This is a genomic window from Streptomyces sp. GbtcB6 (assembly GCF_019091475.1).
GTDB classification, from domain to species: Bacteria; Actinomycetota; Actinomycetes; order Streptomycetales; family Streptomycetaceae; genus Streptomyces; species Streptomyces hyaluromycini.
Map to the genome: position 1 here is coordinate 1 of NZ_JAGXJL010000070.1, position 40831 is coordinate 40831.

Genomic DNA, 40831 nt, shown 5'->3' on the forward strand with positions numbered 1-40831 from the left:
CGGTGGTGCGGAACATCGCCGACAGGGTGAGCGTGGTGTATCTCGGCCGCACGGTCGAGGCCGGGCCGGTGGACGAGGTGTTCGCGGCGCCCCGGCATCCGTACACACAGGCCCTGCTGTCGGCCGTGCCGTTGCCCGATCCGGAGCTGGAGCGGAAGCGGACGCGGATCCTGCTGGCGGGGGACCCGCCCAGTCCCACGCGCAGGTACGAGGGGTGCCGGTTCCGGGGGCGGTGTCCGTTGTACGCGGAACTGGCGGAGGGGGAGCGGAAGAGATGCGCCGTCGAGGTGCCGGTGTTCGAGGGGGACGGGGTCGCCTGTCACTTCCCCCGGGTGCGCTCGGTCGTGTGAGGCCGGGCCCCGGCCCGGCCGCCGCGTCTCAGTGGGCCGAGCCCGACAGCTGGAGGCCGATCACGCCCACGATCACCAGGCTGATCGAGACGAGCTTCAGCGTCGAGACCAGGTCGCCGAGGAAGACCATGCCGTAGATGGCCGTGCCCGCCGCGCCGATGCCGGTCCACACCGCGTACGCCGGGCCCACGTCCAGCTTTCTCAGGGAGAGGGTCAGGAGGCCGAAGCTGCCCAGGGCGAAGGACGCGAACGCCACCGTCGGCCATAGCCGGGTGAAGCCGTGGGAGAGCTTGAGGCACACGGCGAAACCGGTCTCCAGGATCCCGGCCACGATCACCAGCAGCCACGCCATGTGCTGTCCTCCCGTATGTCCAGCTCGGTGCGATTATGCACTTACCGAACTCGGGTCATGACAAACACCCCGGTGGTCAGTCGCCTTCCTTGCGCTCCCGCGTCGACAGCAGCCGGCGCAGCGAGTACAGGCGGGCCGGGTCCGCGTGGCCCTCGGCGACCCACCCGTCCAGTGCGCAGTCCGGCTCGTCGTGGCTGCACGCACGCGGGCAGTTCACCGTGCCGGGCTCCAGGTCGGGGAACGCGAGGATCACCCGGGACGGGTCGATGTGGGCCAGGCCGAAGGAACGGACGCCCGGGGTGTCGATGACCCAGCCGCCGTCGTCGGACAGGGGGAGGGCGAGAGCGGAGGTCGTGGTGTGGCGGCCCCGGCCCGTCACCGCGTTCACATGTCCGGTCGAACGGCGGCGGTCCTGCGGGACCAGGGCGTTCACCAGCGTCGTCTTGCCGACGCCGGAGTGGCCGACGAACGCCGTGATCTTGCCGTCGAGATGCTGCCGGACCCGGTCGGCCGCGTCGCCCGTCGCCAGTTCCTCGCGGCTCGTGACCACGTACGGGATCTGCAGGTCGCCGTACAGCTCCAGGAGCTTGTCCGGCGAGGCCAGGTCCGACTTGGTCAGGACCAGCAGCGGGGTGAGGCCGCCGTCGAAGGCCGCGACCAGGCAGCGGTCGATGAGCCGCGGGCGGGGTTCCGGGTCGGCCAGGGCCGTGACGATCGCCAGCTGGTCGGCGTTGGCGACGACCACCCGCTCGAACGGGTCGTCGTCATCGGCGGTACGGCGGAGCAGGGACGTGCGGTCCTCGATGCGCACGATACGGGCGAGGGTGTCCTTCTTGCCGGACATGTCGCCGACCAGGGCCACCCGGTCGCCGACCACCGCCGCCTTGCGGCCCAGCTCGCGGGCCTTCATCGCCAGGACCGTACGGTCCTCGACCAGGCAGGTCAGGCGGCCCCGGTCCACGGTGAGGACCATTCCCTCGGCGGCGTCCTCGTGTGCGGGGCGGATGTTCGTCCGGGGCCGGGTGCCCTTGCGGTTGGGACGGCTGCGGATGTCGTCCTCGTCGGTGTGCTTGCCGTAGCGGCGCATGGTCGTACGCCCCTAGGCCCCGTCGCTCCCGAGCATCCCGGTCCACAGGTCGGGGAAGTCCGGCAGGGTCTTCGCCGTCGTCGCCACGTTCTCGATCTGCACGTCGGCCACGGCCAGGCCGATGATCGCACCGGCCGTCGCCATGCGGTGGTCCTCGTAGGTGTGGAAGACGCCGCCGTGCAGCTTGCGCGGGCGGATGCGCAGGCCGTCGGCGGTCTCGGTGACGTCACCGCCGAGCTCGTTGATCTCCTTGGTGAGCGCGGCCAGCCGGTCCGTCTCGTGCAGCCGGAGGTGGGAGACCCCGCGCAGCGTGGAGGGGGTGTCCGCGAGGGCGGCGACCGCCGCGATGCCGGGGGTCAGCTCGCCGACGTCACCCAGGTCGACATCGATGCCGTGGATCCGGCCCGAGCCGGTGAACTCCAGGCCGTACTCGGTCAGTTCGCAGGAACCACCCATCTCGGTGAAGATCTCGCGCAGCCGGTCGCCCGGCTGGGTCGTCCGGGACGGCCAGTCCGGGATCAGCACCCTGCCGCCCGTCACCAGGGCCGCGGCGAGGAACGGCTGGGCGTTCGAGAGGTCCGGCTCGACGGTGAGGTCCCGGCCGAGCAGGGCGCCCGGGGTGACCCGCCAGACGTTCGGCTCGCCGCCCGACTCCGGGGTGTCCACCTGGGCGCCGACCGCGCGCAGCATGTCGACGGTCATCCGGATGTGGGGGAGGGAGGGGAGGCTCCGGCCGGTGTGGCGGACCTCGACGCCCTGGTTGAAGCGCGGGCCCGAGAGGAGAAGGGCCGACACGAACTGGGAGGAGGACGAGGCGTCGATGGACACCGGGCCGCCGTCCAGCGCGCCGCCGCCGTGCACGGTCAGCGGGAGCGCGCCCCGGCTGTCGTCGTCGATCCGGGCGCCGAGGACGCGCAGGGCGTCGATCACGCCGTGCAGGGGGCGCTCGTAGGAGCGGGGGTCGCCGTCGAAGCGGATGTCGCCTGCGGCGAGGGTGGCGACGGGCGGGAGGAAGCGCATCACCGTGCCGGCGTTGCCGACGTCGACGGTGGCGGGGCCGCGGAGCCCTGCGGGGATCACCCGCCAGGCCTCGCCGGAGCCGTCGGGGCCCACGCCCTCGTCGATGCCGACGCCCATCGCGCGCAGGGCGCCGGCCATCAGCAGGGTGTCGCGGGAGCGGAGGGGGCGGCGCAGCCAGCCCGGCTCGGAGGCGAGGGCGGCGAGGACGAGGGCGCGGTTGGTGACCGACTTGGACCCCGGCACGTGAACCGTGGCGTCGACGGCTCCCCGCGCGTGGGGGGCGGGCCAGAGGGCGGTTGGTGCGGTGGGGTTTGCGGCCATGGGGTCACTTTAGTGGCAGGGGGCGGTATGAGCCGGTGGGCGGGCGGCCGGTGGTCGGGTGCGGCGCCGCTTCGCGGGGAGGCCGGTGGTCGGGTGCGGCGCCGTGGGGGCTGAGCGCGCAGTTCCCCGCGCCCCTTTGGGGCGGCTGTGGTGCTGTCGGCTGAATACAGCTCCGCGCCCCTTTGGGTTGGCTGTGGTGCCGTCGGCCGCTATGTGCTGGTCACATCCCGAGCAGCCAGCGTCCGCCGCCGATCAGTGAGCACAGGGACACCGTGTGGAACAGGAACAGCCATACGCCCGCCGGGAGATGGGTCAGCCTCGACAGCTGGTCCGCGTCCGAGTCGCCGGCGCCGCCGCGGGATCGCTTCGCCTGCAGTTCGAAGGCCGGGCGGACTCCGCCCAGCAGCAGGAACCACACCACGGCGTACGCGAACGCCGCCTGTACCTGGGGGCCCGCCAGCCAGGACACCAGCAGGAAGGTGCCGCCCGTCAGGAACACCGTCAGGACGCCGTACGCGTTGCGGATCATCACCAGCATCACGACGAGCAGGGCGGTGGCGAGCCAGAGCAGGAGGGTGATGCGGCCGGCACCGAGGAGGGCCGCGCCGCCCAGGCCGAGCAGCGGGGGAGCCGTGTAGCCCGTCGCCGCCGTGAGGATCATGCCGATGCCGTGCGGCTTGCCCCGGCTGAGCGTGAGGCCGCTGGTGTCGGAGTGCAGCCGGATGCCGGTGAGCTGGCGGCCGGTGAGCAGGGCGGTCAGGCCGTGGCCGCCCTCGTGGGCGATCGTGATGGCGTTGCGGGATATCCGCCACAGGTTGTGCCGGACGACCACCGCGAGCGCGGCGGCCAGGGTCGCGAGCACCACCCAGAGATCGGGATCGGACTGGGTGCCCGTCAAACGGTCCCAGAGGTCGGGCAGCGCGAGGGCGGCGATGCTGTCCATGGTGCGGCGGTTGCTCCCTCTGGTCAGTCGGAAGGTGTCGGCGCGTAGCGCCGTCGTTGGGGGGTGGTGGTCGGGCGACGGGTGGGCCTGGCAGTGTTGCACGTATGTGCGGACGGTATGCATCCAGTCGTAGGCCCGAGGATCTCGCAGGAGTCTTTGAAATAGAGAAGTGGGAGCCCGAGGAGACCCTGGGGCCGGACTACAACGTGGCTCCGACCAAGGAGGTCTACGCCGTTCTCGACCGTCCGTTGAAAGACGCCGACGACCGCCGTCCGGTTCGCCAGCTGCGCAGGCTCAAGTGGGGTCTGGTGCCCTCCTGGGCCAAGTCGCCCGAGGGCGGAGCCCGGATGATCAACGCGCGGGCCGAGACCGTGCACGAGAAGCCGTCGTACCGCCGCGCCTTCGCCGCCCGCCGCTGCATCCTGCCCGCCGACGGCTACTACGAGTGGGTCACGGCGAAGGAGGAGCGGGACCTGGAGGTCGAGGGGAAGAAGAAGCGGCCGCGCAAGCAGCCGTACTTCGTGCTCCCGGCCGACGGCTCGGTGTTCGCGATGGCCGGGCTGTACGAGTTCTGGCGCGACCGTACGCTCCCCGACGAGCACCCGCTGGCCTGGTGGGCGACCTGCTCGGTGATCACCACGGAGGCGGAGACCGCGCCGCTGGCCGTGGCGCCCGCCGAGGGGCCGCGCTCCCTGACCGACATCCACCCCCGGATGCCGCTGATGCTGACGCCCGACCGGTGGGACGCCTGGCTCGACCCGGCCCGGACGGACGTCGAGGACCTGCGCTCGCTGCTCGCCCCGCCGCCGGAGGGCCTGATGCGGGCCTACCCGGTCTCCACGGCGGTCAGCAACGTCCGCAACAACGGCCCGGAGCTGCTGACGGAGCTGGAGGGGCCCGAGGAGGGCACTCTCTTCTAGCCTTCGGGTGTGACCACAGCGAAGATCGTCGGTACGGAGGCGGGGGACGCCCGCATCACCTGGCACGAGGCGGAGCAGGCGCGGCTGGTGCTCGCCGTCAGCCATGGGGCGGGCGGTGGCATCGAGGCACGGGATCTCCAGGCGATCGCAGCGGTCCTGCCGGAGCACGGCGTGACCGTCGCGCTCGTCGAGCAGCCCTGGCGGGTCGCCGGGAAGAAGGTCGCGCCCGCGCCGAAGACGCTCGACGTGGGCTGGCGGGGGGTGTGGCCCGCGCTCGCCGCGCCGGGGCTCCCGGTGGTGTCGGGCGGGCGCAGCGCCGGAGCCCGGGTCGCCTGCCGTACGGCGACGGAGCTGGGGGCGGCCGCCGTCCTCGCCCTCAGTTTCCCGCTGCACCCGCCGGGAAGGCCGGAGAAGTCGCGGGCCGGGGAACTGCTGGGGGCCGGGGTGCCCACGCTCGTCGTGCAGGGCGGGAACGACCCGTTCGGGAAGCCGGCCGAGTTCCCGGACGGGGCGTACGAACTCGTCGAGGTGCCGGGCGGCGATCACGGGTTCGCGGTGCCCAAACGTGCGGAGATCGGGCAGGAACGGGCAGTGACCATCATCACGGACGCGGTCCTCGCGTGGACCGTGGCGCTCGGGTAACGCCCGGGAATGTTGTGCGACGGACCACTGTTGAGGCGGACAGAAGTGCTGGGGCACCAGCGCCGACGCCGAAGGAGAGGAAGTCCGCCGCATGGGTTCGACCATCTGCCCGAGCCGCGACAGCCGCGTTGACCTGGACTGGTCGGTGCTGCACGCGGCCAAGACCGCTCCTATTCGAGCGGCGGCAGGCACGGGTCGTGTTCTATCCTCCGAGACGAGTGGGATCGGTTTCGGTCCTGCCCGGGAACTTGAGGAGGTGGGTCCGGTCACCGGTACCGACGCAGGGACCGACAACGGCCAGGCGGAGCTGCCCGAGGGCCAGGGCGTCAGCGCGGAGTCGACCTCGGAGCGCACCGCGCGCTTCGAACGGGACGCGCTCGAATTCCTCGACCAGATGTACTCGGCCGCGCTGCGCATGACCCGCAACCCGGCCGACGCCGAGGACCTGGTGCAGGAGACCTACGCCAAGGCGTACGCGTCCTTCCACCAGTTCCGCGAGGGCACCAACCTCAAGGCCTGGCTGTACCGCATTCTCACGAACACCTTCATCAACTCGTACCGCAAGAAGCAGCGCGAACCCCAGCGCTCCGCGGCCGAGGAGATCGAGGACTGGCAGCTCGCCCGCGCCGAGTCGCACATGTCGACCGGTCTGCGCTCCGCGGAGTCGCAGGCGCTCGACCACCTGCCCGACTCGGACGTGAAGGAAGCGCTGCAGGCGATCCCCGAGGAATTCCGCATCGCCGTCTATCTCGCCGACGTCGAGGGCTTTGCGTACAAGGAGATCGCGGACATCATGGGGACGCCCATCGGTACGGTGATGTCCCGGCTGCACCGGGGCCGCCGTCAACTGCGCGGCATGCTGGAGGACTACGCGCGTGAGCGCGGGCTCGTCCCGGCCGGTGCCGGAGAGTCGAACGAAGCGAAAGGCTCGGGCTCATGAGCTGCGGAGAGCCGCACGAGACGGACTGCAGTGAGGTACTCGATCATCTGTACGAGTTCCTCGACAGTGAGATGCCGGACGTCGATCGCGTCAAGTTCAGGCAGCACTTCGACGAGTGCTCTCCCTGCCTCGAGAAGTACGGGCTGGAGCAGGCCGTGAAGAAGCTGGTCAAGCGGTGCTGCGGGCATGACGACGTGCCCAGTGACCTGCGGGCCAAGGTGCTCGGGCGGCTGGATCTGATCCGCTCGGGCCAGACCGTCCCGGAACACGACGTCACGGCTGCCCAGGCCGCTCCGGCCGTACAGGTCACTCCGGTCGCACCGGAGAGCTGACCCCGGCGGCCCCGGGCCGTTCCCGCCCCGGTGTCCCGTCACCCGAACGTGCTAATCCTCCGGTCATAAGCCCCCGGACCCTCCGGCTCCCGCCCTAGGCTCCGGAGCCTGGACGGGCATGGTCGGGGGAGGGGCGAGATGGAGGCGGTTCCGGCACGGGTACGCGCGTACGTGACCTGCGTCGCCCTCGCCGCCCTGCTCTCTGCACTGCCCCTGCCGGGCATCCGTACGCCGTGGTGGGCCGTCACGCCGTGGTGGGCCGTCGTGCTCCTCGCCGCGCTGTACGCGGCCTGCGAGCACGTCGTACGGCGCCGTCTCGGCGGCACCTTCTACCCGGTGCTGCTCGCCGCCGCCTTCCTGCTGCCACCGCCGGCCGCGGCGCTCGTACCGCTGCCGGGTGCGCTGCTCTCGCGCGCCGAGCAACGCCCGCAGGCGCTGCGCCGGACCTGGCGGGCGGCCGAGCTGGCGCTCGCCGTGTGGGGCGCGGGGCGCGTGCACTGGGCGCTGGGCGGGCGGGACGCGGTGGTGGACTCCGACTTCCCGTACGCACTGCTGCCCTGCGGCGCGGCCGTGCTGGCCTTCTGCGCGGTTCTCGCCCTGCTGGACGGCGGGATCCTCGCGGTTGCCGAGCGGGTTCCGGTACGCCGGGCCTGGCGAGGTCTGCTGTCCCGCTCCCTCGCCCCGGTCGGGGTGCACGGGCTGGCGGGGCTGATGATGGCCGTGCTCTGGCGCAGCCCCTACGGTCCCGTCGCCGCGCTGCTCGTCCTGCTGCCGATGTGCGTGTCCTGGTGGGTGTTCGCCCAGTACCACCGGGAGCGCGCCGCCCACCAGGCCACCATCCGCGCGCTCGTCCAGGCCGTCGACATCAAGGACGGGTACACCCGCGGGCACAGCGAGCGGGTCGGACAGGCCTCCGTGATGATCGCCCGCGAGCTGGGCATGGACGACGACCGGGTGGAGGTGCTCCGCTTCGCCGGCATCCTCCACGACGTGGGAAAGCTGGGTGTGCCCACCCGGCTGCTCCGCAAGAACGGGCCGCTCACCCCGGAGGAGCGGCGGATCATCGAACTGCATCCCGAGTACGGCCACGAGATGGTGCGCGGGATCTCCTTCCTCGGCGAGGCCCGCGCGGCGATCCTGCACCACCACGAGCGCATCGACGGCAGCGGCTACCCCTACGGACTGGTGGGCACCCAGATCCCGGAATCCGCCCGTGTGGTCGCCGTCGCCGACGCCTTCGACGCGATGACGTCGACCCGCTCCTACAGCCGGGCCCGGCCGGTGGCCGTCGCGGTGGCGGAGTTACGACGGTGTGCCGGCCGGCACTTCGACGCGGGGGTCGTCGACGCCCTGACGCGAGCGCTGGCCAGGCACGGCTGGGACCCCGCGGTCACCGCCGACGTCCACCCGTCCGACCCTGCCGACGCGTCCGACCCGTCCGTCTCCGGTCCGCCGGGCGGCGACCGCGAAAGCGTCGGGCGAGGTGCCCTGTGATGTCCGGTGAGCCGGCGTTCGCCCCGGGACAGGCCGGCAGCGGCTCCGCACAGGCGAGCAGCGGCTCCGTCGGCCACGGCTCCGCCGGTCCGGCCCCGGGACCCGGCTGCCGTCGTCCCGCCGCGCTCGGGACCATCCGTCTCGCCGCCCTGCTCCTCGCCCTCGGCTGTCTCGCCGGCACCCTCTGGGAAGGCCTCGACGACCGCGGCATCGCCCTCGCCTTCGGTGTGCTCGTCGGCATCGGGGAGTGGGCCCGGTGGACCGGCGCCGAGGTGCGGGAGGCCGCCCCGCTGGGGGCCGCCGGCGGGCTCGCCTACGCCCTGCTCGGCGCCCATGCCGGGGTGGCCACCCACGACGGGGCCTTCCAGGTCGTCACCGTCGTCTGCGCGGCCTCGCTGCTCGGCAGCGTCCCGCACATAGCCGGCGGGCGGCGGCCCACCCTCGACCATCTCGCCCGCCGCGTCCTCACCGTCGGCTTCGCCGCCGTCTGCTTCCAACCCCTCTACAGCAGGGGCGTGTTGGAGCAGTGGGGCGGACCGGCGTACGCGCTGCTGCTCGTCGCGCTGCTCGTGCTCACCGCGCTGTGCGACGCCGTGCTCGCCGCCGGGCAGGCCCACTCCCGCACGGGGTGGCCGTTCGGGCCGCTGCTGCGGGACGAGCTGCGCGGGCTGCTCGGCATCGGGTCCGCCGTCTGCGCCACCGGGGCGGTGATGGCGCTGGCCGTCGCCGTCGTGGGGCTGTGGGCGTTGCCCGTCTTCTGTCTGCCCCTGCTCCTCACCCAGCTGTCCCTGCGCCGGTACGCGGCCGTCCGGGCCACCTACCGGCAGACCATCGCCTCCCTCGCCCGCGCCACCGAGATAGCGGGGTACACCCCGGCCGGGCACGCCCGCCGGGTGGCCACGCTGAGCCAGGCCGTCGGGCGGGACCTGGGGCTGTCCCAAGCGGAGCTCACCGTGCTGGAGTACGCGGCGCTGATGCACGACATCGGCCAGCTCAGTCTCGTCGACCCGGTGCCCGCCGGGGCCACCGCCGGGCTGCCGGCGGCGGAGCAGCGGCGGATAGCCCTGCTCGGCGGGGCCGTCGTACGGCAGACCGGGGTGGACGCGGTGGTCGCCGTGGTCGTGGAGCGGCAGGCCGACCCGTACCGGGAGCAGCCGGTCGCCGCGCGGATCGTGCGGGCCGTCAACGCCTACGAGGAGAAGGCCCGCGATTCCGGGCCCGGCGGGCCGCTGACAGCGCTGGAGGAGTTACGCCTGGCCACCGCGGGGGACTACGCTCCCGAGGTCGTGGAGTCGCTGGCACGCGTGCTCTCCAAGGACTGTCTGACCTTGCGCGCGGCTGGGTAACCCATGGGTAATGAGCGGCCCTCCCGTCGTACGTGGTTGGATGCGAAGGAGAGGGTGATGTCCGGGGGCACAAGCCAGCCCACTGTGCGGAAATGGAACTGGCAGGCGGGAATCGTGAGGATCTTCGGCAAAGGAAGGCACCGGCCCTCCGCCTCCTGGCGGCAGGCCACCGACCGCGCGTTCACGCTGATCGGCGACGGCCGGTACGAGGACGCGGGCGAGCTGCTGACACGTGCCGCCGACCTGGAACCCTGGCTGTCGGAGTCCTGGTTCAACCTCGCCCTGCTGCACAAGTTCCGGCACGACTGGGAGCAGGCGCGGGCGGCCGGGCTGCGGGCGGTGGCCCTCCTTGACCGGGAGACCGGGGCGCCCGACTGGTGGAACGTGGGCATCGCGGCGACCGCGCTGCAGGACTGGCCGCTGGCCCGGCGGGCCTGGCAGGCGTACGGGCTGCGGGTGCCGGGCGGCGCCACCGTGTCCGGTGAGCCGGACGGCATGGACCTGGGCAGTGCCGCCGTACGGCTGTCCCCGGAAGGGGAGGCCGAGGTGGTGTGGGGGCGGCGGCTGGACCCCGCCCGTATCGAGGTGCAGTCCATTCCGCTTCCCTCGTCCGGGCGGCGCTGGGGCGAGGTCGTCCTCCACGACGGGGTGCCGCACGGCGAGCGGACCACGGCGACCGGGCACGCGTATCCCGTCTTCGACGAGATCGAGCTGTGGGCGCCGTCGCCGGTGCCGACCTGGGTGGTGCTGCTGGAGGCCGCGACCGAGTCGGACCGGGACGCGCTGGAGCAGCTGGCCGGGGATGCCGGGTTCGCGGCGGAGGACTGGTCCTCCTCGGTGCGGTTGCTGTGCCGGATGTGCTCGGAGTCGCGGATGCCGTCCGACGAGGGGGACGGGGTGCACCTCGATCCCCACGACCACAGTGAGCCGGGGCATCCGGGGCCGCTGGGGCACCGGACGGACGGGCAGCTGTGGGTGCCGGAGCGGGAGTGCGGGGTGGCTGCGCCGGCCGCGCTGGTGAGGGGGTTGCTGGACGGGTGGGTTGCGGACAGCCCTGATTCCAGGGATTGGCGGGATTTGGAAGAGGTCTGCTGAGGCCGGTGGATCGCTGCGGGTCGTGAGTGGTTGCTCGCGCAGTTCCCCGCGCCCCTAAAAACAGACACGTACCCTGTACCTGCAACATCACCCCCGTTTTACCTAGGAAGGCTTACGTCGGTCATGGCCCAGCAGGACACCGATCAGCAGCACGTGGGCGTGCTCCCCGTGGATGACGAGGGCTTCGTCGTCGACACCGAGGGGACCGAGGAGCGCGAGAACGCCTGGCGTGAGCGGGGGACCTCGCGGCCCATCACCGTCGTCGGGAACCCGGTGCTGCACAAGGAGTGCAAGGACGTCACCGAGTTCGGGGCGGAGCTGGACCAGCTCGTCGCCGACATGTTCGCGAGTCAGCGGACCGCCGAGGGCGTCGGCCTCGCCGCCAACCAGATCGGCGTCGACCTGAAGGTCTTCGTCTACGACTGCCAGGACGACGCGGGCGCCCGGCACGTGGGTGTCGTCTGCAACCCGAAGCTGGTCGACCTGCCGGCGGACAAGCGGCGGCTGGACGACAGCAACGAAGGGTGCCTGTCGGTGCCCACCGCCTACGCCCCGCTCGCCCGGCCCGACTACGCCGAGGTCACCGGGCAGGACGAGAAGGGCAACCCGATCAAGGTGCGCGGCACCGGCTACTTCGCTCGGTGTTTGCAGCACGAGACCGACCACCTGTACGGCTACCTGTACATCGACCGGCTCTCCAAGCGCGAGCGCAAGGACGCGCTGCGGCAGATGGCCGAGAACGAGCCACGCTACCCCGTGGTCGCCAACGACTGAGACGGAGAAGCACGGGTGTGACGCCTGGTCGGGAACCTTCCGACCAGGCGTTCGTCATGTTCGGTCGGACTCGCTCGTCTGTGCGTCGTACATTCGATCCTTTGTGCACCCCTAGCGATCCTTAATCAGTCACACAAGGGGAGATTCTCGGCACTGTGGGGTAGTGAGTGAAGCAAATCCGTTCCCAGACCGGTCAGTTGTGGTGCTGAATGGGAACTGCGGGGATACGCAACGGCGCACGCCCGGCACAGCGGGAGGGGCGTGCGCACCTGGCTCGGCTGAGAGGGGTTTGTTCGTGCATGCTTTCCCACACAGCACCACATCGACGCCGACGGCGGTCGCGGTTCCACCACAACTCGCCCTCCCGTTGATCGAGGCCGAGTTTCCCCGGCAACTGCATCCGTATTGGCCACAGCTACAGGAGAAGACCCGCCTCTGGCTGCTGGAAAAGCGGCTGATGCCGGCCGACAAGGTACAGGAATATGCCGACGGCCTTTGCTACACCGACCTCATGGCGGGGTACTACCTGGGTGCGTCCGACGAGGTCATCCAGGCGATATGCGACTACAGCGCCTGGTTCTTCGTCTGGGACGACCGGCACGACCGTGACGTCGTGCACGGCAGGCCGGCCGACTGGCGGCGGCTGCGGTTCCGGCTGCACGCGGCTCTCGACGCGCCCCTGCACCACCTGCACCACCCGGACACCCTGGTCGCGGGGTTCGCCGACAGCGTCGCGCGGCTGTACTCGTTCATGCCGGTGACCTGGAACCAGCGCTTCGCCCGGCACTTCCACGCGGTGGTCGAGGCCTACGACCGCGAGTTCCGCAACCGTAGGTCGGGATACGTTCCCGGGGTCGAGGAATACCTGGCCCTGCGGCGCCTCACCTTCGCCCACTGGATATGGACGGACCTGCTGGAGCCGAGCGCCGGGACCGAACTCCCGGACGCCGTGCGGAAAAACCCGGCCTACCGCCGGCCGGCGCTGCTCAGCCAGGAATTCGCCGCCTGGTACAACGACCTGTGCTCGCTGCCGAAGGAAATAGCGGGCGACGAGGTGCACAATCTCGGAATCAGTCTCGTCACCCATGAGGGAATGAGTCTGGAACAGGCGGTCGAGGAAATCAGGCGACGCGTCGAGGAATGCATTCGCGAATTCCTGGTGGCCGAGCGGACCGCGCTGCTGTTCGCCGATCGGCTCGACGACGGCACCGTGCGCGGAAAAGAACTCGGCGCCGCCGTCACGGCCTGTGTCGGCAATATGCGGAACTGGTTCAGTTCCGTCTACTGGTTCCACCACGAATCCGGCCGTTACATGGTCGACAGCTGGGACGACCGGTCCACGCCCCCGTACGTCAACAACGAAGCGGCAGGTGAGAAATGACCGTCGAGTCCGTGAACCCCGCGACCTCGGAGGCTTCCGAACACAGTCGACTGCGCGTACCGCCCCTCGCCGGCGGCGGTGTGCCGGTCCTCGGGCACGGCTGGCGGCTGGTCCGCGACCCGCTCGCCTTCATGTCCCGACTGCGTGCCCACGGCGACATGGTGCGCCTCAGGCTCGGCCCCAAGGAGGTGTACGCCGTCACCACCCCGGAGCTCACCGGCGCCCTCGCCCTGAACCCCGACTTCGTCATCGCCGGCCCGCTGTGGGAGTCCCTGGAGGGGCTGCTCGGCAAGGAGGGCGTGGCCACCGCCAACGGCCCCCGCCACCGGCGCCAGCGCCGCACCATCCAGCCCGCGTTCAACCTCTCCGCGATCCCGGACTACGGGCCGGTCATGGAGGAGGAGGCGCACGCGCTGACCGAGCGCTGGCAGCCCGGCGCCACCGTCGACTGCACCTCGGAGTCCTTCCGGGTCGCCGTCCGCATCGCCGCCCGCTGCCTGCTGCGCGGCGAGTACATGGACGAGCGCGCGGAGCGCCTCAGCGTCGACCTCGCGAGCGTCTTCCGGGGTATGTACCGGCGGATGGTCGTACCGCTCGGCCCGCTGTACCGGCTGCCGTTGCCGGCCAACCGCGAATTCAACCGGGCGCTGGCCGATTTGCATCTCCTCGTCGACGAGATCGTCGCCGAGCGCCGGGCATCTGGTCAAAAGCCGGACGATTTGCTGACGGCATTGCTGGCGGCGAAGGACGAGAATGGCGACCCCATCGGGGAACAGGAGATCCACGACCAGGTGGTCGCGATACTCACCCCCGGCAGCGAAACAGTCGCCTCCACGATCATGTGGCTGCTCCAGGTGCTCGCCGAACACCCGGAACACGCCGAGAGGGTACGGACCGAGGTCGAATCGGTGACGGGCGGTCAGCCGGTTGGTTTTGAGCACGTTCGCCGGCTCACGCACACCAACAATGTCGTCGTCGAGGCGATGCGTTTGCGGCCCGCCGTATGGATATTGACGCGGCGCGCCAAGGCCGACACCGAGCTCGGCGGCTATCGCATTCCGGCCGGGGCCGACATCGTCTACAGCCCCTACGCCATCCAGCGCGACCCGCACTCCTACGCCGGGCACCTCGACTTCGACCCGGACCGCTGGCTGCCGGAGCGGGCCAAGGACGTGCCCAAGTACGCCATGAGCCCCTTCAGCGTCGGCAACCGCAAGTGCCCCAGCGACCACTTCTCCATGACCCAGCTCAGCCTGATCACAGCGGCCCTGTGTGCCAAGTACCGCTTCGAACAGGTCGCCGGATCGAACGACACCACCCGGGTGGGCATCACCCTGCGCCCGCACCGGCTGCTGCTCGCACCCGTGCCCTGGTGACCTGCCGACCGGCGGGTCACGCCTGATACCGGCGCGCGCTCAGGCGGCCTCAGGGCCCCGGAACGCGCGCCGGTAGGCGTTCGGCGTCGTACCCAGCGACCGCACGAACTGGTGCCGCAGCGCGGCCGCCGTCCCGAAGCCGGTCCGGCCCGCGATGGCGTCCATCGTCTCGTCCGTCCCCTCCAGCAACTCCTGTGCCAGCAGCACCCGTTGCCGCAGGATCCAGCGGTACGGCGTGGTGCCGGTCTCCTGCTGGAAGCGGCGGGCGAAGGTGCGCGGGGCCATCAGGGCGCGGGCGGCCAGCTGTTCGACGGTGACCTCCTCGTCGAGGTGCTCCGTCATCCAGGCCAGCACCCCGCCGACCGTGTCGCAGGGGCCCTCCGGCAGCGGACGCTCGATGTACTGGGCCTGGCCGCCGTCCCGGTGCGGGGGCACCACCATCCGCCGGGCGATCTTCGCCGCCACCTCCGGGCCCTGCTCCTTGCGCACGATGTGCAGGCAGGCGTCGATACCGGCCGAGGTGCCCGCCGAGGTGATCACCGGGTCCTCGTCGATGTACAGCACGTCCGGCTCGACCCGGGTCCGCGGGAAGCGGCGGGCCAGCAGGTCCGCGTGCCGCCAGTGCACGGCACACCGGCGCCCGTCCAGCAGCCCGGCCGCGCCGAGCACGAAGACGCCGGAGCAGACGCTGAGCACCCTGGCCCCCCGGTCCACCGCCCGGCGCAGCGCGTCGAGCAGCTCGGGCGGGTAGTCCCGGGCGACGTTGGCGTCCGAGGCCGGCACCGCGATCAGATCCGCCTCCTCGAGGCGGTCGATGCCGTACGGCGTGGAGACGGTGAGGCCGGGCACATGGGTGCCGAGCGCCGGCCCCTCCGCCGAGACCACCGCGAAGTCGTACACCGGCAGCCCCTCGTCGGAGCGGTCGAGGCCGAAGACCTCGCAGACCACTCCGAGCTCGAAGGGGTGCACACCGTCGAGAAGCACTGTGGCCACGTTCGTCAGCATGCTGCCAGTGTGCCTCGTCGCTGGCAGTAATTCGAGGGTGTGTGGCAGTGCTGCCACTCACGGTAAGGAGCGTCCGGCGTGAGACTGGTGTCCATGAACGGAAACCAGATCGAAGGTCTCATCGGAATGGTCCTGGTCCTCGGCATCCTGGTCCTCATGGCCCTCCCGTCCGTGCTCGGCATCGTGCGCGACCGGCGCATCGACCGGCAGATCAGGGAGGCCCATGAGGACCGCGGGGAGCGGGAGGCTCAGAAGTCTTCGTCCAGGTCGACGGTGCCCTCCACCGCCACCTGGTACGCGGACGGGCGCCGCTCGAAGAAGTTCGTCAGCTCCTGAACGCCCTGGAGCTCCATGAAGGAGAACGGGTTCTCCGAGCCGTACACCGGGGCGAAGCCGAGGCGGCCGAGCCGCTGGTCGGCGACGCACTCCAGGTACTGGCGCATCGAGTCGGTGTTCATGCCCGGCAGACCGTCACCGCACAGGTCCCGGCCGAACTGCAGCTCCGCCTCGACGGCCTCCCGCAGCATGTCGGTGACCTGCTGCCGGAGCTCGTCGTCGAAGAGCTCCGGCTCCTCCTTGCGGACGGTGTCGACGACCTCGAACGCGAAGCTCATGTGCATCGTCTCGTCACGGAACACCCAGTTGGTGCCGGTGGCGAGACCGTGCAGCAGACCCCGGCTGCGGAACCAGTAGACGTACGCGAAGGCACCGTAGAAGAACAGGCCCTCGATGCACGCGGCGAAGCAGATCAGGTTGAGCAGGAAGCGGCGGCGGTCGGCCTTGGACTCCAGGCGGTCCAGGTTGTCCACCGAGTCCATCCACTTGAAGCAGAACTCGGCCTTCTCGCGGATGGAGGGGATGTTCTCCACGGCGGCGAACGCGGCGGCGCGGTCGTCCGGGTCGGGGAGGTAGGTGTCCAGCAGGGTCAGATAGAACTGGACGTGCACGGCCTCCTCGAAGAGCTGGCGCGACAGGTACAGGCGCGCCTCCGGGGAGTTGATGTGCTTGTACAGCGTCAGCACCAGGTTGTTCGCCACGATCGAGTCGCCCGTCGCGAAGAAGGCGACCAGGCGGCCGATCATGTGCTGCTCGGCGGGCGTGAGCTTCGCGAGGTCGGCCACGTCCGAGTGGAGGTCGACCTCCTCCACGGTCCAGGTGTTCTTGATGGCGTCCCGGTAGCGCTCGTAGAAGTCCGGGTAGCGCATGGGGCGGAGAGTCAGCTCGAAGCCGGGGTCGAGGAGATTCTGGTTACGGGCGGACATTACTGGCAGGCCTCGCAGGACTCGGGGTTTTCCAGGGAGCAGGCGACGGCGTCCTCGGGAGCCGTCTGCTGCACGGGGACAGTGGCTTGGGCCGCGCGGGCGATCCGGGTCGCAGGGCGCGAGCGCAGGTAGTACGTCGTCTTCAGGCCCGACTTCCAGGCGTACGCGTACATCGAGGAGAGCTTGCCGATGGTCGGCGTCTCCAGGAAGAGGTTCAGGGACTGGGCCTGGTCCAGGTACGGGGTCCGGGCGGCGGCCATGTCGATCAGTCCGCGCTGCGGGATCTCCCACGCCGTGCGGTAGAGCCGTCGTACGTCCTCCGGGATCCACGCGAAGTCCTGCACCGAGCCGTTGGCCTCGCGCAGCGCCTCGCGGGTGCGGGTGTCCCAGACGCCGAGGTCCTTGAGGTCCTGCACCAGGTAGGAGTTGACCTGGAGGAACTCACCGGAGAGCGTCTCGCGCTTGAAGAGGTTCGAGACCTGCGGCTCGATGCACTCGTAGACACCGGCGATGGACGCGATGGTGGCCGTCGGCGCGATGGCGAGCAGCAGGCTGTTGCGCAGGCCGGTGGTGGCGATCCGCGCGCGCAGCGCCGCCCAGCGCTCCGGCCAGGTGAACTCGACGCCGTAGTGGTCGGGGTGCAGCACGCCCCGCGCGGTGCGGGTCTTCTCCCAGGCCGGCAGCGGGCCGCTGCGCTCGGCGAGGTCGGCGGAGGCCTCGTACGCGGCGAGCATGATCCGCTCGGCGATCCGGGTGGAGAGTGCCTTGGCCTCGGGGGAGTCGAAGGGCAGGCGCAGTTTGAAGAAGACGTCCTGGAGGCCCATCGCGCCCAGCCCGACCGGCCGCCACCTGGCGTTCGACCGGCCCGCCTGCTCGGTCGGGTAGAAGTTGATGTCCACGACCCGGTCGAGGAAGGTGACGGCGGTGCGGACCGTCTCGTCCAGCCGCTCCCAGTCGATGTCACCGCTCGCCGTGTCGACGAAGGCACCGAGGCTGACCGAACCGAGGTTGCAGACCGCCGTCTCGCCGTCGTCCGTGACCTCCAGGATCTCCGTGCAGAGGTTGGAGGAGTGGATGACGTGACCGGGCAGGGCCGTCTGGTTCGCGGTGCGGTTGGCCGCGTCCTTGAAGGTCATCCAGCCGTTGCCGGTCTGCGCGAGGGTGCGCATCATCCGGCCGTACAGGTCACGGGCCGGGATGGTCTTGCGCGCGAGGCCCTTGTCCTCCGCCGCCCGGTAGGCCGCGTCGAACTCGGCGCCCCACAGGTCCACCAGCTCCGGCACGTCGGCGGGGGAGAAGAGGGACCACAGCTCGTCGGCGTTCACCCGGCGCATGAACTCGTCCGGCACCCAGTGCGCGAGGTTCAGGTTGTGCGTACGGCGGGCGTCCTCGCCGGTGTTGTCGCGCAGCTCCAGGAACTCCTCGATGTCGGAGTGCCAGGTCTCCAGGTAGACCGCGGCCGCGCCCTTGCGCCGGCCGCCCTGGTTCACGGCGGCGACCGAGGCGTCGAGGGTCTTCAGGAACGGCACGATGCCGTTGGAGTGCCCGTTGGTGCCGCGGATGAGGGACCCGCGGGAGCGGATGCGGCTGTACGAAAGACCGATGCCGCCGGCGTGCTTCGAGAGCCGGGCGACCTGGTGGTAGCGGTCGTAGATGGAGTCCAGCTCGTCCTTCGGGGAGTCGAGGAGGTAGCAGGACGACATCTGGGGGTGCCGGGTGCCGGAGTTGAAGAGGGTGGGGGAGGACGGGAGGTAGTCGAGGCGGCTCATCAGGCCGTAGAGCGCGGCGACTTCGTCCAGGGCGCGGGCGGTGTCGTCCTCCGCCAGGCCGGCGGCGACCCGGAGCATGAAGTGCTGGGGGGTCTCGACGACCTTGCGGGTGATCGGGTGCCGGAGCAGGTACCGGCTGTGCAGGGTACGCAGGCCGAAGTAGCCGAAGCGGTCGTCGGCGGCGGGGTCGACGAGGGCGTCGAGGCGGGCCGCGTGCAGCCGTACGAACTCGGCGGTCCGGTCGGCGATGAGCCCCTCCCGGTGCCCCACGGCGACGGACTCGGTGAAGGACGTCACGCCCTGCGAGGCGGCCTCGGCACGGACGGAGACCGTCAGCAGCCGGGCGGCGAGCCTGGAGTAGGCGGGATCCTCGGAGATGAGACCGGCGGCGGCCTCGGTGGCCAGCTCGCGCAACTCCGCCTCGTCGGCCCGGGCCGACCGGCCGCGCAGCGCGGCGGCGGCGACCCGGCCGGGGTCGGCGTCGGGGAGGTCGGCGGTCAGCTCGGCCAGGGTCCGCAGCAGCGCGGTACCGGGACCGTCCTCTTCCACGGAGATGGTCGCTGAAGCCGGGTCGGCTGGCGCGATGGTCACGTGGGGCTCTCCCTCGCTGGGCACGGGGCCTGGCGGAGGGCAGGGGGCAGCACGAGCGCACGCGGGCACGCGTCGAGACCCTGGCCCACTCCACGAGGCCCGGACGTCAGAACGCCCTCGCCGGGTGGCTGGGCGTGCTGTCGGCAGGTCCTCGGACTGACTCCTGTGCACGAACATGCACAAGTACACCGTTGCGGGACAGTTCCGGATTCGCACCGGATTCCCCTGTGGCGACAGCGAGCATGAGCATACATCTAGTGCCGGGTCGTCGCGTCACCCCCAGATGTTGTGTCGCGGCGGTGTCAGAGCGTCAACTGATAGGTGAGCAGAGTGATGTCGTCCAGGTGCGGCACGGGATTCCAGTCCCGTTCTGGTGTGCGGACGAAGCCCAGACGTTCGTAGATGCGGTGGGCGGCGTGCATGCTTCGCTGGCTCGAGAGAACGACGGCCGTGCAGCCCTCGGTGGCCCGTGCACGGTCGATGCAGGCACGGACGAGTGCCTCGCCGGCGCCTCGGCCGCGGGCCTCGTGTGCGACCGCGAGCGCCCTGATCTCGGCTTCGCCGGGGCGGGCGATGTCGGCGACCGGGCCGGGGCCGGCGACGAAGGTGACTCCGCCGAGGAGTCCTTCGCCGTCCACGGCCACGAGCACGTCGGCGGCTGCCGCCCGGCTCGCCACGTCCTTCAGCACCGGCAGGTACTCGTCGCCCTCGCCGTAGTCGAGGAGGCCGTCCCGGAGGTAGGCCTGGGCGGTGATCTCACCGAGGGGCTCGTACTCACCGGGCTCCGCCCGTCGTATCACGATGTCCATGGCCCCGAGTCTGCCGGACTCCCGCATGCGGAAACCTCCCGATTTCCCCGGTGGGGCGCCCGGGTTGCGGGCTGTGCCGGGAGTGATTCCGTGGAGGGAGGTGCCGGTGCCCGCGCGTCCTCCGTTCCGTGAACCACTCCGGGAACGCGTAAGGAGAAGGCACCATGACGAGGGTCGTCCGTCACCCGCCCGGCAAGGAGCTACCGCGCGACGCGCCGATGGCGACTCTGGACCTGCGACGCGCGGGCAACCGGGTCGGACACGGTCTCCTGGGCCGCTGGCACACCCTGACGATCCGTCTGGAGGCCCGCCGCGGTGTCACCCGCCCCAGGAAGTGGCACCGATGGGTCTCCTACGCCAACGTCACCAGGGCGATCTGGATCGTCGCCGCGCTGGCACTGCTCGCCTGGGTCGTCGAGGGGCTGTACATCCTCTTCACGGGCGGTACGACCTGGTTCGAGCGATGGCGGCAGAACAACGTGGGGTTCGACACCGTCTTCAAGTTCGTCGGTCCGGTCCTCGCCGCCTCCCTCGCCGCCACACTGTTCCTGTTCTGGTGGTACCGGTGGACCAAACGGCGTTACCCCGCCAAGGCGCTGCGGGATCCCCGCAAACTGGTGCCCACCGCCGGCCCCGACACCGCCGAGATCGTGGGCCGGGACGAGGTCGCGCAGGTCATCGCCGAACGGCTGCGGGAGCGCGACACGCGTCGGCCCTATCTGCTGGTCGGCGGCGTCGGCGCCGGCAAGACCGCCGTCCTCGTACGGCTCGCCGAACTCCTGGCCCACCAGAATGCCGTCCCGGTGCCGATCCGGCTCCGGGATGCGGCGGACGGAGCGGACCTGAACTTCGAACTCCTGGCCAGGCGCCGCTTCGCCGACGAGGCGCCCAAGGGCATCCTGGCGCGCTCCAAGACCGACCGGGTCTGGCAGCGGCTCCTCGCCGACGACAAGCCGGTCGTCCTCGCCGACGGCCTGGAGGAGGCCCTTCTGCGCTGGGTCGGCATGCGGGTCCGCGAACTGGACCGGTTCTGGGATGAGATGGCTCGGCGGACGCGGGAGTAGCGACGTCGGGGGAAAGCCGAAAGCGGGCCGCCGAGGGAGGTTCTCCCGGCGGCCCGCTGCGGGTTGTGTGTGGTTGCTCGCGCCCACGCGGCGGAGCCGCAAATCGATACAGCCCCGCGCCCCTAAAGGGGCGCTACGGCTGGCGGGAGTTCCACCTCCACGTCCGGTTCGCCCGCGTCTGCTGTGTAGTCCTCGGGGCTGGTCTGGTCGATGCCCTCGGGGGCCTTCAGTGCCTTCAGGGCGAAGGTCAGGACCACTGTGACCACCACGTTCAGCACGAACGCGGTCAGGCCGATGTAGCCGATCTCGCCGATGCCGGGGATCTCCTTCGAGGAGCCGCCGAAGTGGTTCTGGGTGGGAGAGGCCACGCCGTACGCGGCGGCCGTGCCGTAGACCATGCCGACCGCCCAGCCCGCCAGCAGGGCCCAGCGGTGGAACCAGCGGGTGAACAGGCCGCCCACCAGGGACGGGAAGGTCTGCAGGATCCAGATGCCGCCCAGGAGCTGGAAGTTGATGGCGACCGTCTTGTCCATGGTGAGGACGAAGACCAGCGCGCCGACCTTCACCAGCAGGGACACCAGCTTGGAGACCTGGGCCTCCTGCTTCGGCGTGGCGTCCGGCTTGATGAAGTCCCGGTAGATGTTGCGGGTGAAGAGGTTCGCGGCCGCGATGGACATGATGGCAGCGGGGACCAGGGCGCCGATGCCGATCGCGGCGAAGGCGACGCCCGCGAACCAGTCCGGGAACATGTTCTCGAACAGCTGCGGGATGGCCAGCTGGCCGTTGGTGACCTTGACGCCGGCCGCGATGGCCATGAAGCCCAGCAGGGCGAGCAGGCCCAGCATCAGGGAGTACAGCGGCAGGATCGTGGTGTTGCGGCGGATCACGTCACGGCTCTTCGAGGAGAGCGTCGCGGTGATCGAGTGCGGGTACATGAAGAGGGCGAGTGCGGAGCCCAGCGCCAGGGTGGCGTACGTCCACTGGCCGGCCGGGGCCGGGACCAGGCCGCCCGCTCCCGCCGCCGTGAACTTGTCGCCCGCCTTGGCGAAGATGTCGTCGAAGCCGCCCAGCTTGATCGGGATGTAGATGATCGCCACCGCGATGACGATGTAGATCAGCGCGTCCTTCACGAACGCGATCAGGGCGGGGGCGCGAAGGCCGGACGAGTAGGTGTAGGCCGCGAGCACGCCGAACGCGATGAGGAGCGGGAGGTCCTTCAGGAACCAGTTGGTGCCGTCGCTGCCGCCGACGCCCATCACGTCGAGCACCGCCTGGATGCCCACGAGCTGCAGTGCGATGTATGGCATCGTTGCCAGGATGCCGGTCAGGGCGACGGCGAGCGAGAGGCCCCGCGAGCCGAAGCGGCCGCGCACGAAGTCCGAGGTCGTCACGTAGCCGTGCTTGTGGGAGACCGACCACAGACGGGGCAGGAACGTGAAGATCAGCGGGTAGACCAGGATCGTGTACGGCACCGCGAAGAAGCCGGCCGCGCCCGCCGCGTAGATCGCCGCCGGTACGGCGACGAAGGTGTAGGCCGTGTACAGGTCGCCGCCGAGCAGGAACCAGGTTATCCAGGTTCCGAACGACCGGCCGCCGAGGCCCCATTCGTCGAGGGAGTGCTCGTTCTCGGCCTTGCGCCAGCGCGCGGCCAGGAAGCCGATGGCCGTGACGGCCAGGAAGAAGAAGATGAAGACGCCGAGCGCGACGCCGTTCACACCGTCCTTCACTTCGCCGCACCCCCGTCCGCGCTCGTGGCGGCCTTGCGGGCGCGCTGGTCACGCTGCCACAGCTGGTAGGCGGTCATGGTGAGCGCGGTGGAGAGCAGCACCCACAGCATCTGGTACCAGTAGAAGAACGGGATCCCGATGAACACCGGGTCCGTCTTGGCGTACGAGCCCACCCACAGCATCGCCACGAAGGGCGCTATCAGGCAGAGGGCGATGGCGACGCGCACAGGCGTCACCACCGCCGCTTTGGTCACATCTGACGCATCGGACATCTCGCGGCTCCGTCCCCTCACTGACCGCACGGCGATCACCGTTGTTCACCTGTGTAATGCGCAGGCAATCATGGCGAACCCGTGAGGTCAGTGGAAGACCTCATCCGCATATCGGCATGTCGATTTCGTGGAGAAGCGTGATGCGCCGTCAGAAGGGGCGGAGCGTGAACGGCCTCAGTCCTGGGGCCGCTTGAGCCGTGCCACGAACTTGTAGCGGTCGCCGCGGTACACCGAGCGGACCCATTCCACCGGCTGGCCATCGCGGTCCAGGGAGTGGCGGGAGAGCATCAGCATCGGCAGGCCCACGTCGGTGCCGAGCAGGCCGGCCTCGCGCGGGGTCGCGAGGGAGGTCTCGATGGTCTCCTCGGCCTCGGCGAGATGGACGTCGTACACCTCGGCGAGGGCGGTGTACAGGGACGTGTACTTGACGAGGGAGCGGCGCAGGGCCGGGAAGCGCTTCGCGCTGAGGTGCGTGGTCTCGATCGCCATCGGCTCGCCGTTGGCCATGCGCAGCCGCTCGATGCGCAGCACCCGGCCACCTGCCGTTATGTCGAGCAGGCCGGCGAGCCGGTCGTCGGCGGTGATGTAGCCGATGTCCAGCAGCTGCGAGGTCGGCTCCAGGCCCTGGGCGCGCATGTCCTCGGTGTACGAGGTCAGCTGGAGCGCTTGGGAGACCTTGGGCTTGGCGACGAAGGTGCCCTTGCCCTGGATGCGTTCCAGGCGGCCCTCGACGACGAGTTCCTGCAGGGCCTGGCGGACGGTGGTGCGGGAGGTGTCGAACTCGGCGGCCAGGGTGCGCTCGGGCGGGACCGGGGTGCCGGGGGCCTGTGTCTCGGTCATTTCGAGCAGGTGCTTCTTCAGGCGGTAGTACTTGGGCACACGCGCGGTACGGACGGCTGTCCCGCTCTCGTTCTCCGCACTGCTGACGTCGGTGCTCATGCTCCGCCTTCCCGGCTACTGGTACTGCTCGCCACGTGGCACGGCAGCGTACCGGGGTTTCCGCTGCACGCTGCGTGATCCCTTCTGTATACCGTCGCGGGCCCTTCTGGTCTAGTCCATCGCTGGAGTGGTCTACCGGAATTGTCTCGTCCGCGCCTCGGGTTTTCGAGGGGTTCTTACTTAAAGGTTCCTGCATATGTAGGTCCCATAACGGCTGGTCGGAGCTCATTCGACCACCCTTGACAGGCCTAGTGGTCTGGGCCAAGCTTCCCGCACTGGTCTACACCATTGGTCCAGGTCCCGGCCCAACGCTCGTGCGGGGAGGCAGGGGGGTTTGTGGCATCCCTGAGGAGGGTGGCGTGAAGCGCAAGCTGATAGCCGCGATTGGTATCGCGGGCATGGTCTTCTCCGTTGCGGCGTGTGGCAGTGACAACAAGGACGACAACAAGTCCCAGGGGGCGGACGCCAAGGCGCTGACCGTCTGGCTCACGGTGGACGCGCAGAACAACTGGCCCGACCTGGTGAAGGCCGCCGACGCCGCCGTGCAGAAGAAGCACCCCGGCATCAAGATCAAGCACGAGTACTACGGCTGGCCCGACAAGAACACCAAGCTGGACGCCGTCCTCGCCACGGACAAGGCCCCCGACGTGGTCGAGATGGGCAACACGGAGATGCTCAGCTACATGGTCAAGGGCGCCTTCGCCCCCGTCGACGCCTCCCAGTTCACCAGCTCCGACCAGTGGCTCGACGGCCTCAAGGCCTCCGTCACCTACCAGGGCAAGACCTACGGCGTGCCGTACTACGCCGGTGGCCGCGTCGCCAACTGGCGCAAGGACATCGCCGCCTCGGCCGGCATCAAGACCACGCCGAAGACCTACACCGAGCTGACCGCCGACCTGGACAAGATCCAGAAGAAGGAAGGCGACAAGTTCAGCGCCTGGTACCAGCCCACCCGTGACTGGTACGCGGCCATGTCCTTCGTCTACGACGCCGGCGGCTCCATCGCCGTCGAGAACGGCGGCAAGTGGCAGGGCAACCTCTCCTCGCCGGAGTCCATCAAGGGCCTCACCGAGTTCAAGAGCGTCATCGACAAGTACATGCACGGTGACAAGACCAAGGACGAGTCCGACCGCTACATCGTCTACGGCCAGGGCAAGTCGGCCATGATCTTCGGTGCCGCCTGGGAGGGCGCGACCGCGGCCGACCCGAAGAACGACAAGACCGGCGGCAAGCTGAAGGACAACCTCGTCAACTTCGTGATGCCCGGCCCGTCCGGCAAGAACATGCCGGTCTTCCTGGGCGGCTCCGACCTCGCCATCCCGGTGAAGTCCAAGGCGCAGGCCGTCGCCGCCGAGTGGATCAACGCGTTCACCGGTCCCTCCGGCCAGAAGGGCCTGATGGCCAAGGGCAACCTGCCCAACAACAAGACCGACCTCGCCACGCTGAAGAGCGACCCGGCGACGGCGGTTCCGGCCACCGCGGCCGAGTCCAACTGGTTCGTGCCGATGGCGCCGGGCTGGGGTCAGGTCGAGAAGGCCCAGGTGCTGCAGACGATGCTGCAGAACATCGGCACCGGCAAGGAGTCGGTCGAGGCGGCGGCCAAGGAGGCCGACGCGGCGATCGACAAGGTCATCAACAACGCGTAGTGGCCTGCGGCCGGGCCCGGCCGACGGGGGGTCGGGTCCGGCAGGCGGGTGATGTCAGAAGGTGCCGCGATGGGTTGGTGGGTTGGTGCCGGTTCGTTGTGGCTGGTCGCGCAGTTCCCCGCGCCCCTTACGGGGCGCGGGGCGCGTCCCCTGAAGGGGCGCGTTGCTGGCGGCCTCTCTCGATCTGTTTGAGGAGCGCACGATGAGTGCCGTTGATACGACCACACCCGCCAAGGTGCCGGCACCGCCACCGGACTCCCCGCAAAGACCACGTGCGAACCGGCGCTCGGGCGGTTCCGCCGTCCCCTGGCTGCTGCTCGCCCCCTGCCTGCTGATCCTGGCGCTCGTCCTCGGCTACCCCCTCTACCGCCTGGTCACCCTCTCCTTCCAGGACTTCGGGCAGTCCCAGCTGTGGGGGTTCAAGCCGGCCGAGTGGATCGGGTTCGGGAACTTCTCCAAGGTGCTCGACGACAGCGAGTTCTGGCAGGTCGTGGTGCGCACGATCGTCTTCGCGGCCGGCTGCGTCGTCTTCACCATGGTCGTCGGCATGCTCATCGCCCTGCTCCTGCAACGCGTCTCCGGCTGGGTGAAGACGCTGGTCAACATCGCGCTGGTGGCCAGCTGGGGCATGCCGGTCATCGTCGCCACCACGGTCTTCAAGTGGCTCTTCGACTCCGACTACGGCGTCCTCAACGCCGTGCTCAGCAAGCTCCCCGGGGTCGACATGGTCGGCCACAACTGGTTCGCCAGCGGACCCGAGGGGCTCGCGGTGATCATGCTCCTGGTGGTCTGGGGAGCGGTCCCCTTCGTGGTCATCACGCTCAGCGCCGGACTCACCCAGGTCCCGCAGGAGCTGGAGGAGGCCGCCCGGCTCGACGGCGCCGGTCCCTGGGGCGTGTTCCGCTACGTCACGCTGCCCATCCTCAAGCCGGTCATCGTGATGCTCACGACCCTCTCGGTCATCTGGGACATGGGCGTCTTCCCGCAGGTCTTCGTGATGCGCGGCGGCCACCCCGAGGCCGAGTTCCAGCTGCTGACCACCTGGTCCTACGACCGGGCCTTCGTCGTCAACGACTACGGGCAGGGCTCCGCGATCGCCCTGCTCACCGTGCTCCTCCTGCTCGGCGTCGTCGCCGTGTACATGCGCCAGATGCTGAAGATCGGAGAGGTCGAATGAGCACCGTCGCCACCCCCGGCCGCAGGAAGTCGAAGGCCGGCTGGAACCTCCTCGGCCTCCTCGTGTTCCTCGTCGCGGGCTTCCCGGTCTACTGGATGCTGAACACGGCGTTCAAGCCCGCGAAGGACGCCATCGACCCGGACCCGAGCCTGCTGCCCACCGGCATCACCCTGTCCAACTTCAGCCGCGCCCTGGACATCGCCGACTTCTGGGGCCCGGTCGGCCGCAGCCTGATCGTGTCCCTCTCCGTCGTGGTGATCGGCATGGTCATCGGACTGCTGGCAGCCCTGGCCATCTCCCGGTTCGCCTTCCGCGGCCGCAAGGTCGTGATCGTCGGCATCCTCGCGGTCCAGATGATCCCGCTGGTCGCCATGATCATCCCGGTCTTCCTGCTCCTCAACGACCTGGACCAGTACGACAAGCTCAGCGGCCTGATCATCACCTATCTGACGTTCATCCTGCCGTTCACGGTGTGGACCCTGCGCGGCTTCATCGTCAACATCCCGAAGGAGCTGGAGGAGGCCGCCATGGTCGACGGCTGCTCCCGCACCGGCGCCTTCGTCCGGGTGGTCTTCCCGCTGCTCGCCCCCGGCCTCGTCGCCACCTCGGTCTACGGCTTCATCCAGGCCTGGAACGAGTACCTCTACGCCCTGATGCTGCTCAGCCAGGACCACCAGACGGCGACCGTCTGGCTCGCCAACTTCACCACACTGCACGGCACCGAATACGCCCCGATGATGGCCGGCGCCACCATGCTCGCCGTGCCGATCGTCGCCCTGTTCCTCCTCGTCCAGCGGAAGATGGCCGCAGGCCTCACCGCGGGCGCCGTGAAGGGATAACCCCCTCCGATGACGACATACGCCAGCGGCACAGACACGCTCACCCGCGACGCGCTGACGGTCCTCCAGCCGGGCTTCACCGGCACCACCGCCCCCGACTGGCTGCTGCGCCGGCTGGGCGAAGGCCTCGCCTCCGTGGGCGTGTTCGGCCGCAACATCATCTCGGCCGAGCAACTCGGTGCTCTCACCGCCCAGTTGCGCGCCGAGCGGGACGACGTCCTGGTCGCGATCGACGAGGAGGGCGGTGATGTCACCCGCCTTGAGGTGCGCACCGGTTCCTCCTTCCCCGGCAACAACGCCCTCGGCGCCGTCGACGACCCGGAGCTGACCCGGCTGGTCGCCCTGGAACTGGGCCGCCGCCTCGCCGCGTGCGGGGTCAACTTCAGCTGGGCCCCGGTCGCCGACGTGAACTCCAACTCCGCCAACCCGGTCATCGGCGTCCGCTCCTTCGGCGCCGACCAGGACCTGGTCGCCCGCCACACGGCGGCCTACGTCAGCGGCCTCCAGGCGGCCGGGGTGGCGGCCTGCACCAAGCACTTCCCGGGCCACGGCGACACCGCCGTCGACTCCCACCTCGCCGTGCCCCGCATCGACGCGACCGCCGACGTCCTGCAGGTCCGCGAGCTGGTCCCCTTCCGCGCCGCCATCGAGGCCGGTACCCGCGCCGTGATGAGCGCGCACATCCTGGTCCCCGCCCTGGACCCGTCCCTGCCCGGGACGCTGTCCCACCGCGTCCTCACCGAACTGCTCCGCGGCGAACTCGGCTACGACGGCCTGATCGTCACCGACGGCATGGAGATGCAGGCCATCGCCGGGACCTACGGCATCGAGCACGGCTGCGTCCTGGCGCTCGCCGCCGGAGCCGACGCGATCTGCGTGGGCGGCGGCCTCTCGGACGACGAGACGGTACGACGGCTGCGCGACGCCCTGGTCGCGGCGGTCCGCTCCGGCGAACTCCCCGAGGAGCGCCTGGCGGATGCGGCGCAGCGGGTGCGGGCGCTGGCGGCCTGGACGTCCACGGTGGAAGCGGCCCACCCGGACCCCACCCTCACGGACATCGGCCTCGTCGCCGCTCGCCGCGCGCTTCATGTGACGCGCGTCGACCCCTACACACCCCCGGCCGAGCCCCTCTTCGTCGCCTCCCTCACCCCCGAGACCAACATCGCGGTGGGTACGGAGACCCCGTGGGGCGTGTCCGCCGAACTGACCCGTCTGCTGCCCGGCACCGAGACCGGCAGCTTCGCGGGCGAGGACGCGGGTCACGCGGCGATCGTGGCGGCGGGGGAGCGCCGTGTCGTCGCGGTGGTACGCGACGAACACCGGCATCCCTGGATGTCCAGGGCCCTGGACACCCTGCTCAAGGCCCGCCCCGACACGATCGTGGTGGAGATGGGCCTGCCCCAGGCCCCGCCCCGGGGCGCCCTGCACATCGCGACACACGGCGCGGCGAGGGTGTGCGGCGTCGCGGCGGCCGAGGTCATCGCGGGCGTGACCGCGTAACGCGTTTCACCGGGGTGTGGTCATCTGCCGGGCGGTGTCACCGGGCCGATGACCACACCCCGAACCACTGCTCGGCGTCGTACGCCTCGAATCGCTCCAGCTCGGTGAACCCGAGCTTCGCCGCGAGACGCATCGAGCGGACGTTGGCGGTCTGGGTGTAGAGCACCACCGACGCATCGGGAAGCACGCCGGAAAACCAGTCGAGTGCCGCGGCGCATGCCTCGCCGGCATACCCGTGTCCCCATGCCTCCGGCAGGAACAGGTAGCCGAGGTGGGTCTCCCCGGCCTCCTGGCGGTGGACCGGAGTCTCGGGGGTCTGCGGGTTGAGCTCGACCGTGCCGATCGCCGCTCCGTCGAGCTCGACCACGAAGAAGCCGGGGCGCCGCCCGGGCACCTCGGGCACCGTGCGTTCGAGCTCGGCACGCGGCCGAGGGCCACCGAGGTAGGTGCCCACCTCCGGCGAGGCGTTCAGCTCGATGACCGCCGCACGATCCCGGGCCTCGGACGCACGGAGCACGAGCCGCTCGGTCTTGATCGGGGCAGGCGGCCAGACGTCGGGTCCTGACAGAGTCATGGCGGGCAACCTATCCCACACCCCGCGCCCGCACCCCGCGCCCCAAGGGGCGCGGGGAACTGCGCGAGCAACCCACCACTCACGGTCAGCCCGAACAGAACCGAACCCGGCAGACGAATCCGCTAAATCCCCTGCCACCCCGGCTTGTTGGAAAAGGTGTACCGGAAGTAGTCCGCGAACTTCAGCTTGGACGCGGCGCCCTCGTCGACGACCACCGTGGCATGCGGATGCAGCTGCAGCGCCGACGCCGGGCACACCGCGGCGACCGGCCCCTCCACCGTCGCCGCGACCGCGTCGGCCTTCCCCTCGCCCGTGGCCAGCAGCACCAGATGCCGGGCCTCCAGGATCGTCCCGATCCCCTGGGTGATGACGTGGTGCGGCACCTGCGCGATGTCCCCGTCGAAGAACCGCGCGTTGTCGACCCGGGTCTGCTCGGTCAGCGTCTTGATCCGGGTCCGCGAGGCCAGCGAGGAACACGGCTCGTTGAAGCCGATGTGCCCGTCGGTCCCGATCCCGAGCAACTGCAGGTCCACGCCGCCCGCCCGCGTCAGCTCCGCGTCGTAGGCCTTGCAGGCGGCCTGCACGTCCTCCGCCGCGCCGTCGGGGCCGAGGAACGCGCCCATCCCGATCCCGAGCGGCTCCAGCACCTCGCGCCGCAGCACCGACCGGTACGACTCCGGATGCTCGGCCGGCAGCCCCACGTACTCGTCGAGCTGGGCTATCCGCGCCTGCGAGGTGTCCACGGCACCGGCCCGGACCTTGGCGGTGAGCGCCTGGTAGATGGGCAGCGGGGTCGAGCCCGTGGCCACCCCCAGCAGCGCGTCCGGCTTCTGCCGGAGCAGCTGGGCCATGGCCTCGGCGATCAGCTCGCCACCCGCGGCGGCGTCCGGAACGATGACAACTTCCACGCTGGGCCTGCCGTTCTGAAGAGGGCTGGAGGGTCTGGAACGTCTATGTGGTTTAGACCAATCTGATGGGACCAATCTAACAGAACCGGTCCCTGTCCCTGCGGGCCGGGCGCAGGGAAAGGGGACAAGTGCGAGGTTACGTGAATACGTCAGATGGGGTGAATTAAGGAAAATTTCCGCAGCTCGCCGCGGGCTCCTCCCCGGGTCGGGGAAAATTGCCCTGGCCATCCGCCCCCATGGCCCATCCCGGCGGGCTAGGCTGCGACCGCATCAACTGTGAACAGTCTCCAACGCATGGACACACACCGTGGTCTAGTCCACAATTGCGTACGAGGGCTGAACGAGTACGGCATCAGCCGTACGGCACAGTCACACTCTTCCGTCTTCCCCGCACAGGAAGGCGGACCGAGGAACCGGAGCTCTCTGCCCTGACTGCCCCGGATCCTCACCTTCGGCCGACCGGGACCGCACACCCCGCGGCCGTTGCTGCTCCGGGCTGCGGTGCCGGGAGGGTTGAGGGTCCCTCCCAGGCGCCGCGGCCCGCGGGTGTTTCCGGGCCCGCCGTCTCTCCCGGCCCCGCTCTCCCGGACCCGCTGTTTTTCGGCCATCCACATACCCCCAGGTACGCTCACAGACGTGCCCTCCATGAACGAACTGGTCCGCCAGCACACCGCCCTCGACGACTCCGACCTCGAGTGGCTCCATCTGCTGGTCTCTGAGTGGCAGCTGCTCTCCGACCTCTCCTTCGCCGACCTGGTCCTGTGGGTCCCCACCCGGGACGGCACCCGGTACGTCTCGGTGGCGCAGATGCGCCCCAACACCGGCCCCACCTCCTACCAGGACGACATGGTCGGCCACCTGGTCCCGCGCGGCCGCCGGCCCATGCTGGACATCGCCCATGACGAGGGCCGGATCGTGCGCGAGGGCGACCCGGAGTGGCGCGAAGAGGTCCCCGTACGGGTCGAGTCCATCCCGGTGCGGCGCGAGGGCCGGATCCTCGGAGTCATCGCCCGCAACACCAACCTGCTGACCGTGCGCACCCCGAGTCGCCTTGAGCTCACCTACCTCCAGAGCGCCTCCGACCTGGCGCAGATGATCGCCGCCGGATCGTTTCCCTTCCCGAACCAGCAGGTCGACATGGACGCCTCACCGCGCGTCGGCGACGGCCTGATCCGGGTGGACGGCGACGGCATCGTCCAGTACGCCTCCCCGAACGCCCTCTCCGCATACCACCGCCTCGGCCTCGCCGCCGACCTGCTCGGCCATCACCTCGGCCAGACGACCGCCGAACTCGCCCCGACCAAGGGGCCGGTGGACGAGGCGCTCGCCAAACTCGCCAGCGGCTGGGCGCCGCGCGAGTTCGAGATCGAGTCCGAGGACGGCGTCATCCAGTTCCGGGCGATCCCGCTCAAGCCCAAGGGCACCCGGATCGGTTCCCTGGTGCTGCTCCGGGACGTCACCGAACTGCGGCGCCGTGAGCGGGAGTTGATCACCAAGGACGCGACCATCCGGGAGATCCACCACCGGGTGAAGAACAACCTCCAGACGGTCGCCGCGCTGCTGCGCCTCCAGGCCCGGCGCATCGAGTCGGACCGCGGCCGGGAGGCCCTGGAGGAGGCCGTTCGGCGGGTCGGCTCCATCGCCATCGTGCATGAGACGCTGTCTCAGAACCTGGACGAGCGGGTGGAGTTCGACGAGATCGCGGACCGGGTGCTCGCCATGGTCGCCGAGATCTCGCCCGGGAAGGTCACCGGCCGGCGCACCGGCCGCTTCGGGATACTCGATGCCGAGGTCGCCACCCCGCTGTCGATGGTCCTCACCGAAATCCTGCAGAACGCCCTCGAACACGGTTTCCGCGAGGGCGACACCGGCACCGTCGAGGTCACGGCGGTCCGCGGCGGCACCACCAAGGAGGCCCGGCTCCTCGTCACCGTCCAGGACGACGGCGTCGGCCTGCCCGAGGGCTTCGACCCGCACCGCTCCGGCAACCTCGGCCTGCAGATCGTACGGACGCTGGTGGAGGGCGAGTTGGGCGGTACGTTCGACATGGTGCCGGCGCCGGAGCGGGGGACCCGGGTGATCCTGGACGTACCGGTGCGTCCGCAGAAATAGGCCTTCCGGAACAAGTCTTGTGAACAAGCCTTCTGGACAGCAAAGAGCCCCGGACCTGGTGGGTCCGGGGCTGCTCGCTCGTTGCTGCTTGTTACTAAGCGCATCGGGGGTACTGCGCGCTGCGGCTCGGGGGCGGGAGATGCGTACTCGCTGTACGCGCCGCCAAGCTCAGGCTGTCACCAGGGGTGGGACTGTCAGGCGGTGGCCTGACGGGCCCGGTTGCGGGCGGCACGGCGCTTCATCGCGCGACGCTCGTCCTCGCTGAGACCACCCCAGACGCCGGAGTCCTGGCCGGACTCGAGCGCCCACTGCAGACACTGATCCATAACGGGGCAGCGACGGCAGACGGCCTTGGCTTCCTCGATCTGCAGCAGCGCAGGACCGGTGTTGCCGATGGGGAAGAAGAGCTCGGGGTCTTCCTCGCGGCAAACGGCGTTGTGACGCCAGTCCATGGCTGCTACCTCTCCTTGGTATTACATGCACGTTGCTTGTGAATGTGAACGCTTTCACGAATCCCTCAACAAGTGAAGGGCCGACCGCCAGGTTCCCTGGCAGGGGTCCTGTGAGTTGAAGTGGGATTCCGGTGATCAGTGGAGGCCGGTCTTGCGGGCCGTCCCGATCGCCACGTAGAGCCTCGCAAACCTCAGCGACGGATACAACCCCTTCCGGAAAGTTTTTTTTGATTCCTCGGTGTCGACTGGGTCACAGCCGTACTTCCATGGGGTGGATCCTGGCCTAAACGTTCGAGTGAAAGGACTTTAGCCCGTTCCGCTCACACAATCACACGCAGTGCACTGCGTACGCCTGTGAACGTCACGCTCGTACGCAGTCCTAGGTGGTCGCCGTCCATCTGAAGGGGGAGGGGGACCTTCGAATGCAAGGTGAACTGGTCCAGGTCGTGCAGCGACACCGCATGCTTGCCGTGGGGTCCGCGCTCGGGGGACGAAGTGAGCAACTGCGTGCCATACCGGGCAACCGCGGCGGTCGACAGGCGGCTGAGACCGAGTACGTCGATGCCTTTATCGAACGAGGCCTTAGGCGACGTGTACATCGGGCGATTGCCGAGATACGTCCAGGGCGAGGTGTTCGAGACTATCGCCACGACGAGATCGTTGATCGGGTCGGCGCCGGGCCGCTCAAGGGTGATCGTGCCGTGCCGCCGGTGCTGCTCGCCGAAGAACTGCCGGACCACCTGACGGACGTACAGCGCGTGCGTCGACTTCTTGCCGAGCTCGCGCTGCTGCTCGACCCTGCCGACCACTCCCGCGTCGAAGCCGAGTCCCGCGTTGAAGGTGAACCAGCGGGCCGGGACCGCTTCGTCCTCGGTGCCGGGTGTGCCGGCGGTCAGACCGAGGCCGACGAGGCGCTCGCGCTTCTCGCGCAGCGCGTCCAGCAGGTCGCCGGTGGCCTCGACCGGGTCGTTGGGCAGCCCCAGGGCGCGGGCGAAGACATTGGTGGAGCCGCCGGGGACCACCGCGAGGCCGGGCAGCCGGTCCGGGTCGGGGCCGTTGTGGAGCAGGCCGTTGACCACCTCGTTGACCGTGCCGTCGCCGCCGAGTGCCACGACGAGGTCGATGTCGTCGCTCTCCGCCGCGAGCCGCGCCAGGTCGCGGGCGTGGCCGCGGTACTCGGTGGTGACCGCCTCCAGCTTCACTTCGCTCGCGAGCGCGTGGATGAGGACGTCGCGCCTACGTGCGCTTGTGGTGGTTGCCGCCGGATTGACCACGAGAAGTGCACGCATGGATTGCAGCGTACCTACTGGAAAGTACCGGGCCCAGACCGAGTTAGGGATCCGGTAAGAGATAGGGGCGTGAGTCTCAACACTCGGGTGCGAGGGGCGCGGGTCCCGCCGCGGGGCCGAGGGCTACCCTTTCCGGCGTGAGCAGTGAGGATGTGCCTACGGCCGAGAAGGCCGACGGAATCGACGGACCCCGTCCGCGACGGCTGACGTATGCCGCCGCGCTGGCCGGGCTGGAAGGGCTCGCGCTGGTCGTCGGCGGGGTGTGGCTGGCCGTGCTCGGGTTCACCGGGGATCCGGACGACCGGGGGCAGGCGATCACCGGGGGTGTCACCGTGATCGTGCTGGCGCTGCTGCCGCTGCTGGCCGCGCGCGGGCTGCTGCTGCGGAAGAGCTGGAGCCGGGGGCCGGCGGTGATCACGCAGATCATGGCGCTGCCGGTGGCCTACAACCTGTTGCAGGCCGACAGTCTGGCGATTCCGGTGGGGATCGTGCTGGCGGTGGTGGCGGTGGCTTCGCTGGTGTTGCTGGTGAACTCTGCTACCACCCAGGCCCTTGGGATCAAGGGGCCCGGGCGTAGTAGCTGATCTGCGGGCCGGTGGGGGCTTGTCGCGCCCACGCGGCGGAGCCGCATATGGATACAGCCCCGCGCCCCTTTGGGGCGCTCTACTCCTCCACCAGCAGCTTCTCCCGCAGCTGGGCCAAAGTCCTCGCCAGCAGCCGTGAGACGTGCATCTGGCTGATGCCCACCTCCTGGGCGATCTGGGACTGGGTCATGTTGCCGAAGAAGCGGAGGAGAAGGATCCGCTTCTCTCGGGGCGGGAGGTCTTCCAGCAGGGGCTTGAGGGACTCGCGGTACTCGACGCCCTCAAGGGCCTCGTCCTCCGCGCCGAGGGTGTCGGCGACCGCCGGGGACTCGTCGTCGGTGTCGGGGACGTCCAGGGACAGCGTGGAGTAGGCGTTGGCCGACTCCAGGCCCTCCAGGACCTCCTCCTCCGAGATCGCGAGCTTCTCGGCCAGCTCGTGGACCGTGGGGGAGCGGCCGTGCTGCTGGGACAGCTCCGCCGTGGCGGTGGTGAGCGCGAGGCGCAGCTCCTGGAGCCGGCGCGGGACGCGGACCGCCCAGCCCTTGTCCCGGAAGTGGCGCTTGATCTCGCCGACCACGGTCGGGGTGGCGTACGTCGAGAACTCCACGCCCCGGTCCGGGTCGAACCGGTCCACCGACTTGATCAGGCCGATGGTGGCGACCTGGGTGAGGTCGTCCAGCGGCTCGCCGCGGTTGCGGAACCGGCGCGCGAGGTGCTCCACGAGCGGCAGATGCATCCGGACCAGCCGATTGCGCAGCTCCGCGTACTCGGCGCTGCCCTCCTTCAGCCCGCGCAGCTCGACGAACAGGGCGCGCGCGCCGCTGCGGTCCTGAGGCTGGCTGCGTTCCTGAGGTTCGTGCTGGGTCGCCTGCACCACCTCCGCGGCCAGCGCCTGGTCCTCGGCGTATCGCTCGTGCTCGCTCATCGTCCCGCCCGTCGCCCTTCCACGAGCCTTCGCCCCGGCTCGGTGCGGGGCCGCGACCCCGTTCCGACCTTCCGGGGGCGCGCTCTGCGCGGCACCCTCCAGACCGACCTGCGCGGAGGCGTCCTCCGGGTGCGGCCTGGCCTGTTCCGGGATGCCGTCGATGCCGTCAGCCATGCGGCGGGAGCCGGCCTCGGGGCCTTCGTCCCCGGCCGGCAGCTCCCGTGTGCCGCGCTCTTCGTCCCGCACCGGCCCGTCCCCGTTCCTCACGCCGGCCCGGGTCCCGCGCCGCGCTGTTTGTAGAGGCTGATCGACACGGTCTTGTCCTCGTCGACGGCCGACGAGACCTTGCCCGCCAGGGCCGAGAGCACGGTCCAGGCGAAAGTGTCGCGCGAGGGGGCGTGGCCGTCCGTGGTCGGGGCGGAGACCGTGACCTCCAGCGAGTCGTCGACGAGGCGGAAGACACAGCTGAGCACCGAGCCGGGAACGGCCTGCTGGAGCAGGATCGCGCAGGCCTCGTCGACCGCGATGCGCAGATCCTCGATTTCGTCCAGGGTGAAGTCCAAGCGGGCGGCGAGACCGGCCGTGGCCGTGCGCAGCACCGACAGGTAGGCACCCGCAGCCGGCAGCCGGACTTCCACGAAGTCCTGGGTCGCGGGCTCGCCTGCGATCTGGGACACCCTCACCTCCATGGTGGTACAAGCTTTTCGGGGCCGAGGGTCGCCCCTCGGGGTAACGCACAACGTGGTTCAGCGGTGACGCTACCGCGCTCCGAACTTTTCTGTCCCCGGGACCCCAACCCCCTGGCGTCACTCACAGTAAACCTGTGGATACGCTCCGTGTCTAGGGGTCTGCCTTGCCCAATTGGGAAGAGCGCGCGCCGGGTTGACGTACCCCGGCGTCGGACCGTCGAACCGTCGGTGCTGTGGTCTTCAGCAGCCGTAGTGCAGTGTCACACGAGCACGTGGTCGACGAAGCACCAGCGCCAGTCCTCGCCGGGCTCGAACGTCCGCATTATGGGGTGGCCGGACGTCTCGTGGTGGCCCGTCGCATGTCTTCCCGGCGACGAGTCGCAACAGGCGACATGGCCACAGGTCAGACAGAGCCGCAGCTGTACCGGATGCCACCCCTTGGCGAGACACTCCGGGCACGTCTCGTTCAGCGGGTCGGGTTCCGGGTGCGGCAGCGCGTCGCGGTGCGTGCACTGTTTCATGATTGCCAGATTACGACGGGTGTGCGGGTGGCCGCGCGAAAAACGAGGGCGGGCGAGGATCATGGATGTGATGCCACTGCTGTTGCTGGTGGCGGGGAGCGCCGCGATCGCGGCGGCGGCCCGGCGCACTCCGGTGCCTGCGCCCCTGCTCCTGGTGGCCGTCGGGCTGGTGGTGTCGTACATCCCCGGCATCCCGGACTACACCCTCGACCCCGAGGTCGTCCTGCCGCTGCTGCTGCCGCCGCTCCTCTACACCTCGGCGTCCGACAGTTCCTATCTCGACCTGCGTGCCCAGATGCGACCGGTCGCGCTGCTCTCGGTCGGATACGTGCTCTTCGCGACCTTCGTGGTCGGCTGGGCGGTCTACCTGCTCGTCCCGGGCATGCCGCTGCCGGCCGCCCTGGTGCTGGGCGCGGTGGTGGCCCCGCCGGACGCGGTGGCGGCGACGGCGGTCGCGCGACGGGTGGGTCTGCCGTCCCGGATCACGACCATCCTCCAGGGCGAGTCGCTGCTCAACGACGCCACCGCGATCACCGCCTACAAGGTCGCCCTGGCGGCGGCCGTCGGCGCGGGCGCCACCTGGGTCGGCGGCATCGAGGAGTTCCTGCTCGCGGCGGTGGGCGGGGTGGGCGTCGGCCTGATCCTGATGGCGCCGCTGCACTGGCTGCGCACCCACCTGAAGGAGCCGCTGCTCCAGAACACCCTGTCCCTGCTGATCCCGTTCGTCGCCTACGGCATCGCCGAGCAGTTCCACGCCTCCGGCGTCCTCGCCGTCGTGGTCGTCGCGCTCTATCTCGGCCACCGCGCGTGGGAGGTCGACTTCGCCACCCGGCTCCAGGAAGAAGCGGTGTGGAAGATGGTCGCCTTCATCCTGGAGTCGGCGGTCTTCGCCCTGATCGGCCTCCAACTGCCGATCGTCCTCAGGGGACTCGGGCAGTACGCGGGCGTGCAGGCCGCCTGGTACGCGGTGGTCGTCTTCCTGGTGGTGGTCGCCGCCCGCTTCGCCTGGGTGTACCCGGGGACCTTCGTGCCCCGGATCCTGTCCGCGCGGATCCGGGAGCGGGAGTCGAACCCCACCTGGAGGGGCGCGATGGTGACCTCCTGGGCCGGGATGCGCGGGGTGGTCTCCCTGGCCATCGCCTTCTCGATCCCGGTCACCGTGCACGGCGGCGGCGCCTTCCCGCACCGCAACCTGATCCTGTTCCTGACCTTCACCACCGTGATCGGCACGCTGGTCGTGCAGGGCCTGACCCTGCCCCCGCTGATCCGCCGGCTGAGCTTCCCCGGCCGCGACCCGCAGGCCGAGACCCTCGCCGAGGCCAACGCCCAGGCCCAGGCCTCCCGCTCGGCCGAGGCCCGCCTCGACGAACTCCTCACCGACGACCGCAACGAACTCCCGCCACCGCTCGCCGACCGCCTCCGCTCGGTCCTGGAGCGCCGCCGCAACGCCGTCTGGGAACGCCTGGGCCAGACCAACCCCGTCACCGGCGAGTCGGTCGACGACACCTACCGCCGCCTCTCCCGCGAGATGATCAGCGCCGAACGCACGGTCTTCGTCCGGCTCCGCGACCACCGCTACATCGACGACGAGATGCTGCGCACCCTGCTGCGCCGGCTGGACCTGGAGGAGGCCGCCGCGTACCGGGAGGCCGGGTGAGTCGGCGCATTCACCCCCTGCCGCCGGTCCGACGGGGGATCATTGGAGCGACGCGGCCGGAACGTGGGGACAGGGTGGCCCGGGGGGATCGATGACCGACACCGACGCGCACGCGCAGCGGTTCTTCATCAGCTACGCGGGCGCCGACCGCGCATGGGCCGAGTGGATCGGCTGGCACCTGGAGCAGGCCGGGCACACCGTGATCCTGGACGTCTGGGACTGGCGCACCGGCGACGACTTCGTCCAGCGCATGGACGAGGCGCTGACCTCGGCGGACGCGGTGGTGGCGGTGCTGTCCCGGGCCTACTTCGCGGAGGGCCGCCGGTCGAACGACGAGCGGACGGCCGCGCTGGCCCGGCGGGACCGGATGATCCCGCTCGCCGTCGAGCCGCTGACCGACGCGGACGTCGGCCCGCTGCTCGCGGCGAAGGTGCGGACCGACCTGCACGGCAGGGCGGAGCCGGCCGCCCTGGGCGCACTGCGGGAGGCGGTGAACGGGGCGGTACGGCCGAGCAGTTCACCGGCCTTCCCGCCGGACGGCGCCGCCGCGGCGACACCGGACCAGGAGAAGCCGCAGCTGCCGGGGCGCGCCGAGCGACCGGAGGTGTGGAACGTACGCCGGCGCAACCCAGACTTCTCCGGCCGCGAGGCGCAGATCGTCGCGCTGCGGGAGGGGCTGCTCGACGGCGGCCCGTCCGTGGTGCACTCGCTGCACGGGATGGGCGGCATCGGCAAGACGCAGATCGTGGTGGAGTACGCACACCGTTTCGCCAGCCAGTACGACGTGGTGTGGTGGATCGACGCCGAGCAGTCCGACCAGCTGCCGGTCTACTACGCGGAGCTGGCCGAGCGGCTGGGCGTCGCCCTCGCCGAGGCGGGCGCGGAGCGCAACGCCCGTCTCCTCCTGGACGACCTCCGCGGCAGACCGCGGTGGCTGCTCGTCCTCGACAACGTGGAGCACCCGGACCGGATCGGGCGCTGGCTGCCCGAGGGCCCGGGGCATGTACTGATCACCTCGCGCAACCCCAACTGGCGTCACATCGCCCGCCGGACGGACCTCGACGTGTTCACCCGGGACGACTCCCTCGCCTACCTCACGACCCGGCTCCAGGGCATCACGGACGAAGAGGCGGAGGCCCTCGCCAAGGACCTGGGCGACCTCCCGCTGGCCCTGGCCCAGGCGGCGGGCGTGATCGGCAGCGGGACCACGGTCGAGCGGTACCGACGGCTCCTGGACGAGAAGACGGTACGGGTGCTGGAGGCGGGCGAGGCCCCGGACTATCCGGCCTCGCTCGCCGGCACCGTCGAGATCGCCGCGAGGCGCCTCGCCGACCACCACCCCGACGCGGCCGCACTGCTCCGGGTCGCGGCCTTCCTGGGGCCCGAGCCGATCCCCACCAGGTGGCTGGAGGACGCACGCCCCCGGATGACCACGATCCCCGGTGATCCGGACGACCTGATGGGACCCGGGCAGAGCCTCAGGCACCTGAGCGACTACGGCCTGGCCCGCACCGACTCCCACGCCTTCCAGGTGCACCGGCTGACCCAGGCGGTCCTGCGGGACCACGCCGACCCGGCGCGCGGCGAGGCCGCCCGCAGCGACGCGGCGGCCGTGCTGGCCGCCGCCGCGCCGGGAGATGCGCTGGACCCCGGCGACTGGGGCGCCTGGGCGAGCCTGACCGCGCACCTCACCACGGCCCACTTCGACGTCGCCGACCGGCCCGAACTGCGCCCCACGCTCGTCGAAGCCGTCCATTTCCTGATCCGCAGCGGACAGCCCGGGCGCGCGGCCGGGCTCGCCGCGGGGCTGCACGAGAAGTGGGTGTCCCGGCTCGGGCCCGATGACCCAGAGGTCCTGTTCTGCGCCCAGTACCTGGGCCACGCCACCTCGGATCTCGGCGACTTCCGGGGCGCGCGGCCCCTCATCGAGGACACCTACACCCGGCGCCGGCGGCTGCGCGGGGACGACGACCCCGACACGCTCCAGTCGGCCAACGACCTCGGGGCGATCCTCTTCGCCCTCGGCGAGCGCGAAGCGGCGGAGCGCATCAGCGAGGACGCCTTCGACCGACGGCGCCGCGTCCTCGGCGAGGTCCACCCCGACACGCTGCAGTCCGCCAGCCACCGGGGGACCGCGCTCACCCTGT

Annotated in this window: 39 protein-coding genes and 1 riboswitch; of the genes, 21 read left to right on the forward strand and 18 right to left on the reverse strand. The window is 70.3% G+C overall.

Going from position 1 to position 40831, the window contains the following annotated elements; translation table 11 throughout:
* A partial coding sequence (locus KVT45_RS49090) for an oligopeptide/dipeptide ABC transporter ATP-binding protein (protein ID WP_368857569.1) occupies window positions 1-350 on the forward strand: 350 nt, incomplete at its 5' end.
* A gap of 28 nt (window positions 351-378) precedes the next feature.
* Here the strand turns inward: KVT45_RS49090 and KVT45_RS49095 are convergent.
* From KVT45_RS49095 to KVT45_RS49110, 4 genes are all read right to left on the reverse strand, one after another.
* Window positions 379-702: a multidrug efflux SMR transporter gene (locus tag KVT45_RS49095; RefSeq protein ID WP_089098868.1), complete on the reverse strand. Its 324-nt coding sequence runs from the start codon at window positions 700-702 to the stop codon at window positions 379-381.
* A gap of 76 nt (window positions 703-778) precedes the next feature.
* On the reverse strand, window positions 779-1789 hold the full coding sequence (rsgA, locus tag KVT45_RS49100; RefSeq protein WP_217559680.1) for a ribosome small subunit-dependent GTPase A: 1011 nt from the start codon (window positions 1787-1789) through the stop codon (window positions 779-781).
* A gap of 12 nt (window positions 1790-1801) precedes the next feature.
* Complete coding sequence (aroA, locus tag KVT45_RS49105; RefSeq protein WP_217559682.1) at window positions 1802-3130, reverse strand: 3-phosphoshikimate 1-carboxyvinyltransferase; 1329 nt, start codon at window positions 3128-3130, stop codon at window positions 1802-1804.
* Window positions 3131-3350: 220 nt separating this feature from the next.
* Complete coding sequence (locus tag KVT45_RS49110; protein ID WP_217559690.1) at window positions 3351-4073, reverse strand: M50 family metallopeptidase; 723 nt, start codon at window positions 4071-4073, stop codon at window positions 3351-3353.
* Between the two features lie 104 nt (window positions 4074-4177).
* Between KVT45_RS49110 and KVT45_RS49115 the strand changes: the two genes are divergently transcribed.
* From KVT45_RS49115 to KVT45_RS49160, 10 genes are all read left to right on the forward strand, one after another.
* Window positions 4178-4993 carry an SOS response-associated peptidase gene (locus KVT45_RS49115; RefSeq protein WP_217559692.1) on the forward strand — a complete coding sequence of 272 codons (816 nt, stop codon included), beginning with the start codon at window positions 4178-4180 and terminating at the stop codon, window positions 4991-4993.
* A 9-nt stretch (window positions 4994-5002) separates the two neighbouring features.
* Window positions 5003-5635 (forward strand): alpha/beta family hydrolase, encoded by a 633-nt coding sequence (locus KVT45_RS49120; RefSeq protein ID WP_217559694.1) that lies wholly within the window; start codon window positions 5003-5005, stop codon window positions 5633-5635.
* A 256-nt stretch (window positions 5636-5891) separates the two neighbouring features.
* A complete protein-coding gene (gene sigR, locus KVT45_RS49125; protein ID WP_189267612.1) occupies window positions 5892-6575 on the forward strand; it encodes an RNA polymerase sigma factor SigR in 684 nt (227 codons plus the stop codon).
* Window positions 6572-6907, forward strand: coding sequence for a mycothiol system anti-sigma-R factor (gene rsrA, locus KVT45_RS49130; RefSeq protein WP_217559703.1), 336 nt, complete (start codon window positions 6572-6574; stop codon window positions 6905-6907). Before sigR ends, rsrA begins: the two co-directional genes overlap by 4 nt.
* Window positions 6908-7045: 138 nt before the next feature.
* Window positions 7046-8401 (forward strand): HD-GYP domain-containing protein, encoded by a 1356-nt coding sequence (locus tag KVT45_RS49135; RefSeq protein WP_217559705.1) that lies wholly within the window; start codon window positions 7046-7048, stop codon window positions 8399-8401.
* Window positions 8401-9747, forward strand: a complete 1347-nt coding sequence (locus tag KVT45_RS49140) for an HD-GYP domain-containing protein (protein ID WP_254648477.1) — start codon at window positions 8401-8403, stop codon at window positions 9745-9747. The genes KVT45_RS49135 and KVT45_RS49140 overlap by 1 nt, the downstream gene beginning before the upstream one ends.
* A 114-nt stretch (window positions 9748-9861) precedes the next feature.
* Window positions 9862-10842, forward strand: coding sequence for a hypothetical protein (locus tag KVT45_RS49145; RefSeq protein ID WP_217559847.1), 981 nt, complete (start codon window positions 9862-9864; stop codon window positions 10840-10842).
* Between the two features lie 123 nt (window positions 10843-10965).
* Entirely contained in the window at window positions 10966-11616 is a 651-nt protein-coding gene (gene def / locus KVT45_RS49150; protein WP_217559713.1) for a peptide deformylase, read from the forward strand.
* A 295-nt stretch (window positions 11617-11911) separates the two neighbouring features.
* Window positions 11912-12997 carry an epi-isozizaene synthase gene (cyc1, locus tag KVT45_RS49155; protein ID WP_217559855.1) on the forward strand — a complete coding sequence of 362 codons (1086 nt, stop codon included), beginning with the start codon at window positions 11912-11914 and terminating at the stop codon, window positions 12995-12997.
* Window positions 12994-14373 carry a cytochrome P450 gene (locus tag KVT45_RS49160; RefSeq protein ID WP_217559721.1) on the forward strand — a complete coding sequence of 460 codons (1380 nt, stop codon included), beginning with the start codon at window positions 12994-12996 and terminating at the stop codon, window positions 14371-14373. Before cyc1 ends, KVT45_RS49160 begins: the two co-directional genes overlap by 4 nt.
* A gap of 39 nt (window positions 14374-14412) precedes the next feature.
* Here the strand turns inward: KVT45_RS49160 and KVT45_RS49165 are convergent, their stop codons facing one another.
* On the reverse strand, window positions 14413-15378 hold the full coding sequence (locus KVT45_RS49165; RefSeq protein ID WP_217559723.1) for a helix-turn-helix domain-containing protein: 966 nt from the start codon (window positions 15376-15378) through the stop codon (window positions 14413-14415).
* 93 nt (window positions 15379-15471) lie between these two features.
* Between KVT45_RS49165 and KVT45_RS49170 the strand changes: the two genes are divergently transcribed.
* Window positions 15472-15714, forward strand: coding sequence for a hypothetical protein (locus KVT45_RS49170; RefSeq protein WP_217559725.1), 243 nt, complete (start codon window positions 15472-15474; stop codon window positions 15712-15714).
* Here the strand turns inward: KVT45_RS49170 and KVT45_RS49175 are convergent.
* The 3 genes from KVT45_RS49175 to KVT45_RS49185 all read right to left on the reverse strand — a co-directional run bounded on the left by KVT45_RS49175 (window position 15627) and on the right by KVT45_RS49185 (window position 19809).
* Window positions 15627-16640, reverse strand: coding sequence for a ribonucleotide-diphosphate reductase subunit beta (locus tag KVT45_RS49175; protein WP_217559727.1), 1014 nt, complete (start codon window positions 16638-16640; stop codon window positions 15627-15629). The genes KVT45_RS49170 and KVT45_RS49175 overlap by 88 nt on opposite strands.
* Complete coding sequence (locus tag KVT45_RS49180; protein WP_217559736.1) at window positions 16640-19000, reverse strand: ribonucleoside-diphosphate reductase subunit alpha; 2361 nt, start codon at window positions 18998-19000, stop codon at window positions 16640-16642. The genes KVT45_RS49175 and KVT45_RS49180 overlap by 1 nt, the downstream gene beginning before the upstream one ends.
* A gap of 124 nt (window positions 19001-19124) precedes the next feature.
* A riboswitch (cobalamin riboswitch) is annotated at window positions 19125-19267 on the reverse strand.
* Between the two features lie 35 nt (window positions 19268-19302).
* On the reverse strand, window positions 19303-19809 hold the full coding sequence (locus KVT45_RS49185) for a GNAT family N-acetyltransferase (protein WP_217559738.1): 507 nt from the start codon (window positions 19807-19809) through the stop codon (window positions 19303-19305).
* Between the two features lie 164 nt (window positions 19810-19973).
* Between KVT45_RS49185 and KVT45_RS49190 the strand changes: the two genes are divergently transcribed.
* Complete coding sequence (locus tag KVT45_RS49190) at window positions 19974-20873, forward strand: hypothetical protein (RefSeq protein WP_254648480.1); 900 nt, start codon at window positions 19974-19976, stop codon at window positions 20871-20873.
* 122 nt (window positions 20874-20995) lie between these two features.
* On the opposite strand, the gene mctP is transcribed toward KVT45_RS49190, so the two are convergent.
* From mctP to KVT45_RS49205, 3 genes are all read right to left on the reverse strand, one after another.
* A complete protein-coding gene (mctP, locus tag KVT45_RS49195; RefSeq protein WP_217559740.1) occupies window positions 20996-22600 on the reverse strand; it encodes a monocarboxylate uptake permease MctP in 1605 nt (534 codons plus the stop codon).
* Window positions 22597-22872 carry a DUF3311 domain-containing protein gene (locus tag KVT45_RS49200; RefSeq protein WP_217559742.1) on the reverse strand — a complete coding sequence of 92 codons (276 nt, stop codon included), beginning with the start codon at window positions 22870-22872 and terminating at the stop codon, window positions 22597-22599. The genes mctP and KVT45_RS49200 overlap by 4 nt, the downstream gene beginning before the upstream one ends.
* Before the next feature lie 174 nt (window positions 22873-23046).
* Window positions 23047-23811 carry a GntR family transcriptional regulator gene (locus KVT45_RS49205; protein WP_093499171.1) on the reverse strand — a complete coding sequence of 255 codons (765 nt, stop codon included), beginning with the start codon at window positions 23809-23811 and terminating at the stop codon, window positions 23047-23049.
* A 359-nt stretch (window positions 23812-24170) separates the two neighbouring features.
* Here KVT45_RS49205 and KVT45_RS49210 point away from each other — a divergent pair, with 359 nt between their 5' ends.
* The 4 genes from KVT45_RS49210 (at window position 24171) to KVT45_RS49225 (ending at window position 28973) form a co-directional block, all read left to right on the forward strand.
* A complete protein-coding gene (locus KVT45_RS49210) occupies window positions 24171-25457 on the forward strand; it encodes an extracellular solute-binding protein (protein ID WP_217559755.1) in 1287 nt (428 codons plus the stop codon).
* A 202-nt stretch (window positions 25458-25659) separates the two neighbouring features.
* The gene (locus tag KVT45_RS49215; protein ID WP_217559763.1) at window positions 25660-26634 is read left to right on the forward strand and encodes a carbohydrate ABC transporter permease; all 975 of its coding nucleotides are present in this window, start codon (window positions 25660-25662) and stop codon (window positions 26632-26634) included.
* Window positions 26631-27473 (forward strand): carbohydrate ABC transporter permease, encoded by an 843-nt coding sequence (locus KVT45_RS49220; RefSeq protein WP_217559771.1) that lies wholly within the window; start codon window positions 26631-26633, stop codon window positions 27471-27473. The genes KVT45_RS49215 and KVT45_RS49220 overlap by 4 nt, the downstream gene beginning before the upstream one ends.
* A 9-nt stretch (window positions 27474-27482) precedes the next feature.
* Entirely contained in the window at window positions 27483-28973 is a 1491-nt protein-coding gene (locus KVT45_RS49225) for a glycoside hydrolase family 3 protein (protein ID WP_217559775.1), read from the forward strand.
* A 37-nt stretch (window positions 28974-29010) separates the two neighbouring features.
* Here the strand turns inward: KVT45_RS49225 and KVT45_RS49230 are convergent, their stop codons facing one another.
* Window positions 29011-29547: a GNAT family N-acetyltransferase gene (locus KVT45_RS49230; protein ID WP_217559783.1), complete on the reverse strand. Its 537-nt coding sequence runs from the start codon at window positions 29545-29547 to the stop codon at window positions 29011-29013.
* A 122-nt stretch (window positions 29548-29669) separates the two neighbouring features.
* Entirely contained in the window at window positions 29670-30455 is a 786-nt protein-coding gene (gene nagB, locus KVT45_RS49235) for a glucosamine-6-phosphate deaminase (RefSeq protein ID WP_217559793.1), read from the reverse strand.
* Between the two features lie 636 nt (window positions 30456-31091).
* On the opposite strand from nagB, the gene KVT45_RS49240 reads away from it, so the two are divergent.
* Window positions 31092-32567 (forward strand): sensor histidine kinase, encoded by a 1476-nt coding sequence (locus KVT45_RS49240; RefSeq protein ID WP_217559801.1) that lies wholly within the window; start codon window positions 31092-31094, stop codon window positions 32565-32567.
* A gap of 194 nt (window positions 32568-32761) precedes the next feature.
* Here KVT45_RS49240 and KVT45_RS49245 read toward each other — a convergent pair whose 3' ends face one another.
* Window positions 32762-33019 carry a WhiB family transcriptional regulator gene (locus KVT45_RS49245; RefSeq protein ID WP_010353616.1) on the reverse strand — a complete coding sequence of 86 codons (258 nt, stop codon included), beginning with the start codon at window positions 33017-33019 and terminating at the stop codon, window positions 32762-32764.
* Window positions 33020-33339: 320 nt separating this feature from the next.
* The gene (locus KVT45_RS49250) at window positions 33340-34308 is read right to left on the reverse strand and encodes a diacylglycerol kinase family protein (RefSeq protein ID WP_089098843.1); all 969 of its coding nucleotides are present in this window, start codon (window positions 34306-34308) and stop codon (window positions 33340-33342) included.
* Window positions 34309-34445: 137 nt separating this feature from the next.
* Here KVT45_RS49250 and KVT45_RS49255 point away from each other — a divergent pair, with 137 nt between their 5' ends.
* Window positions 34446-34892 carry a hypothetical protein gene (locus KVT45_RS49255; protein ID WP_217559803.1) on the forward strand — a complete coding sequence of 149 codons (447 nt, stop codon included), beginning with the start codon at window positions 34446-34448 and terminating at the stop codon, window positions 34890-34892.
* A gap of 79 nt (window positions 34893-34971) precedes the next feature.
* On the opposite strand, the gene KVT45_RS49260 is transcribed toward KVT45_RS49255, so the two are convergent.
* From KVT45_RS49260 to KVT45_RS49270, 3 genes are all read right to left on the reverse strand, one after another.
* Window positions 34972-36084 (reverse strand): RNA polymerase sigma factor SigF, encoded by a 1113-nt coding sequence (locus tag KVT45_RS49260; protein WP_217559818.1) that lies wholly within the window; start codon window positions 36082-36084, stop codon window positions 34972-34974.
* Entirely contained in the window at window positions 36081-36494 is a 414-nt protein-coding gene (locus KVT45_RS49265) for an anti-sigma regulatory factor (protein WP_004925829.1), read from the reverse strand. Before KVT45_RS49265 ends, KVT45_RS49260 begins: the two co-directional genes overlap by 4 nt.
* Window positions 36495-36766: 272 nt before the next feature.
* On the reverse strand, window positions 36767-37027 hold the full coding sequence (locus KVT45_RS49270; protein WP_217559825.1) for a UBP-type zinc finger domain-containing protein: 261 nt from the start codon (window positions 37025-37027) through the stop codon (window positions 36767-36769).
* Window positions 37028-37088: 61 nt separating this feature from the next.
* Between KVT45_RS49270 and KVT45_RS49275 the strand changes: the two genes are divergently transcribed.
* Together KVT45_RS49275 and fxsT are read left to right on the forward strand one after the other, a co-directional pair.
* Window positions 37089-38684 (forward strand): Na+/H+ antiporter, encoded by a 1596-nt coding sequence (locus tag KVT45_RS49275; RefSeq protein WP_217559834.1) that lies wholly within the window; start codon window positions 37089-37091, stop codon window positions 38682-38684.
* A gap of 91 nt (window positions 38685-38775) precedes the next feature.
* Window positions 38776-40831 (forward strand): FxSxx-COOH system tetratricopeptide repeat protein (gene fxsT, locus KVT45_RS49280; protein ID WP_217559843.1); only part of this gene is annotated, 2056 nt, incomplete at its 3' end.

What these genes read in the sequence shown, in the direction of transcription:
- KVT45_RS49095 (WP_089098868.1), bottom strand. Translation starts at nt 702, where the DNA reads ATGGCGTGGCTGCTGGTGATCGTGGCCGGGATCCTGGAGACCGGTTTC.
- rsgA (WP_217559680.1), bottom strand. Translation starts at nt 1,789, where the DNA reads ATGCGCCGCTACGGCAAGCACACCGACGAGGACGACATCCGCAGCCGT.
- aroA (WP_217559682.1), bottom strand. Translation starts at nt 3,130, where the DNA reads ATGGCCGCAAACCCCACCGCACCAACCGCCCTCTGGCCCGCCCCCCAC.
- KVT45_RS49110 (WP_217559690.1), bottom strand. Translation starts at nt 4,073, where the DNA reads ATGGACAGCATCGCCGCCCTCGCGCTGCCCGACCTCTGGGACCGTTTG.
- KVT45_RS49115 (WP_217559692.1), top strand. Translation starts at nt 4,178, where the DNA reads ATGTGCGGACGGTATGCATCCAGTCGTAGGCCCGAGGATCTCGCAGGA.
- rsrA (WP_217559703.1), top strand. Translation starts at nt 6,572, where the DNA reads ATGAGCTGCGGAGAGCCGCACGAGACGGACTGCAGTGAGGTACTCGAT.
- KVT45_RS49135 (WP_217559705.1), top strand. Translation starts at nt 7,046, where the DNA reads ATGGAGGCGGTTCCGGCACGGGTACGCGCGTACGTGACCTGCGTCGCC.
- KVT45_RS49140 (WP_254648477.1), top strand. Translation starts at nt 8,401, where the DNA reads ATGTCCGGTGAGCCGGCGTTCGCCCCGGGACAGGCCGGCAGCGGCTCC.
- def (WP_217559713.1), top strand. Translation starts at nt 10,966, where the DNA reads ATGGCCCAGCAGGACACCGATCAGCAGCACGTGGGCGTGCTCCCCGTG.
- KVT45_RS49160 (WP_217559721.1), top strand. Translation starts at nt 12,994, where the DNA reads ATGACCGTCGAGTCCGTGAACCCCGCGACCTCGGAGGCTTCCGAACAC.
- KVT45_RS49165 (WP_217559723.1), bottom strand. Translation starts at nt 15,378, where the DNA reads ATGCTGACGAACGTGGCCACAGTGCTTCTCGACGGTGTGCACCCCTTC.
- KVT45_RS49170 (WP_217559725.1), top strand. Translation starts at nt 15,472, where the DNA reads ATGAACGGAAACCAGATCGAAGGTCTCATCGGAATGGTCCTGGTCCTC.
- KVT45_RS49175 (WP_217559727.1), bottom strand. Translation starts at nt 16,640, where the DNA reads ATGTCCGCCCGTAACCAGAATCTCCTCGACCCCGGCTTCGAGCTGACT.
- KVT45_RS49185 (WP_217559738.1), bottom strand. Translation starts at nt 19,809, where the DNA reads ATGGACATCGTGATACGACGGGCGGAGCCCGGTGAGTACGAGCCCCTC.
- KVT45_RS49190 (WP_254648480.1), top strand. Translation starts at nt 19,974, where the DNA reads ATGACGAGGGTCGTCCGTCACCCGCCCGGCAAGGAGCTACCGCGCGAC.
- KVT45_RS49200 (WP_217559742.1), bottom strand. Translation starts at nt 22,872, where the DNA reads ATGTCCGATGCGTCAGATGTGACCAAAGCGGCGGTGGTGACGCCTGTG.
- KVT45_RS49205 (WP_093499171.1), bottom strand. Translation starts at nt 23,811, where the DNA reads ATGAGCACCGACGTCAGCAGTGCGGAGAACGAGAGCGGGACAGCCGTC.
- KVT45_RS49215 (WP_217559763.1), top strand. Translation starts at nt 25,660, where the DNA reads ATGAGTGCCGTTGATACGACCACACCCGCCAAGGTGCCGGCACCGCCA.
- KVT45_RS49220 (WP_217559771.1), top strand. Translation starts at nt 26,631, where the DNA reads ATGAGCACCGTCGCCACCCCCGGCCGCAGGAAGTCGAAGGCCGGCTGG.
- KVT45_RS49225 (WP_217559775.1), top strand. Translation starts at nt 27,483, where the DNA reads ATGACGACATACGCCAGCGGCACAGACACGCTCACCCGCGACGCGCTG.
- KVT45_RS49230 (WP_217559783.1), bottom strand. Translation starts at nt 29,547, where the DNA reads ATGACTCTGTCAGGACCCGACGTCTGGCCGCCTGCCCCGATCAAGACC.
- KVT45_RS49245 (WP_010353616.1), bottom strand. Translation starts at nt 33,019, where the DNA reads ATGGACTGGCGTCACAACGCCGTTTGCCGCGAGGAAGACCCCGAGCTC.
- KVT45_RS49250 (WP_089098843.1), bottom strand. Translation starts at nt 34,308, where the DNA reads ATGCGTGCACTTCTCGTGGTCAATCCGGCGGCAACCACCACAAGCGCA.
- KVT45_RS49270 (WP_217559825.1), bottom strand. Translation starts at nt 37,027, where the DNA reads ATGAAACAGTGCACGCACCGCGACGCGCTGCCGCACCCGGAACCCGAC.
- KVT45_RS49275 (WP_217559834.1), top strand. Translation starts at nt 37,089, where the DNA reads ATGGATGTGATGCCACTGCTGTTGCTGGTGGCGGGGAGCGCCGCGATC.